Raw genomic sequence first — 54,727 nt, 5'->3', positions numbered from 1 at the left:
CGATGCGCAGCCCTACCTCCCGCGTCCGTTGCGTGACCGAGAGCAGCAGCAGGTTCATCACCCCGATCCCGCCGACGAGCAGGGATACCGCCGCGACGCCCGCCAGCATCGCCAGCATGATGACGTTGGTACGCTTCAGCGAGGCGGACATCTGCTCGATCGTCAGGCGATCAATATCCTGGAGATTGCCCGAAATCACGCGGGCGAGTTGCGGGGGAATGCCCTTGCCGATCGCCTGCTGGGCCATCGTGGTGACCGTGAAGTCGTCCGGCGTCTCCTCGCTGATCTTGTGGCGCTTGCGCAGCAGAAGCTTCACATCGTTGGAAAGCTTGCTGACATCGCCCACCGACTTGGCCGTCAGCGCGATCGTGTTGAGCTTCGAAAGGTTGAGGAGACCGTCGATCGTCTGCACGGGCACATAGACGGCGTCGAACTGATCGTCGCCCGGCGCCGGCTGGTTGGCCCAGCTGCGGCTGGAAACCACACCGATCACCTTGAAAGGCTGGTTCCACATCGTCGTCGTCTTGCCGACGGGGTTCACGCCTTCGCCGAACAATTTGTCCGAGACGACCTTGCCCAGCACCATCACCTGGGCCTTCTCCTCGCCATCCTTCTCGGACAGGAAGCGGCCGTGGATCATCGACCAGCCGCTCCGGATTTCGGGAAGCGCCCACTCGGTGCCGTGATAGCGGGTGAACCACTGCCTGGTCTTGTCGCCCTCCACGAAGATGCGGGCATTTTCATGGACGCCCGCCACGACATGCTGGACGCCCGGCATCGCGGCGATCGCCTTGGCATCGTCCACGGTGAGCGTCGCCGCCGCGCCGAGGCCGGCGCTCATGTCGCCCAGGCGATCCTTGGCCGTGGGGTGATCGTGAATGGCGAGAGGATCGTCCTCATAGTGGCTCGGCACCAGCAGGGTTTCGGCCGGGCTGCGCGCGGGTTCCGCCAGCGCGCCTTCGTCGGTGACGTAGCCATAGGGCATCGGATACAGGATCCGCGCACCCTGCGGCGCCATCCGATCCGTGAAGATGCGGAAAGGCTGTGCATTCAGCGCGACCTGCTCCAGCCGGGCACCGAGCGGCGGCATGGGGGCCAGATCGCGGGGATCGAGCGCACCGGTATGGCCGATATTGCCGTCCGGGTCGGTCCGGTCCTCCTTCGCCTTCGCATAATTGCCGGCGGTGACGACGATCAGGTTGGCGCCCGCCGCGCGCAGCTGATCCTCGACCGAATCCTGCGCGCCGCGGCCGAGCGCAAGGCTGGTCACGAGTGCCGCGACGCCCACCATCACGCCGATCATGGCGAGCGCCGTCTGCATCCGGTTGCGGATCAGCGCGCTGAAGGCGAGGTGGATGAAATGACGACCAGGAAACATGGGATCCGTATTCCGATCAGTTCGCGGTCACCATGATCTGCTCGGGCGCCATTTCCAGCGTGGAGCGCGGCGTGTTCGGCTCATCCGACAGGATCTTGCCATCGCGGACCGCGATGATGCGCGTGCCATAGGCCGCGATGTCCGGCTCGTGCGTGATGAGCACGATCGTGATGCCCTTTTCCTCGCGCAGTTCCTGAAGGATGCGCATCACTTCGATGGAGGTCTTGGTGTCGAGGTTGCCGGTCGGCTCGTCGGCCAGGATCAGCGTCGGCTCGTTGACCAACGCGCGCGCGATGGCGACACGCTGCTGCTGGCCGCCCGAAAGCTGGTTCGGGTGGTGATCGTAGCGATTTTCCAGGCCCATCGCGGCGAGCGCCTTCATCGCGCGCTCGCGCCGCTCCGAGGCGGGCATTACGGGGCGCGTGTAGAGGAGGGGAACCTCGACATTTTCCACCGCCGTGGTGCGCGGCAGCAGATTGAAGCCCTGGAAGACGAAGCCGATCTGCTTGTTGCGGATGTCTGCCAGCTCGTCTCGCGGCAGGGACGAGACATCCTTGCCGTTGAGCAGATATTTGCCCTCGGTCGGCCGATCGAGGCAGCCGAGGATGTGCATCATCGTCGACTTGCCCGAACCCGACGGACCGGTGATCGCGACGAACTCGCCTTCACCGATATCGAGGCTGACGCCGGCAAGCGCCTGGACGATATTGTCGCCAAGCTTGTAGGTCTTCTTGAGCCCTTGCAGTGAGATGATCGACATGAGCTTACCTGCTTGGTTTGGGGAGGAGGGGAGAGAGCTTTCCGGTCTTACTTGGCCGGGGACGAGGATGTGGGAATGGGGCCGTTGAGGCCGGCATAATTATAGAGGATGGCGACGACCGACTTCTCGGCTCCGGCCATGCCGTAAACCTTGCCGGCGCCTTCGATCACATAATATTCGTTCGCGGCGTGGGCATTGCCGCCCGCGCCCAGCATGCCGCCGACGATGGGTATGTCGAACGGCTGGCCGTTGCCGGCGAACAGATAGGCCGGCCAGTAGCCGCCCATGATGCTGTTGATCGACGTGGTCGGGGCATGGGAAATGCCGAACTGATCGAACGCCGCATAGACGGCGTGGCCGATCTCATTGTCCGTATTGCGCTTGGCCCACGGCACATCGCCGACGACGTTGATCTCGACATCCTTGTAGCCAAGCTGATCCAGATATTTGCGCAGCTTGTTGACGATGTCCGGCCCCGTCATGTTCGGGATGTAGCGGAAGTTGTGCTTCGAGATGATCTGGTTGGGCAGGATCGCGCCCGATCCGCCGGCGAACATGTTGCCGCCCCAGATACCATCCAGGTTCATCGACGTGCCGTAACGGGCCATCTTCAGCATCGTATAGGGATCATCCGAGATGAAGCGGGCGACGCCGAGCCCCTCGGCGGCCTTCTTCATGTCCACGCCCTTGGCCTGGCGATGGAGTTCCTCGTCCTTCTCTGGCTGGATCGGCTCCATATTGTCGTAGAAACCGGGGATCAGCACCTTGTTGCCATCCTCGGAGACGAGCTTCGACAGCATCTGGATGTGGCGCCAGGCCGGCGAATCCACCGAACGCTTGTTGCCGCCGTGAATGTCCGAATAGACCGGGCCGCGACCCCAACTCTTGCCGCTCGTCTTCAGCTCGACGAACACGCAGCCTTCCGAGCCGGAGAGGATATAGGCGGAGCCGCCCTGCTGGAAGCCGAACGTGTACATCGCATCCGCGCCCTTGATGAGCTCCGGATGATCGGTGACGAACTTGTTATAGCCCATCGACATGCGCTCTTCGTCGCCCTCGGCGATGAAGATGAGGTTCACCGGCAGCTTGCCCGTCACCGCCTTGATCGACATCAGCGCATTCCACATGGCCATTTCGGGGCCTTTGGAATTGGTGGCGCCACGGCCGATCAGAACCTTCTTGTAGGGCGCCTGCTCGACGAGCCGGCCTTCGAAAGGCGGGGCCTTCCACAGATCCGGCTGGGTGACCGGCATCGTATCGTACATCCAGTAGACGACGAGCGTCTTCTTCGCGCCCTCGTCGCACTTGGCATAGACGACCGGATTGCCCTGCTGGCCCCACTTCGTCTTGCCGACATCATAGACCTGGGTCTTCTGGCAACCGAGCTGATCGAAGAAGCCTTTCACCATTTCGGCGGATTCCTGAATACCTTCGCCGGTATTCGAGATGGACGGCTGCTGAATCCACTTCTGCAGATTCACGACATGCTCGTCGATATGGCCATCGATATAATCGTAGATCTTCGTCAGATCCGCATTGTGGATCTTGGATTTGTCGATCGATACGGTTTCGTCGCCCGTCGGCCGGATGCCCAGCTTGGGAGTGGTGGAATCCTTGGCGGCGGTGGCGTTGCCGCCACCACCGCTCTGGCCGCAGGCGGCAAGCGCCAGCGACAGGGTCATCATCGAAACGAGGGAGACGAATTTCTTCACGATCCGGAGGCTCCATTGGCGGAGTTTGCGGGCTTGGGCGGGGCCGGCGGCGCGATCGGGCCGTTCAGGCCGGCATAATTGTAGAGCGCGGTGGCCACGACCTTCTCGCCGCTGGCCATGCCGAGCTGCTTGCCGGCACCTTCGATGGCATACCATTCATTGGCCGCATGGGCATTGCCGCCGGCGCCGCCATAGGCCGCGCTGATCGGCAGATCGATGTTCGTCTCCTTGCCGGAGAAGACATAGGCCGGCCAGTAACCGCCGCCGCCGCCGGCAAACGGCATTCCGCCGCCGCCGCCGAAGATCGAGCGCGTATAGGCGTTCGACTTGGCGAGATCGTTATTCTGATCGCGGATCGCCCACGGCACATCGCCGACGACGTTGATCTCGACATCCTTGTAGCCGAGCTGATCCAGATATTTGCGCAGCTTCGCCACGATATCCGGCCCCGTCATGTTCGGCTGGTAGCGGAAATTGTGCTTCGACGTGATCTTGTTGGGTAGGATCGCGCCCGAACCGCCGGCGAACATGTTGCCGCCCCAGATGCCGTCGAGGTTCATCGACGTGCCGGTGCGCAGCATCTTGAGCACGGTATAGGGATCATCCGAAATGAAGCGGGTGATACCGAGATTCTGCGCGGCGCGCTTCAGATCATAATTCTCGGCCGCCTTGCGGAGGGCCGCTTCCTGCTCCTTCGTGGGCGGCAGGAGATCGTCGTAGAAGCCGGGGATGGCGATCTTGTTGCCGCCATCGGTCGTGAGCTTGGACAGCATTTCGATATGCCGCCACGCCGGGCTGTCCACGGCCAGCTTGAAGGCGCCGTGAATGTCCGAATAATCCGGGCCGCGACCCCATTTGTGGCCGCTGGTCGTGAGCTCGACGAACACGCAGCCCTCCGAGCCGCCCGGACCCCAGACGCCATCGGCGCCCTTGAACAGGTCCATATGCTCGGTCATGAACTTGTTGAGGCCGATGTCCATGCGCTCCTCGTCGCCCTCGGCCACGAAGATCAGATTGACGGGCAGCTTGCCGCTGACGGCCTTGATGGACATGACCGCGTTGAGGAAGGTCATCTCCGGGCCCTTGGAGTTGGTCGCGCCGCGACCGATCAGGACCTTCTTGAAGGGAGCCTGCTCCACAAGCCGTCCCTCGAAGGGCGGGGCTTTCCACAGATCCGGCTGGGTGACCGGCATCGTATCATACTGCCAGTAGACGATGAGCGTCTTCTTCGCGCCCTCGTCGCACTTGGCATAGACGACCGGATTGGCCTGGCTGCCCCACTTCGTCTTGCCGGGCTCGAACACCTGGGTCTTCTGGCAGCCGAGCTGATCGAAGAAGCCCTTCACCATTTCGGCGGATTCCTGAATACCTTCGCCGGTATTCGAGATGGACGGCTGCTGAATCCACTTCTGCAGATTCACGACATGTTCGTCGATATGCTTGTCGATATAATCGAACACCTTCGGAAGATCGCCGTTCTTGATCTTCGACATGTCCGGCTTGACGGTCTCATCGCCATAGGGGCGGATGCCGAGCTTCGGGCCGGCGCTTTCGGCGCTGGCACTGGTGTTGGCGCCACCGTCTCCCTTGCCGCAGGCGGCAAGGGAGAGAGCGAGGGTAGCGACCGAAACGAGGGAAACGAATTTCTTCACGATCAGGAACCTCCGTCCGCGCCCGCCGCTTTTTCTTCCTTCACCGGGATCGGGCCGTTGAGCCCGGCGTAGTTATAAAGGGCGGTGGCGACGACCTTCTCGGCGGTGGCCATGCCGAACTGCTTTCCGGCGCCCTCGATGACATACCATTCGTTGGCGGCGTGGGCATTTCCGCCGGTGCCGCCGCGTGCCGAACTGATCGGAAGATCGATGTTCGTTTCCTTGCCCGAGAAGAGATAGGCCGGCCAATAAGCCCCGGCGCCTCCGGGTGTCAGCGGCTTGGTGAAGATCTCCTGCGTATAGGCATTGGAGCGGGCGAGATCATTATTCTGGTTGCGGATCGCCCACGGCACGTCACCGACCAGATTGATCTCGACATCCTTGTAGCCAAGCTGATCCAGATATTTGCGCAGCTTCGCCACGATATCCGGCCCCGTCATGTTGGGGACATAACGGAAATTGTGCTTCGAGATGATCTGGTTGGGCAGGATCGCGCCGGAGCCGCCGGCAAACATGTTGCCGCCCCAGATACCATCCAGGTTCATCGACGTGCCGGTGCGCTGCATCTTCAGCTGTGTGTAGGGATCATCCGAGATGAAGCGCGCGATGCCGAGACGCTCGGCCGCCTTCTGCCGGGGATCAGCACCTTGTTGCCATCCTCGGAGACGAGCTTCGACAGCATCTGGATGTGGCGCCAGGCGGGGGCATCCACCGAACGCTTGTTGCCGCCGTGAATGTCCGAATAGACAGGACCTCGACCCCAGCTCTTGCCGCTCGTCTTCAGCTCGACGAACACGCAGCCTTCCGAGCCGCCCGGACCCCAGACGCCATCGGCGCCCTTGAACAGATCCATATGCTCGGTCATGAACTTGTTGAGGCCGATGTCCATGCGCTCCTCGTCGCCTTCGGCCACGAAGATGATGTTCACGGGCAGCTTGCCGGTGACGGCCTTGATCGACATGACTGCGTTGAGGAAGGTCATCTCCGGGCCCTTGGAGTTGGTCGCGCCGCGACCGATCAGGACCTTCTTGAACGGGGCCTGCTCCACGAGGCGGCCTTCGAAGGGCGGGGCTTTCCACAGATCCGGCTGGGTCACCGGCATCGTATCATACTGCCAGTAGACGATCAGGGTCTTCTTCGCGCCCTCGTCACACTTGGCATAGACGACGGGGTTGCCCTGCGTACCATATTTCGTCTTGCCGACGTCATAGACCTGGGTCTTCTGGCAGCCGAGCTGATCGAAGAAGCCCTTCACCATTTCGGCGGATTCCTGAATACCTTCGCCGGTATTCGAAATCGACGGTTGTTGAATCCACTTTTGCAGATTCACGACATGCTCGTCGATATGCTTGTCGATATAATCGAACACCTTGGGAAGATCGGGATTCTTGATCTTCGACATGTCGGGTCCGACCGTCTCGTCACCCGAAGGGCGGATGCCGAGCTTTGGGCCGGTATTTTCGGCCGTGGTGGTCGCATTGCCGCTGCCGCCGCTCTTGCCGCAGGCGACGAGCGCCAGCGACAGCGTCATGATCGAAACGAGTGAAAGTGCTTTCTTCACGAGCCGGATGCCCCTCCGTCAGTGGCGCCGGGTTTTGCTGGCGCCGGGATGATCGGGCCATTCAGGCCCGCATATTGGTAAAGCGCTGTCGCCACGAGTTTTTCGGCGGTGGCCATGCCAAACTGCTTGCCGGCGCCCTCGATGACATACCATTCGTTGGCGGCGTGCGCGTTGCCGCCGGTGCCGCCGCGCACGGCCGCGATCGGAAGATCGATGTTCGTCTCGATGCCCGAGAAGAGATAGGCGGGCCAATAGGCGCCGGTGCCGCCGGGCGTCAGCGGCTTGGTGAAGATTTCCTGCGCATAGGTCATGGCGCGGGCCTGATCGTTGTTGCGATCGCGGATCGCCCACGGCACGTCACCGACCAGATTGATCTCGACATCCTTGTAGCCCAGCTGATCGAGATATTTGCGCAGCTTCTTGACGATATCCGGGCCCTTCATGTTGGGCATGTAACGGAAATTGTGCTTGGAAATGATCTGATTGGGCAGGATCGCGCCGGAGCCGCCGGCAAACATGTTGCCGCCCCAGATGCCGTCGAGGTTCATCGACGTGCCGGTGCGGGCCATCTTCAGCTGGGTATAGGGATCATCCGAGATGAAGCGGGCGACGCCCAGATTCTGTGCGGCGCGCTTCAGATCGTAATTCTCGGCCTGCTTGTGGAGCGCGGCTTCGGTTTCGGGGCTGTTGCCGGGGATCAGCACCTTGTTGCCATCCTCGGAGACGAGCTTCGACAGCATCTGGATGTGGCGCCAGGCGGGGGCATCCACCGAACGCTTGTTGCCGCCATGGATGTCCGAATAGACAGGGCCGCGACCCCAACTCTTGCCGCTCGTCTTCAACTCGACGAACACGCAGCCTTCCGAGCCGCCGCCGCCCCAGACACCATCGGCACCCGCGAACAGATCCATATGCTCGGTCATGAACTTGTTGAGGCCGATGTCCATGCGCTCCTCGTCGCCCTCGGCCACGAAGATGATGTTCACGGGCAGCTTGCCGGTGACGGCCTTGATGGACATGACCGCATTGAGGAAGGTCATCTCGCCGCCCTTGGAGTTCACGGCGCCGCGCCCGATCAGCACCTTCTTGAACGGGGCCTGCTCGACGATGCGGCCCTCGAAGGGAGGGGCCTTCCAGAGGTCCGGCTGGGTGACCGGCATCGTATCATATTGCCAGTAGACGATGAGCGTCTTCTTCGCGCCCTCGTCACACTTGGCATAGACCACCGGGTTGCCCTGCGTACCATATTTCGTCTTGCCGACGTCATAGACCTGGGTCTTCTGGCAGCCGAGCTGATCGAAGAAACCCTTCACCATTTCGGCCGATTCCTGAATACCTTCGCCAGTATTCGAAATCGAAGGTTGCTGAATCCACTTTTGCAGATTCACGACATGCTCGTCGATATGCTTGTCTATATAATCGAACACCTTGGGAAGATCGGGATTCTTGATCTTCGACATGTCAGGACCGACCGTCTCGTCACCCGAAGGGCGGATGCCGAGCTTCGGGCCGGTATTTTCGGCGGTCGTCGTCGTGTTGCCGCTGCCGCCGCCGCTCTTGCCGCAGGCGACGAGGGCGAGTGCGAGAGCCGCAGTGCTGGCGACCTTTGCGATCATTTTCATGCGTGAGGTCTTTTCCATGAGAGGGGTCATTCTCCGCCGCCGGCGCCGGCCGGTTTTGCTGTTCTGGTCGGGATCGGCCCGTTGAGGCCGGCCCAGTTGTAGAGAGCCGTGACGATGATCTTTTCGGCACCGGCCATGCCCATCGTCTTGCCGGCGCCCTCGATCACGAACCATTCGTTGGCGGCATGGCTGTTGCCGCCGCCGCCGCCGCGCACCGCGCTGATCGGAATGTCGATGTTCGTTTCCTGGCCCGAGAAGAGATAAGCGGGCCAGTAACCGCCGCCACCGCCGGCCAGCATGATGCTGTCATTGGCGCTGGTGGGCTTGGCCGACATGCCGAAGATTTCACCCGTATAGGCGTTCGACTTGGCGAAATCATTGTCAGTATTGCGCTTGGCCCACGGCACGTCGCCGACGACGTTGATCTCGACATCCTTGTAGCCAAGCTGATCCAGATATTTGCGCAGCTTGTTGACGATGTCCGGTCCCGTCATGTTGGGCACGTAGCGGAAATTGTGCTTCGAGATGATCTGGTTGGGCAGGATCGCGCCCGATCCGCCGGCGAACATGTTGCCGCCCCAGATACCATCCAGGTTCATCGACGTGCCGAGGCGCGCCATCTTCAGCTGGGTATAGGGATCATCCGAGATGAAGCGGGCGACGCCCAGATTCTGTGCGGCGCGCTTCAGATCATAGGTTTCGGCGGTCTTGCGGAGCGTGGCTTCCTCTTCCGCCGTTGGCGGCACGATATTATCGTAGAAGCCGGGGATCAGCACCTTGTTGCCATCCTCGGAGACGAGCTTCGAGAGCATCTGGATATGGCGCCAGGCCGGCGCGTCCACCGAACGCTTGTTGCCGCCGTGAATGTCTGAATAGACCGGGCCGCGACCCCAGCTCTTGCCGCTCGTCTTCAGCTCGACGAACACGCAGCCTTCCGAGCCGCCACCGCCCCACATCGCGTCGGCACCCTTGAACAGATCCTGATGCGTGGTGACGAACTTGTTATAGCCCATCGACATGCGCTCCTCGTCGCCCTCGGCGACGACGATCAGGTTGACCGGCAGCTTGCCCGTCACCGCCTTGATCGACATCAGCGCATTCCACATGGTCATCTGCGGACCCTTGGAATTGGTGGCGCCACGGCCGATCAGCACCTTCTTGTAGGGAGCCTGTTCGACAAGGCGGCCCTCGAAGGGCGGGGCCTTCCACAGATCCGGCTGGGTGACCGGCATCGTATCGTACATCCAGTAGACGACGAGCGTCTTGTCCGCGCCCTCGTCGCACTTGGCATAGACGACAGGATTGCCCTGCTGGCCCCACTTGGTCTTGCCGACATCATAGACCTGGGTCTTCTGGCAGCCGAGCTGATCCCAGAAACCCTTCACCATTTCGGCCGATTCCTGAATACCTTCGCCAGTATTCGAAATCGAAGGCTGTTGGATCCACTTCTGAAGGTTGACGACATGATCGTCGATATGGCCGTCGATATAATCGAAGACCTTCTTGATGTCGGGATTCTTGATCTTCGACATGTCGATCTTGGTCGTTTCGTCGCCATAGGGGCGGATACCGAGCTTCGGCCCGGTGCTTTCTGCGCTGGCGGTGGTGGCGTTGCCACCTCCGCCGCCCTTTCCGCAGCCGGCAAGGCTCGCCGCGAGGCCGATGGCCAGCGGCATCCACATAAGTGACTTTGCCTTCCTCATCATGCGAACCCCCCACAAGGTTGTTGATCAAGAACCGGCATTTCCGCGCCTTCGCAGGCGCTTCCGGCCGATCCGGCAGACGAAATCATCAAAAGACCGGCGACACGTCCTTCCTGGCCGGCCGCCGCAAAAGGCCGGACCCACATCCATTCGCACGGCCGCTTCCGACAGCCACGCGACAGGGAATTTCGAAATTACGGGAAAAGGGATCGGCCGCCGCCAGACGATGCGAGAGGATCGAAAAAGCGGGGCGGCTCATCGCAATCAGGCCAGCGTCGATCGCGACATGCCATGGGCAGGCCCGCGCCGGACGGGAGGCGCGGCGTGGCTGCATGGTTTCTGCAATGCGCGCGACATCATATCCTCCGTCAGGACAGTCCGTGCCTTTTCGATATCCCCTCCGCCCCGAAGGGCAGTCCCACGGCGGAAACCGTCGCTGACGCGGCCCCCTTCCGTAACCTGATGGTAACGGGAATCAGCTTGCGGTTCCCGGCTAATTTTCCCGATGAAGCGAGCGGTGGAGCGGGCTTTCCAACATTTTTCGTGCCGATCCATCGATTTCCGTTACAAACGACTAGGATCGTTTCGTAAGGTGAATCGTTGCGGCCGTTTGGCGAAGCATAACGGCGCGGCGGGCGGAAAAAAGGCCGGAATGGCCCTGGCGGGCGGCATTCGCGCGCCGGGGAAGGCTAACCCAATTGCGCCGCCTGCGCCAGAGAAACGGGTGTGACTTCGTCAGGAAAGGCCGTCCAGCCGAGTCTCGATGGCGGCGAGACGGTCCTCGATGGCGAGAAGGGCATCGACGAAGCGGTTCAGATCCTCCGCCGTCAGCATCTGCCCGGTGCCGAAATGGTGCAGGCGCAGCGGATTTTCCCGTGACCTGGCAGGCGCTTGCTCGACGCCCGGGAGGGGCGGTGCTGGGGCTTCGGCCAGCCGCTGGCGAAATGCCCACCGCTTCGTCGCCCGCAGCACCATCTTCCGTCTCCCGCCGGATGTTCGTCAGGCGAGTATCTTGGCGAGGCCCCGCGAAAGCTGCAACGCGCCGTTGAGGCGCCCTTCCGCGTTCGGCCATTCGCGCTGGATCACCAGCTTGCTGTCCGGCCGAAGCTTCGCCGTGCCCTTGAGCCGCTGCACATAAGCGATCAGCCCTTCGAGATCGGGGAAATGATCCTCGAAGAAGGTGACGAGCGCGCCGCGGGGGCCGACATCCAGCTTGGCGATGCAGGCCTTCCGGCAGTTCAGCTTGGTTTCGATCACGATCAGCAGATTCCTGGTCGCATCGGGCAGGGGGCCGAAGCGATCGATCATCTCCGCCGCGAACGCTTCGATCCCGGCCTTGTCATCCAGTTCGTTGAGGCGGCGATAGAGGCCCATGCGCAGATCGAGATCGGGCACATATTCGTCCGGGATCATGATCGGCGCATCGACGCTGATCTGCGGCGAGAATTCGCGGTTGCGCGCGGCTTCTGCAAGGCCGCCGGCCTTGGCCTCGACGATGGCCTCCTCCAGCATCGACTGGTAAAGTTCGAAGCCCACTTCCTTGATGTGGCCCGATTGCTCGTCGCCCAGCAGATTGCCGGCGCCGCGAATGTCGAGATCGTGGCTGGCGAGCTGGAAGCCGGCGCCCAGCGTATCGAGGTTCGAGAGGATGTGGAGGCGCTTCTCCGCCGTCTCCGTGATCTGCCGGTTGGGCGGTGTCGTGAGATAGGCGTAGGCGCGCGTCTTGGACCGGCCGACGCGGCCCCGGATCTGATAGAGCTGGGCGAGGCCGAAGCGATCCGCGCGATGCACGATCATCGTGTTCGCGGAGGGAATATCCAGTCCGCTCTCGATGATCGTGGTGGAGACGAGCACCTCGAATTTCTTGTCGTAGAAGGCGGACATCCGCTCTTCCACTTCCCCGGCCGCCATCTGGCCGTGGGCGACGACATAGCGGACCTCGGGCACCTCCTTGCGCAGGAATTCCTCGATATCGGGCAGGTCCGCCACGCGCGGGGCGATGAAGAAGCTCTGGCCGCCGCGATAATGTTCACGCAGCAGAGCCTCCCGGATGACGACCGGATCCCATGGCGCCACATAGGTGCGAACGGCGAGGCGATCGACCGGCGGCGTCTGGATCACGGAAAGCTCGCGCAGGCCGGACATCGCCATCTGCAAGGTGCGCGGGATGGGGGTGGCGGTGAGCGTAAGCTGATGCACGTCCGTCTTGAGCGCCTTCAGTCGTTCCTTGTGCGTGACGCCGAAGCGCTGCTCCTCGTCCACGATGACGAGGCCGAGCCGCTTGAATTCGATCCCCTTGGCGAGGATGGCGTGCGTGCCGATGACGATATCGACCGTGCCGTCCGCAAGGCCGTCCTTCGTCCGCTTCGCCTCGGGCGCGCCGACGAGGCGGGAGAGGCGGCCGATCTGGATCGGGAAGCCGCGGAAGCGCTCCTCGAAATTGGTGAAATGCTGGCGCGCGAGCAATGTGGTCGGGCAGACGACCGCGACCTGCATGCCCGCCATCGCCGCCACGAAGGCCGCGCGCAAAGCCACCTCTGTCTTGCCGAAGCCAACGTCACCGCAGACGAGCCGGTCCATCGGCTTGCCGGCGCCAAGATCGTCGAGCGCATCGCCGATGGCGCGATCCTGATCGTCCGTCTCCTGATAGGGGAAACGATCGACGAAGGCATTGTAGGAGGCATCCGCCACCGCGACGTCGGCCGCGCGCAGCGCGCGCATTGCGGCGGTGGCGATGAGTTCACCCGCAATCTCGCGGATGCGTTCCTTCATCTTCGCCTTGCGGCGCTGCCAGGCCTCGCCGCCCAGCTTGTCGAGCGCGGCGCCGTCCTCCGCGCCATAACGCGAGAGGACTTCGAGATTTTCGACGGGAACGTAGAGCTTGTCGCCGCCCGCATAGGAAAGCGCCACGCAATCATGCGGCACCTTCGAAACGGGGATCTGCGTCAGCCCCTCATATCGGCCGATGCCGTGATCGGCATGGACGACGAGATCGCCGGGCGAGAGCGTCGCCAGTTCGGCCAGGAAGGCATCGGCGGACTTGCGGCGCTTCTGGCGACGGACCAGCCGGTCGCCCAGCATGTCCTGCTCGGTCAGCAGGGCGACATCGGGCGTGGTGAAGCCGTGATCCAGCGGCAGCACGGCAAGCGCGGTGGTGCCGGGCCGGAAGGCGCGGCCCAGCGCATCCTGCCAATCCTCCGCGAACATCGCCGCTTCCAGACCATGATCCTCGAGCAGGCCCTTGAGCCGCTCGCGCGCGCCCACGGAATAGCTCGCCAGCACGACCTTGCGCTTCGTCATGGCGAGCTTGCCGAGATGCTCGACCACCGCCTCATAGACGTTCGCGTTCTGCGCGCGCTCCGGCGCGAAATCGCGCGCGGGATCGACGCCGAAATCGATCACCCGATCGCTGTCCGGCTCATGGAAGGGCGTGACGAGGTGGATCGGGCGATCCGCGACGATATCGCCCCATTCGCGCTGCATCAGATAGAGATCGGACGGCGCCAGCGGGCGATAGCTGCCTGGATCGGCCTTCAGCGCCCGGACGCGATTTTCGTGATAGTCGGTGATCGCGTCGAAGCGAGCCTCGGCCGCGCCGTCCGCGCCATGATCCCGTACGATCAGATCATCGGGCGAGAGATGATCGAACAGCGGAACGAGCCGCTCCTCGAACAGGGGCAGCCAATGCTCCATGCCGGCGAGGCGTCGCCCTTCCGATACGGCCTGATAGAGCGGATCGCCGGTGGCGTTCGCGCCGAACTTCTCGCGATAGCGGGTGCGGAAGCGCTTGATGCTCTCCGCATCCAGCAGCGCCTCGGAGGCGGGCAGCAGGGTGAAGCCCTCGATCTTCGCGGTGGTGCGCTGATCGTCCGGCGAGAACTGGCGCAGGCTTTCGATCTCGTCTCCGAAGAAATCGAGGCGCAACGCGAGGCTTTCGCCTGAAGGAAAGAGATCGACCAACCCGCCGCGCACCGCATATTCGCCCGCTTCGTGGACGGTATCGGTGCGGACATAGCCGTTGGCCTGGAGCAGCTCGGCCAGCGCATCACGATCGATCCGCTCTCCGGGGGCGAGCGTGGCGGCGAACTGGCGGATACGAAACGGCGTCAGCGTGCGCTGGGTGATGGCATTGGCGGTGGTGACGAGGAGCTGGGGGCCTGTGGCCTTGCGCTGGAGCGCGTGCAGCGCTGCCAGCCGCTCCGATGTGGCCCGGAGCGACGGCGAGGCGCGATCATAGGGAAGGCAATCCCAGGCCGGGAAGCTGATCGTCTCCACTTCAGGCGCGAAGAAGCGCGCGGCATCCGCCACGGCGCGCATGCCGGTTTCGTCGGCCGCGACGAAGATGGCACGGCCGCCCTTGCCGTTCTTCGCCGTGGCGCGCGCGATATCGGCCATCAGCCAGGGCAGGAAACCTGTGGGGACGCCGGCCAGCGTCAGCACCTCGCCGGCCTTCAGGATGCGGGCGAGATCGGTCATCGAAGGAAGATGCCCGCCGTGCGCGGCCCGGCCTGTCCCGGTCGAACTGGAAGGGCGTACCGCAAACGAGCCGCAACAGGCCCGTTCTTCGACAGGCTCGGGCGGATGGGCGCCGGGAATGCGCGCATCATTCCTCGATCTTCACGAAATCGAGCCGGCAGAGACGCTCCATCATCGGCCCCTGCCAGCGCGCGGGAATCTCCTGCACCTTCATCGCCCAGGCCATGATGTCCACGTCCTGCTCCTCGAGGAACGCCTCGAACCATTCGATCTCGGCGTCGCTCCATGCGTGCGCGCAATGATCGTAGAAGCCGCCGATCATCAGATCGGCTTCCTTGGTGCCGCGATGCCAGGCGCGGAAACGAAGGCGCTTGAGGCGGGTGTCGCGATCCATCTTCATCCAATGCGGCATGGCCGGCAGCCTCGCGGAGGCGCCGGTCGAAAGGGGAGGGAGCGGCATCTAGGAGGATCGTCGGCCGGAAACAATGGCGCCGCGCCTCTCTGGCGGTTGCGCTCGAAGAGGGGGCGGCGTAGAAATCCCGCCGGCCACATATCGTCCGGGCATGCCCATGATACCGTTTCTCGCCTTGTCCCTGTCGCTCGCTTCGCTCCCGTCGGTGACGGGCGATTTCGATCATGACGGCAAGCGTGACACCGCCCAGGTGGTGAAGGCGACGGAAGGCTATCGGCTCATGATCCGGCGCGGCGCCGCACTGGGCAAGCCGCTGGTGCTGATGTCGCTCACCGATCCCGCCAATTTCTATCTCGGCACTGCGCAGGGCGGCGATTTCGCCACGGCATGCGGCAAGGGCTATGGCGCGAACGGCACGCGATGCGATCGGCCGCGCGTCTCGCTGAAGGGCAATGAACTGGCCTTCGGCTTTCGCGAGGCATCGGACGGGGTCGCGATCTGGAAGGGCAATCGCTTCGATCTCGTCTGGCTGACGGACTGACCGGATAGGCGCGGGCTCGCTTGCGGCCGGACATACTTCACCCGCTCTTCACCGAAATCGAGGCCGTGAAAGGCGTCGGACCGGCGCTCGCCAGGCCGCTGTCGCGGCTCGGGCTTACGCGGGTGCGCGATCTGCTGTTCCATATGCCCACCGGCTGGATCGACCGGAAGACGGTCACCAAGCTGGACGAGGGCGATGTGGGCCAGATCGTGACCACCGTGGTGACGCCGACCGACTATCGCCTCGGGGGATCGGCGCGCGCGCCGGCGCGCGTGATCGCGGCGGATGCGGGTGGCAACATGGTGGCGCTCGTCTTCTTCGGCGGCGGCTCGGGCTATGCGAGGAAGCTGCTGCCGCTGGGCGAGCCGCGCGCGATCAGCGGAAAGCTGGATCGCTACGATCAGTGGCTCCAGATCGTCCATCCGGACGTGATGGCGCCGGAGGAAGCCAAGGCGCTGCCGGCGCGCGAGGCCGTCTATCCCCTGTCGGAGGGGCTGACGGCGCGCAAGCTCGCCGGGCTGATCCAGGCCGCGATCGAGCGCGCGCCCGATCTGCCGGAATGGATCGAGCCCAGCCTGCTCGCGCGGCAGGCATGGCCGAGCTGGCGCGAGGCGGTGCTCCGCATCCATGCCGATCCTTCCGATCGCAAGGCGCGGGATCGGCTGGCCTATGACGAACTGTTCGCCAATCAGCTGGCCCTGATGCTCGTCCGCGCCAGTTCGCGACGGCGGAGGGGCGTGCCGTTGGCGGGTGACGGGCGGCTGCGCGATGCGCTGAAGCTTCCTTACGCGCCCACCGGGGCGCAGGCGCGTTCGATCGCGGAGATAGAGGGCGATCTCGCGCAGGCGGCGCCGATGCTGCGGCTGCTTCAGGGCGATGTCGGCGCGGGCAAGACGCTGGTCGCGCTGATGGCGATGCTGGTCGCGGTGGAGGCGGGCGCGCAGGCGGCGATGCTCGCGCCGACCGAAATCCTCGCCCGCCAGCATTTCGAGACATTGTCGCGGCTGCTGGGCGGGCTTGCCGTGAATGTCGCGGTGCTCACCGGGCGCGACAAGGGCAAGGCGCGCGAGGCGACGATGATGGGCCTTGCGGACGGATCGATCGACATTCTCGTCGGCACCCATGCCATCTTCCAGGAGGCCGTCACCTACCGGCAGCTTGGCCTCGTCGTGATCGACGAGCAGCATCGCTTCGGCGTCGCCCAGCGCATGCTGCTGACGCAGAAGGCGGGGAGGCCGCCGCATCTGCTGGCGATGACGGCGACACCCATCCCGCGCACCCTGACGCTGAGCCAATATGGCGAGATGGACGTGAGCCGGCTGGACGAGCGGCCGCCGGGCCGCCAGCCGATCGAAACGCGGGTGATTTCCGAGGAGCGGCTGGGCGAGGTGGTCGACGGGCTCGGCCGCCATCTCGCCGCCGGGGGGCAGGCCTATTGGGTGTGCCCGCTGGTGGAAGAAAGCGAGGCGGGCGATCTCGCCGCCGCCGAGAGCCGGGCGATCGCGCTGAAGGCGCGGTTCGGCGATGCCGTGGGCCTGATCCATGGCCGGATGAAAGGCCCGGAAAAGGATCAGGTGATGGAGGCGTTCGCGAGCGGCCGCCTCGGCGTGCTCGTCGCCACCACGGTGATCGAGGTGGGCGTGGACGTGCCCAATTCCACCTTGATGATTATCGAGCATGCCGATCGCTTTGGCCTCGCCCAGCTTCACCAGCTGCGGGGGCGGGTGGGCCGGGGCGAGGGGCGCTCGGTCTGCATCCTGATGCGGGGCGTACAACTGGGGGAGACGGCGCGCGCGCGCCTCGCCCTGCTGCGCGAGAGCAATGATGGCTTCCGGATCGCGGAGGAGGACCTGATCCTGCGCGGGGCCGGGGAAATCCTCGGCACGCGCCAGTCGGGCGAGGCGGCGTTCCGGTTGGCTTCGCCCGATCATGTCCAGTCGCTCATCGAAACGGCGACGGATGATGCCTGCCTGCTTGTCGACCGGGACGGGGGTCTGGAGGGGCCGCGCGGACAGGCGGCGCGGATCGCGCTCTACCTGTTCGAGAGGGACGCGGCCGTGGGATTGCTCCACTCCGGCTGAGGCTTCGGCCATGTTTTGTCACGTTGCAGTGCGGTTGCGTTGCTGCCTCGTGGCTCCGGCCTCTTCTATATTTCCGCAGATTTCCGACGATGCATGAATGATTGCCTCGGCATGTGTCGGGCTTGGCGCCCGCGCTGCGATGCACAATCTTCCGGCGCGAGGCTGTCGGAAGAGCGGTCCATCGGGAGAGATAGCCTGCCGTTCCTTCCGGGCGGCTTTGCCCGCCGCAGGTGCCCGGAATGGCCCTGCGGCCAAGATCCAGGCCGGAGTTACGTATGCTTATGTCTGCCGCCCGACGCCTGCACTGGCGATCCATGCTCGCGGCCAGTGCGCTCTTCGTGGGCATCGCGCTGATGTTCGCGGCGCATGCAAGCGAGACGCCACAGACGATGATCGCGGCAGCCCGCGCGGCGATGATGATCGCGCTGCTGGGCCTCTGTTCCGTCGCGCACGGCATGATCGCCGAAGCAGACGGAGACGCGCCGGCCGATGAGCCGGCCGCACCCGAAATTCCCCTGGACGAGGCTAGTGATGAGCGTTGACCTTCCAATCGAGCGTAGCACCGCGCGCCCGCTGGGCCGCGTCGCCATCCCCTTCCTTTCCAACGTTGGCCAGAATTCCATGATCCGCCGCCGCATGCCGCGCATTCGCCAGATCGTCGGTGATGTCTGGAAGGTTCTTGGCGTCCTGTTCTTCTGGGATGTGGCGGTCACCGCTTTCTATTTCATGATGCCCTTCAAGGCGCCGGCCCTGCCGCTCACCCTGTTTGGAACCGCGCTGGCGCTGTTCCTCGGCTTTCGCGACACATCCGCTTATGCCCGCTGGTGGGAAGGGCGCATTCTGTGGGGGGCGATGGTCAATGCCTCGCGCAGCCTTGCGCGCGCCTCCACCGCTTTTCTTGCCGGCGATGCGGCCGAATTGCGCGATCTGCGGCGCACGATCGTGCTGCGGCAGATCGCTTATGTCCACGCGCTGCGCTGCCAGCTGCGCCGGCAGGATCCGGCGCCGGACGTGCTGCGCCTGCTGAACCCGGAAGAGGGCCAGGAGGGGCTGGGGCGCACGAACGTCGCCAACGGCCTGCTCGATGGCACGGGCCGGCGGATCGCCGATGCCCAGCGCAAGGGCTATATCGATTCGATCCAGCAATCGCGCATCGAAAGCCTGCTGATCGATATCGCCAATGCCCAGGGCGGCATGGAGCGGATCAAGAATACGCCGCTGCCGAACGGCTTCCGTTTCTTCCCCGAATTCTTCACCCGTCTCTTCTGCCTGCTGCTCCCGATCGGGCTGGTCGAGACGCTGGGGATCGCGACGCCGATCGGATCGACGGTGGCGGGCCTTATGTTTCTGGTCGCTTTGCGTATTGCCGACGATCTGGTCGATCCCTTCGCCAATACGGTGCACGACGTGCCGCTGAGCGCGATCTGCCGTACGATCGAGATCGATCTGCTGCAGGCGATCGGGGACAAGGCGCCCGAGCCGCTTCAGCCGGTCAACGGGGTGCTTTGGTAAGCTCGTCCTCGTCGCGCTGATGGAAGAGGTGCGTCGTCATCGTCGCGCCGAGGAGCGGCGCGACGAGATTGACGATCGGCAGCAGGAATACGGCGGTGATGATGATGCCGATCGCCCCGCGCTCGATCCGGGTGGAGCGCAGCCACGCGCGGCGCCACGCCGGCACACCATGGCGGGCGGCGACCATCTCCCCGAAATCACGTCCCAGGGCCAGGCCGTTCGCGATCACGAACAGGATGATCGGGCCGATCCCGGTGATGAGCAGCAGCAGATAGAAGGGCAGCGCCAGCAGGTTGTACAGCAGCAGCCGCGCCGTCGATCGCAGGCCGAGCATGATTGCGCGGCCCGCTCCGCCCGGCTGCGCGGCCGCCGCCGCGGACGGATAATGGATCGCTTCGACCGCTTTGACCACGCGATCCGAATAGGCCGCGATCACGCCGAGCGCGACGGCCGGGAAGAGCAGCCATATGCCCAGTGCCGTAAGGATCAGGGCGCCGAGGCCGCTTGCCGACAGGCCCATGCGGCAACTTTGCAGGCCGAGCATCCCACAGGGATCGCTGCCGTCCAGCGCCCAGACGGTGGCAATGCCGAGCATGGCGAAGATCAGCACGGTGACGATCAGCGAGCGGATGAGGATCGCGACGATCGGAGGCTGGGCAAGATCGGCCAGCGCGAGGGGCAGGGCACGCAGCATCAGCGCGTCAATGGACCGTCGGTGGAGGAGTTCCACCGGCGGGAAACTCCCGCCGCATGGGGCCTCACCACAATATGCCCTGCTCCGGCTGAAGTGGGGGAGGCGCCGGTTCGCCCAGCGATTGCAGCAGATTGGCCTCGATCGTGCGTGACATGGCCGAGAGTGGGAGATCGTGGACGCTGTTGGCGAAGGGATCGGTCAGGTCCTGCCCGATCGCGAACACGGCGAGGAACATCAGGCTGGCCACCGTCGATCCGATGGGCGTCACATAACCCAGCGTCTCGACCAGCCCGATCGGGAGCAGCAGGCAGAAAAGGCGCGTGAAGAGCGCCGGCATGAAGCGATACTGGTTGGGGAGCGGCGTATTCTTGATCCGCTCCATGCCGCCCTGCGCATTGGCGATATCGATCAGGATCGCGTCGAGATGCGTCTGCTGGATCGTATCGATGCTGCCTTCCTTGAAGGCGGCGGCCACGCGGCACCCGATATCCTCCAGCAGGCTGTTTGCCGGATTCTGCGTTTCCAGCAGCGCGGTGGTCTCGGCATCGGGAAGGAAAGCGCGAACCTTTTCGTCCAGCGGCTGCCTGCGCAGCTGGCAGCGCAGGGCATGCACATAGGCGATCTGCTGGAGGATGATGGCGCGCGCGCGCGGATCATTGCGGCCGAGAAACGCCACAGCATTGCGCGCAAGATTGCGCGAGGCATTGATGAGCGAGCCCCACAGGCCCCGGCCTTCCCACCAGCGCTGATAGGCGGAATTGCTGCGAAAACCGAGGAACAGCGCCAGCGCCGAGCCGAACAGGGTGAGCGGCAGGGACGGCGCCTTGAAAGGCGAAACGATATAGAAGCCGGTGACGGCCACATCCCACACGACCAGACCGACGAGCGGCTTCCAGACCTCGCGGACGATCGTCTTGAAGTTGGGAATGCCGTCGATGATCATCGTGGGCTCCCGATCAGCGCGTCAGCAAAGCGTGGCGCTTCTTGCCGAGGCTGATCTTCACGTTCACATCGGCCTCCAACTGGATCTCGAACTTCTCGTCCCTGATCGGCAGATCGTTCAGGCGCACGGCGCCCTCGGCGATCTTGCGGCGCGCCTCGCCGTTCGATCCGGCGAGACCGAGCACGGTGAGCGCCTGGACGATGCCGATCGAACCGGACGGCACGGAGAGCCTGGGCAGCGCATCTCCGGCGCCGCCTTCCTCGAACGTGGCGCGCGCGGTGGCGGCGGCGACGGAGGCCGCGCCCCTGCCACGGCACATGGCCGTCGCCTCGTCCGCCAGCACCTTCTTCGCCTCGTTGATCTCGGCCCCTTGCAGCGATTCCAGCCGGGCGATCTCGTCCAGCGGCAGATCGGTGAACAGGCGCAGGAAGCGGCCCACGTCGCGATCGTCGGTGTTGCGCCAGAACTGCCAGTAATCGAAGTGCGGCAGCTGATCCTCGTGCAGCCAGACGGCGCCGGCCATCGTCTTGCCCATCTTGCCGCCATCGGCCGTGGTGATGAGCGGAGTGGTGACCCCAAACACCTCTCGCTGATCCATCCGGCGGGCCAGCTCGATGCCGTTGACGATATTGCCCCACTGATCCGATCCGCCCATCTGCAGGCGGCAGCCGGCGCGGCGCGACAATTCCAGGAAATCATAGGCCTGGAGAATCATGTAGTTGAACTCGAGGAAGCTCAGCGATTGCTCGCGATCGAGGCGCAGCTTCACGCTGTCGAAGCTCAGCATCCGGTTGACCGAGAAATGCTGCCCCACGTCGCGCAGGAAGGGGATATATTCCAGCCTGTCCAGCCAATCGGCATTGTTGACCATCACCGCATCCGTCGGCCCGTCGCCGAACGTGAGGAAGCGTTCGAAGATGCGCTTGATCGAGGCGACGTTGGTGGCGATGCCGTCTTCCGCCAGAAGCTTGCGCGCCTCGTCCTTGAAGCTGGGGTCGCCGATCTTGCCGGTGCCGCCGCCCATCAGCACGATCGGCTTGTGGCCGGTCTGCTGCATCCGGCGGAGCAGCATGATCTGAACGAGCGAGCCCACATGCAGCGAAGGCGCGGTGGGATCGAAGCCGATATAGCCGGGCACGATCGACTGGGACGCCAGCGCATCCAGCGCGGCGGGATCGGTGACCTGGTGGATATAGCCGCGCTCGTCGAGCAGGCGGAGGAGATCGGACGTGAATTGGGACATGGCGGCGCGCCTCTAGCAGGAGAGGGCGGGCGAGGCCACAGACGGGTTGTGGCGGCAGCCGTGCGCCCTTGCACCGGAAAGAAGATGGTTAACAGTGTGCAGAGCACTGAAAATCCTGTTTCGTACAGATTAACGTAATGTTAGGCGCTCTCCCGTGTTCGTCAGTAGGGGGGATTGAAATGATGTTGCGTGGTGTGAACAGGAAGGCGCTGTTCGGTGCCGTCGCGATGGCGGTGTCTTTGGTGATGGCAGCCTCCACACAGGCCGCAATTGTCAATTTCGATGACGTCAATGCCAGTGCCGGCGTGGTGGCGGTGCCGACCAATTATGGTGGGATAAGCTGGGATTCCGATCAGTTCGGAATCTGGAATTCCACCGGGAACGGCTTCTATCCGGCAGGGTCCTCGCCGAACGTGATGCTGGCGAACCGCCTCTCCAGCGGCTCCACCACGGAAGCCATGAGCTTTTCGTTCGCCGATTCGGTCACGTTCGAGGGCATGTATTTCGCGACCACGTCGACGGTCGGCAATCTCACCTATGATCTGCTTCTCGACGGGATCGTGAAGGCGACGGTGAATGTGGGCGCTGCCGCCGGCTATTATGCGTCGGGCTATGCCGGGGCTGTGGATCAGGTGACGATCAACGGCGTTCGCGGTTATTACGTCTTCGACAATGTTACCTACAGCGCCGGGCCTTCGGCCGTGCCGGAGCCGGCGACGTGGGCGATGTTCATCGGCGGGTTCGGGCTGGTGGGTGGCACGATGCGCCGCCGCCTGCGGGCGAGCGTCCGCTTCGCCTGACGGGATGATGCCGGGGCGGGGCGGGCGATGCCTCGCCCCGCCCCGGCATACGGCGTCCATCCAGCACGGCGGCACGCATCGAGCGGGGCTCGCCGGGGGTGGACGGGGTTGGCGCGCATGTGCCGGCCCGGCTAGGATCGCCGCATGGAAAAGATGCTGGCGATCGGATTGATGTCTGGCACCTCGCTCGACGGGGTGGATGCGGCGCTGATCGAGACGGACGGGCACGGACATGTCCGCCCGATCGCCTTCGTGGGCGACGATTATTCGACGGAGGAGCGCGCCGCTATTCGGCGCGCGGTGCAGCGCGCTTTGGAGATGGAGCATCCAGCCGAGGATCGGCTGATCCGCACCGCCGAAGTGATGCTGACGGCGCGCCATGCCGATGCGGTGGAGCGCCTGCTGGAACGGGCCGGCCTTTCGGCGGACGCGATCGGCGTGGTGGGCTTTCACGGCCAGACGATCGCGCACCGGCCGGATCGGGGTTGGACGTGGCAGATCGGGGACGGCGCCGCGCTGGCGGAGCGTGTGGGCATATCGGTGGTCGATCAGCTTCGCATCGCGGACGTGGCGGCCGGCGGCCAGGGCGCGCCGCTGCTGCCCGTCTATCATCGCGCCTTGTGCGCCGCCCTGCCGAAGCCCGTGGCGGTGCTGAATCTCGGCGGGGTCGGCAATCTCACCTTTATCGGCGGGGGCGACGAACTGATCGCCTTCGATACGGGGCCGGCCAATGGCCTCGTCAATCAGTGGGTGGAGAATGACACGGGCGCCCCCTTCGATGCGGGGGGCGCGCTGGCGGCGGCGGGGCGCGTGGACGGGGGCGTGCTGGCGACGATGCTCGACAATCCCTGGTTCGCGCTGCCCGCGCCCAAGAGCCTCGATCGCCACGACTTCACCGATCGGGCCGCCATCGGCCTCGGGCTGGAGGATGGCGCGGCGACGCTGACGCGCTTCACGGCCGAGACGGTGGCGCTGGCGCTGCGGCTGCTGCCGGAAGCGCCCCGGCGGATGATCGTGGCGGGTGGCGGACGACATAATCCCACGCTGATGGCGATGATCGGGGAGGCGTGCGGTCTGGCGCCAGAGCCGATCGAGACGCTCGGCTGGAATGGCGATGCGACTGAGGCGGAGGGTTTCGCCTATATGGCGGTGCGCAGCCTGCGCGGCCTGCCGATCAGCTTTCCGGGAACGACCGGAGCGCCTCGCGCGCTGACGGGCGGGACGATCCGGTCCCCCGACAGGAAAGCGAGGGTTGCTTGAAAAGGCTGACGATCATGATGCTGGCGGCGGCGATGCCAGCCACGGCCTCCACGGCCTCAACGCCCGCCGCATGGAGCGGCATGCATCTGGCGGCCCGGCGCGCCTGCATCGCGGCCGCCGGACTGCGGACGCCCGAGGTTTCCGCTCCGCTGGATTTTTCGGACAGGAGCGCCAGGACGGCGCTGCTGGTGCGCGGCACCTATCCCCAGCGCTTCATGAAGGGCGCAACCGGCACCTTCCTGTGCCTCTATGATCGCAGGACCAAGACGGCGGAGGCGATGGAAGCCCCGGGCTTCGCGATCGATCCGGCACGGCCGGGCAAGTGACGGGCGGGAAGGGCGCGTGACCCGCTCAATCAGCGGCGTCGGGCTGCCATAATTCCAGTGGATTGCCCTCCGGATCGTGGAGGCGGACGAAGCGGCCGACGCCCGGCATATCCCATTCGGGATCGGTGATGATCTCGATCCCGGCCGCGCGGAGGCTGGCGCACAGCGCATCGAGATCGTCCACGCGCAGATTGAGCATCCAGCCCCGATCGGCGGTGAAATAGTCGCTGTCGGCGGGGAAGGGCGAGAAGACGCTGGGGCCGGCGTGCGTTTCCCACGCGCCATAGGGCGCCGAGCCCACGCCGAGATGTTGGGCATACCATGCGCGAAGCCCGTCGGGATCCTTCGCGCGGAAGAAGAAGCCGCCGATACCCGTCACGCCTATGATCGCCTCCGCCGGCCGAGGATCGAAGCCGCTCCCCTGATATCAGGCTGCGTGCGGCCTTGCACGCCTGGGCAGATGGGGGGCTTCAGCCCAGCCGCGCGCTCGATCGCGTCGCCAGCAGATCGAGCAGGCACTGATGGTGAAGCATGATCTGGCGCGCGCCGAAGACCAGCGTGCGTTCCAGTCGCGGCTTGTCCGGCATGGAAGCCAGCATGTGCGCGGTATCGTCCTCGCTTGGCAGGCGCAGGGGCGCGAACGGCACGTTAAGCCGTTCCGCCGCCGCTTCCATCGTCGCGCGGATCGGCAGCCAATCGTGCAGCAGGCCCACGGCCGCGCCGATCGCGCAGCCGAATCGATCGGACCGGGCAATCGTCGCCATCGCCTGACGCTGGGCGAGCAACGCCGATACCGTCGCCGCCTCTCCGGGCGTGCTCGGTACAGGGCCGGCCGCGACGATCAGCTGGCCGAGATTGCCGCGTTCGTTGGCAAAGCCGCGTGCGGCATCCGCCAGCCAGGCATCGCCGCCGGGCCAGATATTATGTTCGGCGACCAGCTCGATCAGGCCGGGCTGGGGGCCGTGCAGCATCGTCAGCAGATGCAGCATGTCCGAAAGATTGCGAGTCGCATCGGAGCCGGCGTTCAGTTCGGCGGAATGAAGCCAGGAATGCGTGGCGCTGCCCTCTCCCGCGACCAGCGAGGTCAGCAGTCCGGCCCGATCCGGGGCGGAGGTTTCCAGGGCGACGCGCATACACGGCTCCAATCAAGTGCGTTTCGACCCCTCATGACCGGACTCTTATACCGGACCGCGTAAGGATTTGGTTACCGGCGTCTTCGCCCTGATTTTTGTCAGGCGGCGCCGACATCGCCGTGCGCGCCGGGCTGGGCCGCATTCGTTTCATGCCCTGTCGGGTTGCGGACGGAGGGGCGCAACCGCGCGATGCTGCACAGGCCGGCCACGATGGCGAGGCCCGCCGCCAGCATCGCCGGCACGTGCGAAGTGGCAAAGCCGAGCGCCAGCACGGTGGCGACGCCGGTGGCCCCCATCGTCTGCCCGACGAGACGGGTGGTGGAAACGAGGCCACCCGCCGAGGCGGCCCGCTCGCGCGGGGCGGAGCCCACGATCAGCCGGGCATTGGGCGAAAGGAACATGCCGAAGCCCGCGCCGCACAGCGACATGCGCCATGCCACGTCGAAATAGGCCGGGTGCGCAGGCAGGAAGGCGAGCAGGCACAGCGCCGTGGTGGCGATGACCATGCCGATCCCGCCGAGCAGCCCGGCCGGATAGCGATCGGACAGGCTGCCCGCGATCGGCGCGACGATCATCGTGGTGAGCGGCCAGAGCGCGAGCATCGCGCCGACCTCGCTGGGCTGGAGGCCGTAGCCATGCTGGAGCCGGAACGGCAGCGAAAGGATGAGCATCTGCGATGCGCTGAACGCGAGGAAAGCGCCCGTGACCGACAAGGCGAGCACGGGGCGTGACAGCAGATCGACCGGCAGGATCGGCGCCGCCTGATGTCGCTCATGCAGGACGAGTGCGACGCCGAACAACAGGCCGATGCCGACGATGGCGAGGCTCACGACGGGCGAATTGCCGTGCACCAGCGCCTCCAGCCCGGAAATGACGAGACCGAACGTCGCCATGTTCAGCATCGCGCCGGCGAGGTTGTAGGGGCCGGTCTGGCGCGGCGGCACGTCCGGAAGCGCCCAGCGGCCGAGCGCGAGCGACAGGATGGCGAAGGGAGCTGCCATGGCGAACACCCATGGCCAGGGCGCCACCGCGAGGATGAGGCCGCCGGCGGAGGGCGCCAGTGCCCCGGAGACCGAGCCCATGATGTTGTTGAGCCCCAGCCCGCGGCCGAGATGCTTCGGCGGATAGATGACGCGGATCATCGCCGCCATTACGGAGAGCGCCGCCGCGGCCCCAGCCGCCTGAAGCGCGCGCACAACGAGCAGGAAGCCTAGGCTGTGCGCGAAGAAGCAGAGGATGGTGGCGATCGTGAAGACGACCTGCCCGCCCTGATAGAGGCGCTTCAGCCCGATCCGGTCGCCCAGAGCGGAGAAGGGCAGCAGCGCCATGACCAGCACGAGCTGGTAAACCGTGACGACCAGCACGGCGGACGAGGAATCGACGTGCAGATCGCGCGAGATGGTGGGCAGCGTCACGGTGGCGATCGCGCCATCGATGATGGTGAGCATTGTGCCCAGGCTGATGGCGGCCACCGCCAGGCCGAAGCGCCATCCCTCCAGCCCCACCGATGGTATGGCCGCATCCTGTTGCGTCAATTCACGATTCCCCGCCGCCATGTCGCTGGAGATGCTCGCCGTTATGCCGGGCGGGCGATCCTGTCAGGCCCTATTCGTACAGGATAGGGAGCGTTTCGCTTTTTGCACGCAGCGAAGGCGTGGGATCAGGCGAGAGGCAGCGCTTTCCCATTCGGCGATCAGGCTCTAAGGCGCCCGCGTCAAAGGAGCTTCCATCATGGGTTATCGTGTCGTCGTCGCGGGCGCGACCGGCAATGTCGGTCGCGAAATGCTCAACATCCTCGCCGAGCGCGAATTTCCAATCGATGAGCTGGCCGTGCTCGCCTCCGCGCGCAGCCAGGGCGACGAGATCGAGTTTGGCGAGACCGGCCGCCGCTACAAGATCCGCAACATCGAGCATTTCGACTGGGCAGGCTGGGACATGGCCCTGTTCGCCATCGGATCGGAGGCGACGAAGAAATATGCCCCGATCGCGGCGGCCGCCGGCTGCACCGTGATCGACAACAGCTCGCTCTACCGCATGGATCCGGACGTGCCGCTGATCGTGCCGGAGGTGAATCCGGAGGCGATCGACGGCTATCGGAAGAAGAACATCATCGCGAACCCCAACTGCTCGACCGCGCAGATGGTGGTGGCGCTGAAGCCGCTGCACGACGAGGCGAAGATCACGCGCGTGGTCGTCTCGACCTATCAGTCCGTCTCGGGCGCGGGCAAGGCGGGGATGGACGAACTGTTCGAGCAGAGCCGCAACATCTTCGTCGGCGATCCGGCCGAACCGAAGAAGTTCACCAAGCAGATAGCCTTCAACGTGATCCCCCACATCGATAGCTTCCTTGATGACGGCTACACCAAGGAAGAGTGGAAGATGGTCGTCGAGACCAAGAAAATCCTCGATCCGAAGATCAAGGTGACCGCGACGTGCGTGCGCGTGCCCGTGTTCGTCGGCCATTCGGAAGCGATCAACATCGAGTTCCAGGAAGAGATTTCGGCCAGGAAGGCGCAATCCATCCTGCGCGAGGCGCCGGGCATCATGCTCGTCGACAAGCGCGAGGACGGCGGATACGTGACGCCGATCGAGTGCGTGGGCGAATATGCGACCTATGTGAGCCGCGTGCGCGAGGATCCGACCGTGGAAAATGGCCTCGCGCTCTGGTGCGTGAGCGACAATCTGCGCAAGGGCGCGGCGCTCAACGCGGTGCAGATCGCCGAACTGCTGGGGCGGCGTCACCTGAAGAAGGCGGCCTGACCGGCGACCGCCCCGACCGTCGCGCAAGGGCTTGTCCCGGCGCGACGGGGGCGGGCTCACCCCGAAAACGGGTGATTGACCGACAAAAAAAGGGCGCCCCGCAGCCGGGGCGCCCTTCTTCCAAGCGTTGCGGATCCGGATCAGTGGGCGCCGGCCGGAGCCGTGCCACCGCTCTTGGAGGCCGGCGGCACGGTGATGAGCACATCCTCGCCCGAGCGGCCGGGAAAGCCGGTGAACATCGCCTCGATCAGCTTGGGAATGACGACCGGCAGGCTATCTGACACGGAGCGGGCACGGGCGCGGCCTTCGAACAGCACCTTGCCATCCTCGGCATTGTTGATGCGCATCACGAGGTGGCTGACATAATAGGTATAGCTGTTGACCTCGGGATAGCCGAACGGCTGATACCAGAAGGGATCGTTCCAGCCATAGGCCCAGCCACGGCCGTAAAAGCCCCGGCCACCATAACCCCCCCAGGGGCCGCCGAAGCCGCCATAACCCCATGGCCCGCCCCAGCCACCATATCCGCCATAGCCGAAGCCGGGCGTCGTCACGACCTTCTCATGACCATTGTCGACGCCATAATCGAGATTGACGATCAGCGTCGGCTTGCCGCCCGCCACCTGATGATAGCCCTGCTGGATCAGGCGCGCGGCGATGAGCTGCGAGTAATGGGTGAATTCCAGCCCGCCCTGCATCTGCGGATCGGATGCCTGGATCAGGAAGGTCTGCCCTTCCGGTGCGGGCATCATCTGGAAACGCGAGACATCGGCGCGGAACGGCGCGGCGCAACCACCGAGCGACAGAAGGGCGACGGGGGCGGCAAGGGCGAGGAGCGAACGGCGGACAGACATGGACTTATCCCGAACTTGACAGGCCATCCCTAAAATAAGGCGGCTGAACCGACATTGAACGTTGTGCGAACATCGGAGTTGCTCGACTCATCGCTCGATACCGAGACCGTAACGATATCGCCGGCTTAGCGGGGTGGAAATGGCCACGTGGCGGGAATGCGACGGGGCGAGGTAAAGCGCGGCGCTGCGACTGGCCCGGCAAGAACGGGGCAGCGCAAGGCGCGCCATCCGTGCAGAGTTGCCCTCAAGCCGGCTCCTCTCCCGGAGATTGCTTCGCTTCCCTCGCGACCGGAGCCGTGGAAGGCCGGGCACGCGCGGTCGCGTCGCCTTACAGGCCCATCGCCTCATAGGTGGCGGCAAGCGTGGGGGCCGCCAGAGCCCGCGCCTTTTCCGCGCCCTTCGCGAGCAGGCGATCCAACTCGGCCGGATCACCCTGAAGCTCCACAAGCCTCGCGGCAATCGGCGCGAGCTTCGACACGGCGAGATCGGCGAGTGCGGGCTTGAAGCGCCCGAAGCCCTGGCCGCCATATTCCGCCAGCACGGCCGCGACATCGATCCCGGCGAGCGCGGCATAGATATCGACGAGGTTCTTAGCTTCCGGGCGACCTTCGAGCCCTGCCGCCTCGGAAGGAAGCGGCTCGGGATCGGTCTTCGCCTTGCGCAGCTTGGCGGCGATCGTGTCGGCATCGTCCGTCAGATTGATGCGCGCCTGATCCGAGGGATCGGATTTGGACATCTTCGCGCTGCCGTCACGCAGGCTCATGATCCGTGCCGCATCGGGCGGGATCATCGGTTCGGGCAGGGTGAACAGTTCCACGCCATAATCGGTGTTGAACTTGGTCGCGATGTCGCGCGCCAGCTCCAGATGCTGCTTCTGATCCTGGCCGACCGGAACGTGGGTGGCCTGATACAGCAGCACGTCCGCCGCCTGCAGCACCGGATAGGTATAGAGCGCGACGCTGGCGCCCTCGCGATTCTTGCCGGACTTGTCCTTGAACTGGGTCATCCGGTTCAGCCAGCCGACCCGCGCCGTGGCGTTCAGCAGCCATTGCAGCTGGGCATGTCCGGTCACGGCGCGCTGGCGGAACAGGATCGAGCGATCGGGATCGATGCCGCAGGCGATCAGCGCGGCCGCCATCTCGCGAATGCCCTGCGCGAACGCCTTCGGCTCCTGATATTCGCTGATCGCGTGGAGATCGGCCAGGAAGAACAGGCATTCCCCGCCTTCCGCCCCGAGACGATCCTGCATCACCACCCAATTGCGGATGGCGCCCAGATAATTGCCGAGGTGAAGATTGCCCGTGGGCTGGATGCCGGAGACTGTGCGCATGATGCCGCGCCTGTCGGCCAGACGCCCGGCGCGGTCAAGCTTCACGGAGACATTCGGCCGTTTAACCTTCCGGAAGGGATGTTCGCTTACGTAATGAATCCGAGCCCACATCTTTTCCGGCGCAGGCAGATGATGAACAGTCCCAACGGCGCAATGTTGAAAGCCCTGGATCCCGATGACGGGATGGAGTCACACGAGCGCCGCCGCGCCGCGCGACACACCACCGTGCTCCAGGTCGCCAGGCTGTGCACCGAGCGCTCGGAGGAACTGTGCATCCTGCGCGACATTTCCGATACCGGCCTACGCGCCGAAGTCTATTGCCGGCTCCAGATTGACGAGCCGGTGACGTTCGAGATGCGGACGGGGCATCGCGTGAGCGGCACTGTGGTGTGGGTGAGGGACAATTCCATCGGCGTGCGCTTCGGCGCTACCATCTCCGTGCCGGAAGTGCTCGCCCATTGCTCGTTCGATGACCGGCTCGGCCGGATCCGTCCGCCGCGCATCGATGTCGCGATGCCGGGGCTGCTCCTTTCGGGGCGCGAACTGATCGACGTGACGATCCGCAACATCTCGCAGGCGGGCATGAAGATACGGACCGCGACCTCGCTGCTCGCCGGATCCGAAGTGACGGTGCGGCTCGCCGGGATCGGTCAGCGCGGCGCCAAGGTCCGCTGGTATCGCGATGGCGAGGCCGGCCTGCAACTGCTCCAGGGCCTCACCTATCCCGAGTTCGCCAACTGGCGCGTCGAGTGCCTGGCCGAGGCCGCGGCCGCCTGACCCCCCGAATATGGCCTGCTGTTCGATCGGCTCGGGCCGACCGATGAGGCGCCGTTCCTATTTGCGGCGGCGCAGGAGCTGGGCCTTCAGCTCCGCCGGGCGGAACGCGCCGAGCAGGATCGCCGCCCCGAAATAGACGATGCCCGCCGCCGCCATCAGCGCGCCGAGCCACAGGGCGCGCTCGAGCAGGCCGCGGCTCATATGCGGAGTCGTCCATGGCGCCACCGCCAGGAGCAGCGCCGCCATCGCCAGGGTGGCCAGCGTCAGCCGGATCAGCGACCGCCTGAGCCGGTCATCGATCCGGAAATGGCCGCGCCGATGCAGGGTCGCGTAGAGCAGCCCGGCATTCACCCAGGCCGAAATCGCGGTGGAAAGCGCGAGGCCGACATGCTGGAGCGGCCAGATCAGGATGAGATTGCCGATGAGATTGGCGAGCATCGCGACGAGTGCGATGCGCACCGGCGTCCGCGTATCGGTCCGCGCGTGGAAGCCCGGCACCAGCACCTTGATGAGGATATAGGCCGGCAGGCCGAGCGAGAAGGCCGCGAGGGCATGCGCGCTGGCGAGCGTGTCGGCCGCCCCGAACGCGCCATGCTGCAGCAGTGCCTGGATGATCGGGAAGGCGGCGACCATCAGGGCGGCCGTAGCGGGGAGCGTCAGCACCAGCGAAAGCTCGATCGCGCGATTCTGGGTGGTGTTCGCGCCGCTTGTGTCCCCGCCCGCAATCTGGCGCGACAGGCCCGGCAACATCGCCGTGCCGACGCCGATGCCGATCAGGCCGAGCGGCAGCTGATTCAGCCTGTCCGCATAATAGAGATAGGAAACCGCGCCCTGCGGCAGGAAGCGCGCGGCAAGGCTGGTGGAGATGAGCAGATTGAATTGCACGGCGCCCGCGCCCAGCGCCGCCGGCCAGATGATGTGGAGCAGCTGGCGCACCTTGGGATTGAGGCGCGGGCGGCGGATCTTGAGCGACGTCCCGGCCCTCGCACAGGCCCACATCAGCCACAATAATTGCGCCACGCCGGAGACGGTGACCGAGACGGCCTGGGTATAGGCGGTCTCGATCGGGGTGGATCCCCGGAAGAAGAGCAGGCCGATAATCATGCAGATGTTCAGCAGGATCGGCGCCGCGGCATTCACCCAGAAGCGATCGACCGAATTCAGGATGCCGCCCAGCAGAGAGACGAGGCTGATGAGCGCGAGATAGGGAAAGGTGATGCGGGTGAGCGACACCGCCAGCGCGAACTTTTCCGGGCCGCCATCGGGAAAGCCGCCGGTCATCGCCCAGACGATCGGCGCGGTGGCCGCCATCATCAGGATCGTGAAGACGAGCAGGATGGGAAAGAGGATCGCCAGGACCTGCTCGGCAAAGTCGAGCGCGGCCGGCAGGCCGCCATCCTCGCGCCCCACCTCGCGATTGAACATCGGCACGAACGCGGAGGCGAAGGCGCCCTCGGCGAACAGGGCGCGAAACAGATTGGGCAGGCGCCAGGCGATCAGAAACGCATCATTGGCGAAGCCCGCGCCCACGAACTGCGCCATCAGCATATCGCGGACGAAGCCGGCGATGCGACTGACAAGCGTGAGCCCGCCGATCGTGGCCGTATTGCGGACGAGGCTCATGCGGGGGTGCCGGGGATCGGCCCCGTTTGCGCCGTGCCGGCCGAGCGGCCCTCCCTCCCGCCCGGCAGGAAGGAAGGGGCCGGCACGTCGACGGGCTCAGCGCGAACGGGGAGGGACAGGCGCGAGGCGATCAGGCCTGGCCGGCCGGCTCCGCGCCGGCGAGCGCGGCGGCCTGCGCGGTCTGCTGCTGGTAGAGCGAGCCGAAATCGATGGGATCGAGCAGCAGCGGCGGGAAATTGCCGTCGCGGATCGTTTCGGCGACGATGCGGCGCGCGAACGGAAAGAGCAGGCGGGGTGCCTCGGCGTAGAGGAACGGGTGCAGCATCTCTTCCGGGACATTCTGTGCGGCGAAAAGGCCGGCATAGACCAGCTCCAGCGCGAAGGCGGTGTTGCCCGAAGCGACCGCGCGAACCTCGATCTTCATCGCCACTTCATGCACGCCCTCGGCCGGCGAAACCGTGCCGATGTTGAACTGCACGTCGATCTGCGGCTGTTCCTGCCACTGATAGACGGCGGGCGCGTTCGGATTTTCGAAGGAGAGATCCTTCACATATTGTGTCAGCATGCCGAGCTGCGGACCCGCGTCCAGCCCATTGGCCTGCGCATCCACGGTGCTGCCGGTTTCCGCAAAATCTTCGGCCATGGCCACTTGCTTTCCTGTACTGACTTGTCGGATGGCATCGTGCTTGGACGATGCGGGCCGCGAGCTAGCAGCCCCTGTGGGGCAGGGCAATGCGGAACCCGCCGGCCATCGCCATCGTATAGATGGCGGGAAATTTGAATCTCGCGCGCCGTGCGCCTATGTTGGGTTGTACGCGTCGCAGTGTCGGTGCTGGCAGGAGGCTGGGTGACCACGGTAATCGTCCTCGCAATGGTGTTTGTTTTCGTCGCGTTGCGCTTGTGGAGCGTGCTCGGGCGGCGGACGGGCCATGAGCAGACCCTCACCAAGCCGCTGGAGCGTGTGCCTTCCGCGCGCAGCACCGTGCCGGTCGCCGTGCCGGGCAAGGACATAGCCGTGCCGATCGGCCCCGATCTTTCGAACACGCCCGCCGCCGTTGCCGGGCTGCGGACGATCTCCGCCGCCGATCCGAAATTCGACGTCGCCCATTTCGTGGAGGGCGCGAAGGGCGCCTATCGGATGATTCTGGAAGCCTTCTGGCGTGGTGACGAGGAGGAGCTGCACCAGCTCGTCGATGGCGAGGTGGCCGATGCCTTCACCGCCGCGATCGCCGATCGCAAGGCGGCTGGTCATGTGCTCGACAATCGTCTGGTCACGATTGAAAACGCCCAGATCGAGGATGCCGTCGTCGAAGGGCAGATGGCCCATATCCGCATGCGCTTCGATGCGGACATCGCCGCCGTGACGCGCGATGCCGAGGGCAACGTGATCGCCGGCTCGCTGACCGATGCCGTGCCGACCCACGATGTCTGGACGTTCAGCCGGGCGCTGCGCTCGCCCGATCCGAACTGGACGCTGACCGAGACTGACGAAGCCATCTGAGCCGGGGCCAACCCGGCATGAGGGGTATGAACTTTCGCAGGATCGCGGCTCTCGCGATGCTTCTGGCGCTGGCGGCCTGCGCCGGATCGCCGAGGCCACACAGGCCGGCGCCGCCGGCGCACAAGCCCGCCACATCGGCACCGAAGCCAAAGCCCGAGCCGGCCGGGCCGCAGACGGCGGCCGAACTGGGCACGCGCCCGGGGCCGCCGATCGACTCGCTGGGCCTCACGCCCGAAAATGCACGCAAGGCGATGGCGGCATTCCGGCTTTCCTGTCCGGTGCTGGTGCGTCGCACCGATGCCAGCGGACTGACGCTGCCGCAGGACTGGGCCGCCGCGTGCGACGATGCGGCGGGGCGACTCGACATAGACGGGCCCGCTTTCTTCGCGCAGTGGTTCGATGCGGTGATCGTGGGCGACGGAAAGGCCTTCGCGACCGGCTATTACGAGCCGGAGATTGCGGGATCGCGCACGCATGTTCCGGGCTATGACACTCCGGTCTATCGCCGGCCCGACGATCTGGTGGAAGTGGATCCCGGCACCCTGAGCGGAACGCCGACCGGCCGGAAGCAGCGCGGGCGGATCGTCGACGGGCGCTTCCAGCTTTATCATGATCGCGCAGCGATCGATGGCGGTGTGCTGGACGGCAAGGGGCTGGAGATCGCCTGGGCGCGCGATCCGATCGAATTCTTCTTTCTCCAGATCCAGGGATCGGGCCGGCTGGTGCAGCCCGACGGCACGGTGATGCGCATCGGCTATGACGGGCAGAATGGCCGCGAATATGTGGGCATCGGCAAGGTGATGCGCGAACGCGGGCTGATCGGCCCGGGCACCGATTATGCGACATCGATGCAGGGCATGATGGCGTGGCTGCGGGGACATCCCGATCAGACCAAGGCTGTGCTGGACGAGAATAAGAGCTTCGTCTTCTTCCGCGAGCTGACCGGTGCCGGGCCGATCGGGGCGCTTGGTGTGGCCGTGAGCGGGCGGGGCAGCGTCGCGGCCGATCCCAAGTTCATCCCGCTGGGTGCGCCTATCCTGCTGTCGCTGGATCGTCCTGAGGCGAGCGGCCTGTGGGTGGCGCAAGATACGGGAGGCGCGATCAAGGGTGCGAATCGCGTCGACACCTTCTGGGGTGCGGGCGTTTCCGCGCGCACGATCGCCGGCGGCATGTCCGGTCGTGGTCAGGCGCTGCTGCTGCTGCCCAAGGGCGCTCTGACGAGAATCGCGCTGAGAAATCCGGGCGTGCGGGGGGCAGGTGCGCGAACGACGGCTGACCGCTGAGGAGCGCGGCCTGTGGGCGCGCGTAGCGGCGACGGTGCGGCCACTGGGTCGGATTGAGCGGCGCGAGGCCGGAATGCCGCCTGTGCCGGAGGACGTCGTTCCCATGCCCGCCGCTCCGGCCGCGCGGGTATCGGCACCGCGCCCCGCGCCTGCGGCCGCCGCGAAAGCCATGCCCGGCGAAACGCTGGATGGCGGGTGGGACAAGCGGCTCGCGCGTGGCCTTGTGGCGCCGGATCGATCGATCGATCTGCACGGTCATCATCTGGCGGGCGCGCACGCGGCGCTGGAACAGGCGCTGGCGCGCGCCATAGCGGATGGCACGCGGCTGCTGCTGGTGGTGACCGGCCGGCCCCCGCGCCGTGGCGATATCGAACCGCGCCGCGGCCTGATTCGCGCGAGCATCGGGGACTGGCTGGCTTTGTCGCCCTATGCGGGGAGGATCGCGGCGGTGCGCAATGCCCATCCCCGGCATGGTGGGGCGGGTGCGCTCTATGTGGTGCTGCGGCGGAAGCGCTGAGCGCGGGCGGGTTGCGACGCCGCAGGACGCGATAGGAAAAGCCTCCCCATCCGATTAAGCTGCCCACATGTCATGATGCGTTGGGGGGCATGTCATGAGGCTTTGGGGGCTGTTTCTGGCGGGTTTGACTGTCGCGCATGCGGGGGCGCAGGCGCCGCCGCCGAAGGAGGAGGGGGCTCCGGTTGCCGGTGCGATCGCGAAAGAGGAAGGCGCGCCTGACCCTCAGGTCGCGGGGCTCAACAACGCTATCCGTACCCGGCTGGAGGCGATCGACGCGCACAATGCGCAGGTAAGGGTGGCCGAAGCGCAATATGCGAAGGATCGCGCGGCATTCGAAGCCGCCGTGCGCCTGCACGACGAGCAGACCGCCGCCGCCGATGCGCGCAGGAAAGCCTGGGAAGCGGAAACGGCCAACTGGAGCAAGGCCGTGGCGGCGGCGAAGGCGCCCCCGTCCAGCCGGAAGGGGGGCACCACGCGAAATGCCACTCTCGCCTCGGGGCCGGCCGGTACGGCATCTGACATCGTCGTGGATGGCAGGAAGCCGGCGCGGATCTGTCACTATGAACTGGAAACCGGTTCGCTGGTGAAGCGGCATCGCGTGTGCATGACGGCAAGCGAGAGCGAAGGCCGGACCCAGGTCGCCCGAGACGAGCTCCGGCGATTGACGTCCGGTGTTTCCTCGTGCGGGAAACCGATCTGCGAATAGCCTTGGCGCGTCGCGGAAGCGGGCTCAGCCCGCGAGCGCGCGCGAGATGATCGAGGCGTAGATATCCGCCAGCGTGCGCAGATCGGGGATCGCCACGGCTTCGTCCAGCTTGTGCATCGTGGCGTTGACGAGGCCGAACTCCACCGTCGGCGCGATCTTCGAGAGGAAGCGCGCGTCGGAGGTGCCCCCGCTGGTCGAAAGATCCGGGGCGAGGCCGGTCGCATCGCTGATCGCTTCCGAAACCAGTGTGGAAAGCGGGCCGGGTGCGGTGAGGAACGCCTCACCCGAGATGCGCGACGTGAGCGTCGCCTCCGGCGCCTCCGCCGAGACGATCTCCCGCACGCGATCGACGAGGTCCGCGCCGCTGTGCAGATCGTTGAAGCGGATGTTGAGCCGGGCGCGGGCATGGCCGGGGATGACGTTGGCAGCCGGATTGCCCGTCTCGATATCGGTGATCTCGAGATTGGAGGGCTGGAACCAGTCCGTGCCCGAATCGAGATGCATCGCGGTAAGGCTGTGCAGCACCGTGGCCAGTGCCGGGATCGGATTGCTGGCCAGATGCGGATAGGCGACATGGCCCTGCACGCCGGGCACGTCGATCCACATGTTGACCGAGCCGCGCCGGCCAATCTTCACCGTATCGCCCAGCCGCGACGAGGAGGTGGGCTCGCCCACCAGGATCATGTCCGGCCGGATGCCCTTTTCGGTCATCCACGCCATCAGTGCTTTCGTGCCCCAGGTGGCCGGGCCTTCCTCGTCGCCGGTGATGATGAGGCTGACGATGCCTTCATCCGGCTGTCCGCGCGAGGCGGCGGCGACGAAGGCGGCGATCGCGCCCTTCATGTCGACCGCGCCGCGCCCGTAGAGCAGTTCGCCCCGGATGGAAGGCAGGAAGGCATCGCTCTCCCAGCCCTCGCCGGGTGGGACGACATCGGTGTGGCCGGCGAAGGCGAAGTGGCGGCCGCCGCTGCCGCGCGTGGCGAAGAGATTTTCGATCGGGCCGTCCGGCGCCTCGCCATGGCTGAAGCGATGGACTTCGAAGCCGATCGAGGCGAGCGCATCGGCCAGCACGGCCTGCGCGCCGCCATCGGCCGGCGTCACGCTGTTGCAGGCCATCAGCGCCTGCGCGAATTCGAGCGGATCGATGAGTGGCATCATGCGACCGGCTGCTCGAATTTCTCGATCACCCATGGCTCATCCTGCGCATCCGCGAGCCAATCCCCCATGAAGGGATGGGTGAGGACGGCCGTGCCATAGACAGCGGCGAAGCGCGGAATGGGCAGCGAATAGGTGATGAAGCGCGTGACGACGGGCGCGAACATGATGTCGGCGGCCGAGAAGGTGCCGAACAGGAAGGGGCCGCCGCTGCCCCAGCGCGAGCGTGCCTCCGCCCAGAGCGAGACGATCCGCTCGATATCCGCCGCCGCTTCGGGGCTGACCGGAGCGGGCGGAAAGGAGCGGCGCACATTCATGCTATATTCGCGGCGCAGCGCGACGAAGCTGGAGTGCATCTCCGCCGCCATCGATCGCGCGCAGGCGCGGGCGGCCTCCTCTTTCGGCCAGAAGACATCACGGCCTACCTTGTCCGAAAGATATTCGATGATGGCGAGGCTATCCCAAACCACGGCATCGCCATCCCACAGGATCGGCACCTTGCCCGAGGAGGGCGCGAATTCGGCGCCCTCGCGCCGCCTGTCCCATTCATCGTCGTAGAGGGGGACGACGATCTCCTCGAACGGCAGGCCCGACTGGCGGACGGCGAGCCATCCCCGGAGCGACCAACTGGAATAGGCCTTGTTGCCGATGAAGAGCTTGAGCATGGCCCCGCCTTTAGCGGGCCTTTGGCTGGTTCGTCGAGGCTGTGGTGTCGGCGATGGGCGCCTTGATCCTCAGCGGCGGCGGCGGCCATCGCCCCCGAACAGCGCGGCGGCGGGGAGCAGCAGGAGAATCGTGACGAGGCCGGCCGTCACCGGCTCCCCGATCGAGACGAAGGCGAGCGCGAAGAACAGGGCGGCGACGACCGCGCCGATGCCGAGCGCGATCCAGAGGGCGGCGCGCGGGCTATCGATCCGCTGGGCGGGAAGCGCGCGCGGCGCTCGCGGCGCGGGCGTCGCGACGGGCTTCACCGGAGGCGCCTCGGGCGCCTTGAGACTGAAATCGATATAGGCCACGTCGCCCTCCCACCGGCGATGCCGCGCCGAACGATCGGCGCGCGCAAAGCAGTTTACGGGCGAAACGATTGCAGGGTTGCGACGAAGGCGTTGCACCGCGCGACCGGCCCGGGCACGCGCGACGAAATTGCGGGAGGCGGTGCCCTCAGGCCGTCATTGCATCGAGGATCGCGGCGCGCAGTTCCGGAATGCCGCCGCCTTTCTCGCTCGACGTGGCGAGGATTTCAGGGTGGGCGGCGGCATGCTTGCGCGCTTCGGCAGCGGTGGCGGCGCTGACCGCGGCCAGTTCGCTGGCCTTGATCTTGTCCGATTTGGTGAGGACGAGGCGATAGGAGACGGCGGCCTTGTCCAGCATCTCCATCATCTCGAGATCGACCTTCTTGAGGCCGTGGCGGCTATCGACCAGCACCAGCGCGCGCTTGAGCGTGGGCCGGCCGCGCAGGAAATCGTTCACGAGGAAGCGCCATTTGCGCACCACATCCTTGGGCGCCTCGGCAAAGCCATAGCCCGGCATGTCGACAAGGCGCATGACGGGCGGCTCGCCCACCTCGAAGAAGTTCAGTTCCTGCGTGCGGCCGGGCGTGTTCGATGTGCGGGCAAGGCCGTTGCGATTGGTGAGCGCGTTCAGCAGCGAGGATTTGCCCACGTTCGAGCGGCCGGCAAAGGCCACCTCGGGCAGGTTCGCCTCTGGCAGATATTGCAGGCCCGGCGCGGATTTCAGGAAGGAGATCGGGCCGGCGAACAGCTTGCGCGCCGTCTCGATCCGCTCCTCGGCGCCTGCCGCGCCCGGATCCCCGATCTCGCTCACTTGCCCGCCGCTTGCGCCGACATGCTCTCTTTCAGGCCCGGCGTGCGCGCATAGAGATATTGCTGCTGGGCGAGGCTGAGCAGGTTGTTCGCGACGTAATAAAGCTGCAGGCCCGCCGCGAGCGGCGCGAAGAACAGCATCATCATCCACGGCATGATCGCCATCACCTGCTGCTGCGCGGGATCGCCGGCTGGCGGATTCAGGCGGAACTGGAGCCACATGGTGACGCCGAGCAGGATCGCCAGAACACCCAGATGGAGGAAGCCCGGCGGATCGAAGGGCAGCATGCCGAAGAGATTGACCGGCGTGAGCGGATCCGGCGACGACAGATCCCTGATCCACAGCGCGAAGGGCTGGTGGCGCATCTCGATCGACAGCATCAGCACCTTATAGAGCGCGATGAAGATCGGCATCTGGATGAAGATGGGCAGGCAGCCGGCGAGCGGATTCACCTTTTCCGTCTGATAGAGCTTCAGCATCTCCTGCTGGAGGCGCGGCTTGTCATCCTTGTGGCGGTCCTGCAGCGCCTTCATCTTCGGCTGCACCTTGCGCATCGAGGCCATCGACGCGAACTGGCGCTGCGCGACCGGGAAGAGCAGGGCGCGCACGATGCAGGTGAGCAGGATGATCGCGACGCCGAAATTGCCGACATGGCGGAACAGCCAGTCGAGCAGATAGAAGATCGGCTTCTCGAACCAGACGAACCAGCCCCAGTCGACCGCGCGATCCAGCTTCGTGATGCCCTGTGCCTCATAGGCATCCAGTACCGCGACTTCCTTGGCCCCCGCGAAGAAGCGCTGGACGTTGGTGGCGGTGCCATGGGCCGGCACATTCTGCGTGGGCTGCGCGATATCGGCCTGATAGCGCTGCCCTTCGCCCGCGCGGAAGCCGGCGTCGACGGCCAGATTCTGCTGGGGGACCAGCGCGGTCTGCCAATATTTGTCGCCGAAGCCGATCCAGCCGCCGGTCGTCTGGAAGCGCTCGCCGGCGGCGCCCGCCTTGTCGAGATCCTTGAAGCTCACGGAATAATCGGTGGCGCCATCGAACGTGCCGATCGGGCCGGTGTGCATCGTCCAGCTCGACGGATCCTTGGATACGCCGACGCGGCTAACGAGGCCGAAGGGGCGTACGCCAAGCGGCCTGGGGCCGACATTCTCCACCGTCTGCGTGATCGTGAAGAGATAGTTGGCGTCGATCGCGAAGCGCATCGCGAAACGCTGGCCCTGGCCATTGTCCCAACGCAGCGTGACCGGCTTCTCCGGCGTCAGCAGCGTGCCGTCCGCCGTCCACTGCGTATCGCTGGTGGGGACGGCCAGATTGTCGGCCGTCCAGCCGAAGCCCGCGAAATAGGCATCCGGGGTGCCGCCCGGCGAAAGCAGCCGGACAGGAGGTGAATTCTTCGCGATCGTCTCACGATGATCGAGCAGAACGAGATCGTCGATCCGGGCGCCCTTGAGATTGATCGAGCCTTCCAGGCGCGGCGTCTTGATCGCGACGCGCGGGGTTTCGCGCAGCACGAGCGCGCGATCGCGGATCGTGGCGCTGCTGTCGGGCATCGCCTCCGGCTTGGGCAGCGGCACAACCTTGCCGTCGACGATCTTCGTCGCGGGTGGATTCGATGGCGGCAGGAATTTCTCGGCCAGGAAGGTCCAGCCGATGAGCACGATCGCGGACAGCACGATGGCCAGGATCAGGTTGCGCTGATTTTGCACGTTTCTTCAAGAACCTCGGATCAGGGGACCGGATCGTGGCCGCATCCGCCCCAGGGGTGGCAGCGGCACAGGCGTTTGACCGCCAGCCAAGAGCCGGCGAGCGCCCCATAGCGCGTCAATGCCTCGATCGCATAGGCCGAGCATGATGGAGAATAGCGACAGGTTGGTGGCAGCAGGCGCGAAGGACCGAGCTGCCAGAAGCGGGCGAGCCAGATGATCGGAAGCGCGGCGAGACGCGCGGGCGGCCGCGCCGTCATCTGCCGAGATCGCGCCGGATGCGGCCGAGCGCCTTGCGCAGATCGTGGACGAGATCGGCATGTTCGCGGGTGAGCGCCGCCGAACGGCCGATCAGGATATGATCGGCCCCCGCCACCCCATCCTGCGGATAGAGAGTGCGGGCAAGCGCACGAAAACGCCGCTTGATCCGATTCCGGATCACGGCGTTTCCGATCTTCTTGGTGACCGTGAAGCCCATGCCGAGCGCTTCATCGCCATCGCCACGCGGGCGGACGAGAAGGACGAAAGCGGGCATCGCGACTCGCTTGCCGCCGTTCGCCGCGAGAAATTCGGACCTCTGCCGAAGACCCCGCAGCGATGCCGACGGCTGCTGTTGAGTCTCGCTCAGGCGGAAAGCTTGGCGCGGCCGCGCGCACGGCGGGCGGCGAGCACCTTGCGGCCACCCGGCGTGGCGCTGCGCGCGCGGAAACCGTGGCGACGCTTGCGCACCAGGTTGCTCGGCTGGAAGGTCCGCTTCATCTCAATCAATCCTTCTGGCGTCGTGGCGCCGGAACGACCGGCAACCCGCAATGCAAAAGGCCGCCGAAAAGAACGGCGGCCGTCAGGGCGCTGCCACTATGGGCAAGCCGGCCGAAAGTCAATCCGCATGGCGGCTCAGCGAGGTGCCACCCGCCCCTTGGCGATCTGCCTGCGCCGCAGCGCGCTCTGCCGGCGCATCGCATGATCGCAGGCATTGCCGGCCTTGGGCCAGCGCCGCTTGAGCCGGGCATAGCGCCTGCGGACCCAGGCCGAGTTGCGAAGCAGCAGAACCATGCCCGGCACGAACAGCAGCAGTCCGCCGGGGCCAGGCAGCGCACCGACGATGGGCGACAGCAGGACGAGGATCCACCCTGCGCCGAGCAGGCAAAGCCGGACATGTTCGGACTTCGCTTTCATGACACGGAATATGGGGCTCTGGTCATGACGTTAGCAAGTCGCGGCGGTGCCGGAAGGTTCCCCGCTGCGACGGATTGCTGAGGCGGGGCAGCGCCGCGCCGATATGGCGGGCGGGCCGCGGGCGTGAAGGCGCGGCATCGTTCCCCCGTTGTTCCCCCCGCGAAAGCCGCTATCACCGGCATGGGGCAGAGGGGGAGAGCGGGCTTGGTCGCGCACGTTTCGACGGTGGCGTTCCTGGGGCTGGAGGCGCGGGCCGTGCAGGTTCAGGTGCAGGTGGCGCCGGGCGTGCCCGCCTTCGTGGTGGTCGGCCTGGCCGACAAGGCCGTGGCCGAGAGCCGCGAGCGCGTGCGCGCCGCCTTGCAGGCGATCGGCCTCGCGCTGCCGCCCAAACGCATCACGGTGAACCTCTCGCCGGCGGATCTGCGCAAGGAGGGATCGCATTACGACTTGCCGATCGCGCTGGGCCTGCTCGGCGCGATGGGCGTGATCGATGCAGAGACGCTCGCCGCCTATCTCGTGGTGGGCGAACTGGGGCTGGACGGGCGGATCGCCGCCGCGCCGGGCGTGCTGCTGGCGGCGATCCATGCTTCCGAGCGGTCACTGGGCCTGATCTGTCCCGCGGCGCAGGGCGCGGAGGCGGCATGGGCGGGATCGGTGGAGGTCGTCGCGGCGCCCGATCTGATGGCTTTGCTCGATCATCTGCGTGGCGTGGGCGCGCTGGTCGCGCCGGAGCCGGGCGTGGCGGAGGAGGCGGCGGAAGGCCCCGATCTGCGCCAGGTGAAGGGGCAGGAGACGGCCAAGCGTGCGCTGGAGATTGCGGCGGCGGGCGGACATAATCTCGTCATGGTGGGGCCGCCCGGCGCGGGCAAATCGCTGATGGCGGCGTGCCTGCCCGGCATTCTCCCTCCGCTGACGCCGGCGGAGGCGCTGGAAGTATCGATGGTGGCGAGCGTTTCGGGTACGATCGAGGCCGGGCGATTGTCCCGCGCGCGGCCCTTTCGCAGCCCGCACCATTCCGCCTCGATGGCGGCATTGGTGGGCGGGGGGCTGCGCGTGAAGCCGGGCGAGGTGAGCCTCGCCCATCTGGGCGTACTGTTTCTGGACGAATTGCCCGAATTCCAGCGCGCCGTGCTGGATTCGTTGCGCCAGCCGCTGGAAACGGGGCGCGTGTCCGTGGCGCGGGCCAACAGCCATGTGACCTTTCCGGCGCGTGTGCAGCTGGTGGCGGCGATGAACCCGTGCCGCTGCGGGCATCTCGGCGATCCTGGCCAGGCCTGTTCGCGCGCGCCGCGCTGCGCCGCCGATTATCAGGCGAAGGTCTCCGGCCCGCTGCTCGACCGGATCGATCTGCATGTGGAGGTGGCGGGTGTCAGCGCCGCCGATCTGGTGCTTCCGCCGCCGGCGGAGGGATCCGCGGAAGTGCGCCGCCGGGTCGCGGCCGCGCGTGCCGTGCAGACGGCACGTTACGAGGAGGAAAATGTGCGGACCAATGCCGAGGCGGACGGCGCCCTGCTCGATCGCGTGGCGACGCCGGATGAAGGCGGGCGCGCGCTGCTGGCGCAGGCGGCCGAGGCGCTGCGCCTCTCCGCGCGCGGCTATCATCGCGTGCTGCGGGTATCGCGCACGATCGCCGATCTCGCCGGCTCGGATGGCGTGATGCGGGGGCATGTCGCCGAGGCGCTCAGCTATCGGCGGCGGGCTCCGACAAACTGATACGGAGCGGCCCCGGGGAGATGTGGGGGGATGCGTGGAGATGGTCTGAGTGCTCATGAACGCGGTCGGGGCTAAGCTCGCCCGATGAACCGTTGGCGATCGAGATACCGAAGGGTGGCGGCGTTGGCCGATACGCCCACGCCGCTGCGGCGTGGCATCGCTGCTCTTGTCGCCGGTTCGCTTGCCTTCGCCTTGGCCCAGATCCTGTTGGGGATCATTTGGGGAGCCGGCTGGCGCATCGCATGGGCATCGGGTTTCGCATGTGCCGTCGCGGCAGGCTATGCGGCGGGCACGCTCAGGCGGGGGCTTGCGATCGTCTATGGCCTGCTCGCTGCCGTCTGGCTGCTCGTCGAAGGCTTCGTTCTGCTGTTGGGCAGCCTTTCGCTCGGCTAGGCAAAGTCCGCCACTGCTTCTTATTCCTGCGTCGAACGAAATCCCTGGCTGCGCCAGCGGGACGATCGCGGATCTCCGTGGTTGCGATTGCGTTAGTCGCATCCCTGTCGCGGACGCGCTAGACTGGCCATGGCGATCGCCGCGCGCATGAGGACCGAGCCATGACCGAGATGCTGACCCCGATCCGTCGCTACGCCGATTTTCGCGGACGATCCGATCGGGGAGAATTCTGGCTGTTTATGCTCTTCCTGATCGCCGGCTGGCTGCTGTTCGCGCTGATCGATCAGTTGCTGGGCTTCGGTCGATTCGACCGGAACTGGCAGACCTACAATTGGGGCCTCGTCGGCATGGCCGACTGGAATGGCGGCTTCCTCTCGATGATGTTCTGGCTGGGGATGCTGATCCCGACGATCGCGGTGGCGGTGCGGCGGCTGCACGATGCCAATCATGGCGCGGGCTGGCTGCTGCTCTTCTTCGTGCCGGTCATCGGATGGCTGGTGCTGCTGATCTTCTACACCCAGGCATCCTGGCCGGTGGTCAATGAATGGGGTGCGCCGCGTCATTTCGACTGAGGCGGGCCGCCCGCATCGATGGAGTTGCGGCGGCGCCTCCGCTCCGCTAACCGCGCTGCTGCGTGCCCCTGTGGTGGAATTGGTAGACGCGTCCGACTCAAAAAGCCGTGTTGCGACGGTGTGTTCGTTCTATGCGGTGAAAGGAGTTTTGTTTAGATTTCAAGTCCCTACCGGTGATTTTGGGCTGGCATGAAAATTGATCGATTTTGCGCTAGGAGCCACATAGGAGCCGGGAAAAATCAAGCTGTGGCGAATGCGATCGTAGCTCGGAATGCCCCGTCCGTTTGACGGACGAGGAAATCATGCTTTCGGTGAGCCGAGGGGAGGGGTAGAGGGCTGCTGGAGCGAGGGCTTCGCCGAAGTGAATGCTTGGCGATGCTGTAGATTTGATGAAAGAAGAACGATAGATATATTAAAGTAATGAAGTCCACGTTGCGGGCGTGGCGAAATGGTAGACGCAGTGGATTCAAAATCCACCGGAGAAGTCCATGTCGGTTCGAGTCCGACCGCCCGCACCATTACTTTGGCAGGCTGAAATTACTTGGCGGCTTTATAGACACCCGTGTTGTCGAAGGTTCTTTTATTGGCCCACTCTTGAAGGTCGGCCTCATCATATAGAACCCTGCTTCCAAACTTCTTAAATGGCGGGCCACCGCCCACCACACGTTGCTTTTCCAACGTACGCGGAGAGAGCCGCAAGAAGGATGCAGCTTCTCGATTGGTGAGATATTTGGGCCCGTTTGATGCCTGGATGTGAGTCACGACGGTCTCTTTGCAGCTAGTTTTGCTACGGCCCGCCTGACGTAGTTACTCAACAATACTCGAACGCTATGGCGCTGAAAACCAGCAGGGCATTGAAGTGCCGCTTGTGCCCAAAAGTGCGCTTTAGCGCGCTGACGGCATATTTCTTCAAAGCATAGCACCTCCATCAATCGCTCGCGGCAAGGAGTGTCGCTGGTTCAATGGCCTTGATCTGTGAACGCGTCCAGTTTGGTCGCGCTGGGGAACGCCTCGCGAGTCCGAGCGGTTCTCGCTCCATGCCGACAGCCTGTCGGCTCCCAAAAGCATCGTCCCCCCAAAGGCGTAGAACCGAAAGGCTGAGCATGTCCCTCGAAGGCAAATCGATCGCGATCCTCATCGCACCGCGCGGCACCGAAGAGCCGGAATTCGTCCAACCCAAGGAAGCTGTCGAACAGGCAGGCGCCAGCGTAACCGTAATCAGTCTCGAGAGCGGGCAGGCAAAGACCAACAATCACGACCTCGATCCCGGCGGCGAGTATGCGGTCGACAAGACCTTCGACGACGTGTCCGCCGATGACTTCGACGGAGTGATCATTCCCGGCGGCTGCGTCGGTGCCGACAAGCTGCGCGCCGCCGACGACGCGGTCGCGTTCGTCAAAGCCTTCTTCGACCAGAAGAAGCCGGTCGGCGTCATTTGCCATGGCCCCTGGCTCTTGGTCGAAGCCGATGTCGTCGAAGGCCGCACGCTGACGTCCTTTCCAAGCGTGCGCACCGACATCGAGAATGCCGGCGGCAATTGGGTCGATCAGGAAGTTGTGGTCGATGAGGGCCTAGTGACGAGCCGGAAGCCGGACGACCTGCCGGCGTTCTGCGCCAAGCTCGTCGAGGAATTCGCCGAAGGGCGTCACGTCGACGCCTGACACCGGCTGCCATCGAGGGGAAGCGTCAGCCCGAGGCTGGCGCGTCCTTCAGTATCGACAGCGTAGCGTCGTCCCGCTTTCCGGCGAACCAGCGATCAAGTGCCGCCGCAAACAGGGGACTCGGCCGCGCCACCTCGAAGAGGGTCAGCGATGATCGCAGCTTCATCGCGTCGATCTCGCCGAACACGGCGACCGGATCGCTGGTCGACAGGTTCTGCAGCGCGGTGACGCTTTCAATATAGCGGGCACCGAGCACCGGATGATCGAGATACTCGCGAGCTTCGTCGAGCGAGCGGATCGCGAAATGCCACGCCGTCGTGCTGCGGCCGAGACCGGCGATCTGCGGGAAGACGTACCAGATCCAGTGTGAACGCTTGGCGCCGCGCCGGATCTCGGCGAGCGCGGTAGGATAGCTGAGCGTCTGGGCCTCGACGAAGCGGTCGAGCGAGTTGGCGTCGGGCATCAGAGCAGTGCCGCCTGCGCGGTCTGTGGCGGATAGATGCGAGTGACCGGCAAGCTGCCTTTGGGAAGCGCACGGAGCACATCGTGCGCGGGGACGTCGGGGTCGAGCCAGTCGGCCCATTGATCGCGGGCCAGGGGAATGATCTGACGATGGTGATAGGGTGCGACATCCTCTCCGGGCGCCATCGTAAGCATGGTGAAAGCCTCGCCGACCTCGGGATGCGCGCGCCAGATGCCGGCGATGCAGAACCAGTCGTGATCCTTCAAGGTGAACAGCCACTTGGTCTTGCGCTTCTCGCCGGGCATCGGCTCGGTGAACTCGTAAAAGCCGTCGGCGAGGATGAGGCACCGGCCCGACGTGAATTCGCGATCCTCGGAGACAAAATTGTAGACGGGCTTGCCGCCCGGGCTCGGCCAGCTCCAGCGGCGGTTCACCAGCTCGCCAGCGCCGCGCTCGCCTTCCACGGTGCGCACGATCGGAGCGGTATCGCTGATCTTGATGTCCTCGCGGGCGGCGACGTTCGGCGTGCCTTCGGGCATCTTGATCTTGATCTTCAGGTCCGAGAAGTCCTCGGCGATCGAGGCGATGTCCACCTCAAGTCTGTAATCGTTGCACACGAGACTTCAGCCTTCCTTGCGACTCTTCATCGTTCGCATTATGTTCTCGCCATGGACTCGGCCACCCCCTTCGATTCGGACGCGCCGCTCGGCAGCCGCCGCGCCATCATCCGGCGAAACCCGGACGATGCCAGCGAAATCGAGATGGTTGAGGCGGCCTGGGGTTCCAACCCGCGGTTCAGTGACGGCGAGACGATCCGCTTCGTGCGTTCGGAAGGACAGACTTTTCCGAGCCATCGCTGCCTGATCCCGGCCAGCGAATTCCACATGACGGTGGGCAAGAAGCGCTACCGGGTGACGCTCGATGGCGGCAATCATTTCTATCTCGCCGCGGGCCGGGAGCCGGCGATGGGCGACTGGCCGCTTTGCTACCGCGTCGTCACCGTCGCCGCCAACCCCGAGGTCGCCCGCTATCAGGCACGCCACGGCGCGATCATTCATCGCCGCCAGGTCAGGCAATGGCTCGACCATAGCGTGCCGGAGATCGATCTCCTGGAAACGCCGCCGGCGCGCACGTTCGTCGTCGAAGACATCACCGGCGGTGCAAGCCGGGCGGTGCAGCAGGCGCTGGCGCTCTGACAGCGTCGACCCGCTTCGCATGTCTCGATTTTTCGCGTCCTATCTAGCGATCGCTCTGTCGGGCTGCCTGTGGGCGGCGCCGGCGCTCGCCGACCCCTGCGAGGGGCCGCTTCCGACGAAGGGCACGGCCTTCAGCGGCATCGTTCGCTATGTCGGCGACGGCGATGGCCTCTGCGTCGGCCCAGCCGGTCGCCCCGACCGCTGGATCGAGATCCGGCTGGCGGACTTCTACGCGCCGGAGCTGCACGAGCGTGGCGGCATGGCGGCCAAGCAGCGGCTCGCCCGGCTGGTGCTCGGTCAGCCGATCCAGTGCCGCGCCGGTCGGCGAAGCTATGATCGCGTGGTCGCCGCTTGTACGCTGCGGGGGCGACCGCTGGGCGCGTTGCTGCGCGCGCGGGGCGGCGTCGAGGGCGGCCGCGGCTGGAAGCGATGAACGCGATGCCCGATCTTTTCGGCGCTCCGACAAGGCCTGGGCTCGCCTTGAGTGAGGCGTTCGTCACGCCTGCCGAAGAAACGGCGCTGATCGCGCGGATCGACGATGTCGGCCTCAGCCCATTCAAGTTCCAGCAGTGGACGGGCAAGCGGCTGACCCGCTCGTTCGGCTGGAGCTACGATTTCGAAACCGGCCGCTTCGCGCCGGCCGAGCCGATCCCGTGCTGGCTGGAGCAAATCAAGGCCCGCGCCGCGCAGTTCGCCGGTCTCGACGCCGCCGACCTGATCCAGGCGCTCGTTATCCGCTACGATCCCGGCGCCGGCATCGGGTGGCACAAAGATCGGCCGGTGTTCGAGCATGTCGTGGGCATCTCGCTCGGCCACGCCGCCACGATGCGCTTCCGCCGCCGGGTGGGCAAAGGCTTTGAGCGGTCGAGCGCGCCGCTGGCGCCGCGCTCGATCTATCACCTCACGGGCCAGATTCGGCACGAGTGGGAACATAGCATCGCGCCCATGTCCGATCCGCGCTGGTCGGTGACCTTCCGCAGCCTGTCCGACAAAGAACGTGCGCTTTCCAGAACGGGATGACCGCTCAAGCGTTATCTGGCGGGAAGGAGATCGATCATGCCCGCAACGTCCAAGGCCCAGCAGAAAGCCGCCGGTGCGGCGCTCGCCGCCAAGCGCGGCGAGGAGCCGAAGTCCAAGCTGAAAGGCGCCTCCAAGCAGATGGAGAAGTCCATGACCGAGGACCAGCTCGAGGAGTTCGCGAGCACGAAGCGCAAGGGCCTGCCCGATAAGAAAGGCTGATCCCTCGTCCGCGCAGACGGGCAAATATCCGGTCACGCCCGACGGTCGCTATTTCGTGGTTCGCGGGCGCCTTTGGCGAACATCGAACCCAGCGCTCGATCCGGAAAAGCGCGCCAAGCTCGTCAGCGAGCTGATGAAGGCCCGCCGCTCTGTCGGGGTCGCGAAACGCGCCGGCAACGCACCCGCCGAACACGAAGCGCATGCCGCGGTTGACCGCGCCAAGCGTGCGCTTGGCGAACGCGGCCCGGTCTGGTGGGACGATGGCGGTCCCGATCTCAATCGACATATGGCGCGCACCACAATCTATGCCGACTGGTTCGAAGCTCTCGGCACCGACGCAGGAGTTAAGTGAAGAACTGTGGGCGTCGGGCAATACACCTCTTGACCACGCGCGAAGGCTTTCCAAATTTTCTTACGGGCCGACCGGGTCGGTCCGAAACATTGCAGCGACCTGAAACCAAAGGAGGCACAGTCATGTCGCAGCCTGTTTCCCGCTATCTCCATCCGTTCGACGTTGCCGAACATCCGACACTCGAGCCCGAGGTCAAGCGCGCGATCCTCGCATCATGGGCGTCCGATCGCGTCGCGGTCGAAGGCGCGCCCGCACTTCGCAAGCCGCCCGGCGCGCGGCAGCCAGTGCCGATCGACGATATCCTGGCCGCACTGCGCTCGCTGGACGGCGCGCAGCCGCCAACGCTGCAGTGACACGGGGTCCGCTCCGGCGCTGGCGCGAGCGTGGCGGCCGCATTATCAACGTGCCGCTTCCCTTCGCCGATGTCATGGAGGTAGCGCTGGCTCTGCTGGCGCTATCTCCCGATGAACTCGCCGCGCTAGGCTGGAGCTTCGCCGCGCGCAAACGGCTGCTCGAGCACTTTCTCGCCGCCGACAAGCAAGCTGACGTGATCGAGCGTACCGCCCTCGACCGGGCGGTGCTGACCTTACGGCTGCCGCTACGCGATGTTCGCCGGCTGCAGCACTTCACCCGCCGCGAGCTTCCGAAGATGGCGAGCCGGGCCGACGTGATCGATCGACTGGACGCAGTGCTCGAGCGGTCGCTGGCGCAGGCGCGCTGATGCGGGCGTTGGACGACGTGTTCCCGAGGCTTGCGGGTTCGCCCTTCCGCGCGCGCTTCCGGCTGAACGCGAAGGATGCCGCCTATCTAACGGATCGCGGCATGGAGGTGGTGCTGGAGCATGCCGCAGCCTTCGTGGTGAAGCGTCTGGCGCCCGCTCGGCCGGCGAATGACGGCAAGCAGACGCCGATGCGCGGGCATCCGGCGTTCGTCGCCCAGCACGCGACCGCGACCTGTTGCCGGGGCTGCCTCGCGAAATGGCATGGCATCCCGGCGGGGCGGGTATTGAGCGAAATTGAGCAGCGCCACCTTGTCGCCGCAATCGAGCGGTGGCTGCGGAGTGGGCTTGGGCTAGTCGAACCCGGTAAATAGCCGGCCGGCACCGCCGTCAGCGGTGTCGGCCGGCAGGGCGATCAGGCCGCCTGACGATCCTCGTCCGTCGGCGCTTCGAGCCGATCGTTCGCGGCGGGTGCGCCGCCGATCTCGATCTTGCGCGGCTTCATCGCCTCGGGAACGACGCGCTTCAGCGCGATCGAGAGCAAGCCGTTGTCGAAGCGCGCGTCGCCCGCCTCGATGAAGTCGGCGAGCTGGAAGCGCCGCTCGAAGGGACGCGCGGCGATCCCGCGCTGCAGATAGTCGCCCTTACCGTCATCATCGGCGCGCTTGCCGGTGACAGTAAGCTGGTTCTGCTGCGCCACGATCTCGATGTCCTGCGGCCGGAAGCCCGCGATGGCGAGCGTGATCCGGTAGCTGTCCTCGCCTTCCTTGACGATGTCGAAGGGCGGATAGCCGTCATCCTCGCGCAGCCCGGACTCGAGCATGTTAAACAACCGGTCGAAGCCGACCGTCGAACGGCGGTAGGGGGTAAAGTCGAAAGCAGTTCTCATTTCCAAATCCTCCATGTGAAGCGATCTGGACATGAGTTGCGCCGGTGCAGAAGAGCCGACGCCCTCTATGTCCGACCGGACCCGAACACGGCGCCCGGCACTGAAAAACATAATTTCACCGAAGCGGCCTTCAAGAGGTTTGCCGCACAAAAAATACGGGAGCCTCTCGGGCTCCGCAGATCTTTGCATCCCGTCAGGTGTTCTTATCTCAACGGATCGAACGAAGGCGCGCGGAGAGCGAGAAAGTGGCAAATGGCTGGGCGCGCGACGGCGCCGTGCAGGATCAGATCGACGACACGGTCATGGACGCGGTGCTGCGCGCACGGGTGATGATGCCGGCGGGCGAAGGCAGCGACGAATGTGACGATTGCGGCGAGGATATTCCGGCCGCGCGCCGTGCCGCGCTTCCCGGAACGCGGACTTGCGTAGCCTGCCAATCGAAGCGCGATGCGAGCATTCGCAGCGTGGGCATCAACCGGCGAGGCAGCAAGGACAGCCAGCTGCGCTAGGTGCAGTCGGCACCTCTGCTCAGGGCGCCGGGTATCAGGTCCACAACTCGACCAAGGGACCGGCTTTGCCCGCGACAGGATCAGCCTCGGGGATAGGCAGGGCGGCCATACGCTGGCGTGCTTCCTCGTCCGGGGCGTCGCGCCGGATGTCCCAATTCTGCCCCCGGGGGTAGGCGCCGACGACGACAAAGTCGTCGCTGGCCTCGATGCTCCGATGACCAGTGCCCGTCGGCAACACCAGTGCGTCGCCCGCCGCGACATGAATATCGAGACCACCGGGGCCGCCGATCGTGAGGGTCGCGGTGCCGGCCGCGACGCCCAACGCCTCATGCGCGGTCGAATGATAATGGTGATAGTCGTAGACGCCGTCGCGCCACTGCGGGGGCCAACCGTTCTTCTCGAACACCGTTTCAAAGGCTTTCGCGGCTTCCTCGCAGTCTCCGGCAGCGACCGCGCCTCGATAGACCAGCACGGGTAACCGCGGGTTGTTCGGCACCCAGTCGTGTTCGGGCAGGACGAAGCTCTCGATTTTCATAAAGGTGCTCCAGCTTCGGCGGCGGCCGTCGCCGGCTTGCGGCGACGCTTCGGCTTGTCGGCAAGCTCAACCCAGACCGGCGCATGATCACTCGTCTTCTCCCAGCCGCGAACATGCCGGTCGACCTGCGCGTCAACGAGGCGATCGGCCAACACCGGGCTCAGCAGCAGATGGTCGATGCGCAGGCCAGCGTTTCGCGCATAAGCGTTCCGGAAATAGTCGAAGAAGGTGTAGATCACCTCGCCCGGGTGGATCGTGCGCAGCGCGTCGGTCCAGCCCTGGTCGAGCAGACGGAAATAAGCGGCCCGGACTTCGGGCGCGAACAACGCGTCGTCGAGCCAGCGCTCGGGCTTATAGACGTCGAGCTCGGTCGGCATGACGTTGAAGTCGCCGGCGAGCATCACCGGCAAGCCGGTTTCCAGCAGTCCGGCCGCATGCTCGATCAGCCGTTCGAACCAGCGCAGCTTATAGTCGAACCTGGGTCCGGGGCGGGGATTGCCATTTGGCAGATAGAGGCCGCCGATCAGGATGCCGTTGACTGCCGCTTCGATGTAGCGGCTGTGCGTGTCATCGGGATCGCCCGGCAAGCCGCGGCGCGTTTCGTGGATCTCGCCGACGCGACTGAGGATCGCGACGCCGTTCCAGCTCTTCTGGCCGTGCCATATCGCATCATAGCCAAGGTCGCGGATCGCGCTCAGCGGAAATTTCTCCTGAGGCGCCTTCAGCTCCTGCAGGACGACAATGTCCGGCTGGCGCTCGGCCAGCCAGCGCACCAACACCGGCAGGCGGCCGTTGACGCCGTTCACATTGTAGGTCGCGACGATCACAGGTCGGGGAGGACCTGATCGGCGCGCCCCCAATGCGCAAGGTTCTTCGACGCCGCGCGCTTCACCATCTCCGCCCCGTCACCGATATGCCAGTGCGAGGGTTTGTCGAGGTCGCGCAGTTCCTCCCACGTCAGCGGCACCGCGATCGGCGCATATTCGCGGGTCCGCGCGCTGTACGGCATCACCGCCGTCGCGCCGCGCTGGTTGCGCAGATAGTCGATGAAGATCCGGCCCGTCCGTTTCGCCTTGGCTAGGGCCGCGGTAAAGCGTTCCGGCTCGGCCTGCGCGAGCGCCAGGGCGAAGCGATGAGCGAAGTCCTTCACCACGGGCCATTCGGCGGAGGGAGTAAGCGGCGCGATGACATGGACGCCTTTGCCGCCAGTCACCATCGGGAAGGTGGTGAGGCCCATCTGGGCGAGCACGTCCTGGACATGCAAGGCGGCCGAGACGACATTCTGGAAGTCCAGCCCCTCATCGGGATCGAGATCGAAGACGAGCCGATCGGCTTTCTCGACATCCTCGATCCGCGCGCCCCAACCATGGAACTCGATCGTCCCCATCTGCACGCAGGTGAGCAGCCCTGCCGGCGTGTCGACGAACAGATAGGGTTCGTCATGGCCGTCCTTCTCGCGGATG

At 65.4% G+C, this 54,727-nt stretch carries 62 protein-coding genes, 1 tRNA gene and 1 pseudogene (1 of these 64 cut by a window edge); 27 read left to right on the top strand and 37 right to left on the bottom strand.

The genetic code is table 11. The features are described from left to right. From DI605_RS15675 to DI605_RS15625, 11 genes are all read right to left on the bottom strand, one after another. Positions 1–1,378, bottom strand: partial view of an ABC transporter permease gene (locus DI605_RS15675; protein ID WP_293975767.1) — the 5' portion only. Its footprint begins 266 nt before the window's first position; 1,378 of the gene's 1,644 nt are visible here — the first part of the coding sequence; its start codon is at positions 1,376–1,378; the stop codon falls past the left edge of the window. Positions 1,379–1,394: 16 nt separating this feature from the next. After that, positions 1,395–2,138 carry an ABC transporter ATP-binding protein gene (locus DI605_RS15670; RefSeq protein WP_293975765.1) on the bottom strand — a complete coding sequence of 248 codons (744 nt, stop codon included), beginning with the start codon at positions 2,136–2,138 and terminating at the stop codon, positions 1,395–1,397. 47 nt (positions 2,139–2,185) lie between these two features. Beyond that, positions 2,186–3,850, bottom strand: a complete 1,665-nt coding sequence (locus tag DI605_RS15665) for a M20/M25/M40 family metallo-hydrolase (RefSeq protein ID WP_293975762.1) — start codon at positions 3,848–3,850, stop codon at positions 2,186–2,188. Then, positions 3,847–5,502, bottom strand: a complete 1,656-nt coding sequence (locus DI605_RS15660) for a M20/M25/M40 family metallo-hydrolase (RefSeq protein ID WP_293975760.1) — start codon at positions 5,500–5,502, stop codon at positions 3,847–3,849. Before DI605_RS15660 ends, DI605_RS15665 begins: the two co-directional genes overlap by 4 nt. Positions 5,503–5,504: 2 nt before the next feature. Next, positions 5,505–6,068, bottom strand: a complete 564-nt coding sequence (locus DI605_RS15655; protein WP_293975758.1) for a peptidase dimerization domain-containing protein — start codon at positions 6,066–6,068, stop codon at positions 5,505–5,507. Between the two features lie 2 nt (positions 6,069–6,070). Next, the gene (locus tag DI605_RS15650; protein ID WP_293975756.1) at positions 6,071–7,063 is read right to left on the bottom strand and encodes a M20/M25/M40 family metallo-hydrolase; all 993 of its coding nucleotides are present in this window, start codon (positions 7,061–7,063) and stop codon (positions 6,071–6,073) included. Continuing rightward, positions 7,060–8,685: a M20/M25/M40 family metallo-hydrolase gene (locus DI605_RS15645; protein WP_293975754.1), complete on the bottom strand. Its 1,626-nt coding sequence runs from the start codon at positions 8,683–8,685 to the stop codon at positions 7,060–7,062. Before DI605_RS15645 ends, DI605_RS15650 begins: the two co-directional genes overlap by 4 nt. A gap of 26 nt (positions 8,686–8,711) precedes the next feature. Beyond that, positions 8,712–10,391: a M20/M25/M40 family metallo-hydrolase gene (locus DI605_RS15640; protein WP_293975752.1), complete on the bottom strand. Its 1,680-nt coding sequence runs from the start codon at positions 10,389–10,391 to the stop codon at positions 8,712–8,714. 732 nt (positions 10,392–11,123) lie between these two features. Further along, positions 11,124–11,363, bottom strand: coding sequence for a hypothetical protein (locus DI605_RS15635; RefSeq protein ID WP_293975750.1), 240 nt, complete (start codon positions 11,361–11,363; stop codon positions 11,124–11,126). A 24-nt stretch (positions 11,364–11,387) separates the two neighbouring features. After that, positions 11,388–14,864, bottom strand: a complete 3,477-nt coding sequence (gene mfd / locus DI605_RS15630) for a transcription-repair coupling factor (protein WP_293975748.1) — start codon at positions 14,862–14,864, stop codon at positions 11,388–11,390. A gap of 127 nt (positions 14,865–14,991) precedes the next feature. After that, complete coding sequence (locus tag DI605_RS15625; RefSeq protein ID WP_293976029.1) at positions 14,992–15,258, bottom strand: succinate dehydrogenase assembly factor 2; 267 nt, start codon at positions 15,256–15,258, stop codon at positions 14,992–14,994. A 169-nt stretch (positions 15,259–15,427) separates the two neighbouring features. On the opposite strand from DI605_RS15625, the gene DI605_RS15620 reads away from it, so the two are divergent. The 4 genes from DI605_RS15620 (at position 15,428) to DI605_RS15605 (ending at position 19,410) form a co-directional block, all read left to right on the top strand. Beyond that, positions 15,428–15,817 (top strand): hypothetical protein, encoded by a 390-nt coding sequence (locus DI605_RS15620; protein WP_293975746.1) that lies wholly within the window; start codon positions 15,428–15,430, stop codon positions 15,815–15,817. Positions 15,818–15,837: 20 nt separating this feature from the next. After that, positions 15,838–17,898 carry an ATP-dependent DNA helicase RecG gene (recG, locus tag DI605_RS15615; RefSeq protein ID WP_293975744.1) on the top strand — a complete coding sequence of 687 codons (2,061 nt, stop codon included), beginning with the start codon at positions 15,838–15,840 and terminating at the stop codon, positions 17,896–17,898. A gap of 275 nt (positions 17,899–18,173) precedes the next feature. Beyond that, on the top strand, positions 18,174–18,440 hold the full coding sequence (locus DI605_RS15610) for a hypothetical protein (protein ID WP_293975742.1): 267 nt from the start codon (positions 18,174–18,176) through the stop codon (positions 18,438–18,440). Between the two features lie 79 nt (positions 18,441–18,519). After that, positions 18,520–19,410 carry a bestrophin family protein gene (locus tag DI605_RS15605; protein WP_293976028.1) on the top strand — a complete coding sequence of 297 codons (891 nt, stop codon included), beginning with the start codon at positions 18,520–18,522 and terminating at the stop codon, positions 19,408–19,410. Here the strand turns inward: DI605_RS15605 and DI605_RS15600 are convergent. The 3 genes from DI605_RS15600 to tyrS are packed head-to-tail and all read right to left on the bottom strand — an operon-like array spanning position 19,391 to position 22,290. Then, positions 19,391–20,140, bottom strand: coding sequence for an EI24 domain-containing protein (locus DI605_RS15600; RefSeq protein WP_293975740.1), 750 nt, complete (start codon positions 20,138–20,140; stop codon positions 19,391–19,393). The two genes, DI605_RS15605 and DI605_RS15600, sit on opposite strands and share 20 nt — an antisense overlap. A gap of 28 nt (positions 20,141–20,168) precedes the next feature. Next, positions 20,169–21,047, bottom strand: coding sequence for a bestrophin family protein (locus DI605_RS15595; protein ID WP_293975738.1), 879 nt, complete (start codon positions 21,045–21,047; stop codon positions 20,169–20,171). Between the two features lie 13 nt (positions 21,048–21,060). Further along, positions 21,061–22,290, bottom strand: a complete 1,230-nt coding sequence (tyrS, locus tag DI605_RS15590) for a tyrosine--tRNA ligase (protein WP_293975723.1) — start codon at positions 22,288–22,290, stop codon at positions 21,061–21,063. 179 nt (positions 22,291–22,469) lie between these two features. Between tyrS and DI605_RS15585 the strand changes: the two genes are divergently transcribed. The 3 genes from DI605_RS15585 (at position 22,470) to DI605_RS15575 (ending at position 24,676) form a co-directional block, all read left to right on the top strand. Further along, positions 22,470–23,090 carry a PEPxxWA-CTERM sorting domain-containing protein gene (locus tag DI605_RS15585; protein ID WP_293975721.1) on the top strand — a complete coding sequence of 207 codons (621 nt, stop codon included), beginning with the start codon at positions 22,470–22,472 and terminating at the stop codon, positions 23,088–23,090. A gap of 153 nt (positions 23,091–23,243) precedes the next feature. Then, a complete protein-coding gene (locus DI605_RS15580; protein WP_293976027.1) occupies positions 23,244–24,350 on the top strand; it encodes an anhydro-N-acetylmuramic acid kinase in 1,107 nt (368 codons plus the stop codon). After that, positions 24,347–24,676 (top strand): hypothetical protein, encoded by a 330-nt coding sequence (locus tag DI605_RS15575; RefSeq protein ID WP_293975719.1) that lies wholly within the window; start codon positions 24,347–24,349, stop codon positions 24,674–24,676. Before DI605_RS15580 ends, DI605_RS15575 begins: the two co-directional genes overlap by 4 nt. Before the next feature lie 25 nt (positions 24,677–24,701). Here DI605_RS15575 and DI605_RS15570 read toward each other — a convergent pair whose 3' ends face one another. The 3 genes from DI605_RS15570 to DI605_RS15560 all read right to left on the bottom strand — a co-directional run bounded on the left by DI605_RS15570 (position 24,702) and on the right by DI605_RS15560 (position 27,344). Further along, the gene (locus tag DI605_RS15570; RefSeq protein WP_293976025.1) at positions 24,702–25,061 is read right to left on the bottom strand and encodes a VOC family protein; all 360 of its coding nucleotides are present in this window, start codon (positions 25,059–25,061) and stop codon (positions 24,702–24,704) included. Positions 25,062–25,146: 85 nt separating this feature from the next. After that, entirely contained in the window at positions 25,147–25,809 is a 663-nt protein-coding gene (locus DI605_RS15565) for a hypothetical protein (RefSeq protein ID WP_293975716.1), read from the bottom strand. A 98-nt stretch (positions 25,810–25,907) separates the two neighbouring features. Further along, complete coding sequence (locus tag DI605_RS15560) at positions 25,908–27,344, bottom strand: MFS transporter (protein WP_293975714.1); 1,437 nt, start codon at positions 27,342–27,344, stop codon at positions 25,908–25,910. A 196-nt stretch (positions 27,345–27,540) separates the two neighbouring features. Here DI605_RS15560 and DI605_RS15555 point away from each other — a divergent pair, with 196 nt between their 5' ends. Further along, positions 27,541–28,569 (top strand): aspartate-semialdehyde dehydrogenase, encoded by a 1,029-nt coding sequence (locus DI605_RS15555; protein WP_293975712.1) that lies wholly within the window; start codon positions 27,541–27,543, stop codon positions 28,567–28,569. Between the two features lie 140 nt (positions 28,570–28,709). On the opposite strand, the gene DI605_RS15550 is transcribed toward DI605_RS15555, so the two are convergent. Together DI605_RS15550 and trpS are read right to left on the bottom strand one after the other, a co-directional pair. Then, on the bottom strand, positions 28,710–29,423 hold the full coding sequence (locus tag DI605_RS15550) for a DUF4136 domain-containing protein (protein WP_293975710.1): 714 nt from the start codon (positions 29,421–29,423) through the stop codon (positions 28,710–28,712). A 328-nt stretch (positions 29,424–29,751) separates the two neighbouring features. Further along, on the bottom strand, positions 29,752–30,753 hold the full coding sequence (gene trpS / locus DI605_RS15545; protein WP_293975708.1) for a tryptophan--tRNA ligase: 1,002 nt from the start codon (positions 30,751–30,753) through the stop codon (positions 29,752–29,754). A 129-nt stretch (positions 30,754–30,882) separates the two neighbouring features. On the opposite strand from trpS, the gene DI605_RS15540 reads away from it, so the two are divergent. Continuing rightward, positions 30,883–31,530, top strand: coding sequence for a PilZ domain-containing protein (locus DI605_RS15540; protein WP_293975706.1), 648 nt, complete (start codon positions 30,883–30,885; stop codon positions 31,528–31,530). A gap of 57 nt (positions 31,531–31,587) precedes the next feature. Here DI605_RS15540 and murJ read toward each other — a convergent pair whose 3' ends face one another. Continuing rightward, positions 31,588–33,153 carry a murein biosynthesis integral membrane protein MurJ gene (gene murJ / locus DI605_RS15535; protein WP_293975704.1) on the bottom strand — a complete coding sequence of 522 codons (1,566 nt, stop codon included), beginning with the start codon at positions 33,151–33,153 and terminating at the stop codon, positions 31,588–31,590. Between the two features lie 130 nt (positions 33,154–33,283). Then, a complete protein-coding gene (secB, locus tag DI605_RS15530) occupies positions 33,284–33,796 on the bottom strand; it encodes a protein-export chaperone SecB (RefSeq protein WP_293975702.1) in 513 nt (170 codons plus the stop codon). A 204-nt stretch (positions 33,797–34,000) separates the two neighbouring features. Between secB and DI605_RS15525 the strand changes: the two genes are divergently transcribed. From DI605_RS15525 to DI605_RS15510, 4 genes are all read left to right on the top strand, one after another. After that, entirely contained in the window at positions 34,001–34,654 is a 654-nt protein-coding gene (locus DI605_RS15525; RefSeq protein ID WP_293975700.1) for a Tim44/TimA family putative adaptor protein, read from the top strand. A 26-nt stretch (positions 34,655–34,680) separates the two neighbouring features. Beyond that, on the top strand, positions 34,681–35,937 hold the full coding sequence (locus tag DI605_RS15520; protein ID WP_293975698.1) for a murein transglycosylase A: 1,257 nt from the start codon (positions 34,681–34,683) through the stop codon (positions 35,935–35,937). After that, positions 35,912–36,454 (top strand): Smr/MutS family protein, encoded by a 543-nt coding sequence (locus DI605_RS15515; RefSeq protein ID WP_293975696.1) that lies wholly within the window; start codon positions 35,912–35,914, stop codon positions 36,452–36,454. The genes DI605_RS15520 and DI605_RS15515 overlap by 26 nt, the downstream gene beginning before the upstream one ends. Positions 36,455–36,548: 94 nt before the next feature. Then, positions 36,549–37,160 (top strand): hypothetical protein, encoded by a 612-nt coding sequence (locus DI605_RS15510; protein ID WP_293975694.1) that lies wholly within the window; start codon positions 36,549–36,551, stop codon positions 37,158–37,160. Between the two features lie 24 nt (positions 37,161–37,184). Here the strand turns inward: DI605_RS15510 and dapE are convergent, their stop codons facing one another. From dapE to DI605_RS15465, 9 genes are all read right to left on the bottom strand, one after another. Further along, positions 37,185–38,318 (bottom strand): succinyl-diaminopimelate desuccinylase, encoded by a 1,134-nt coding sequence (gene dapE / locus DI605_RS15505; RefSeq protein ID WP_293975693.1) that lies wholly within the window; start codon positions 38,316–38,318, stop codon positions 37,185–37,187. Next, positions 38,315–38,980, bottom strand: a complete 666-nt coding sequence (locus tag DI605_RS15500) for a glutathione S-transferase family protein (protein WP_293975691.1) — start codon at positions 38,978–38,980, stop codon at positions 38,315–38,317. Before DI605_RS15500 ends, dapE begins: the two co-directional genes overlap by 4 nt. 69 nt (positions 38,981–39,049) lie before the next feature. Beyond that, entirely contained in the window at positions 39,050–39,331 is a 282-nt protein-coding gene (locus DI605_RS15495) for a hypothetical protein (RefSeq protein WP_293975689.1), read from the bottom strand. 145 nt (positions 39,332–39,476) lie between these two features. Then, complete coding sequence (gene yihA / locus DI605_RS15490; protein ID WP_293975687.1) at positions 39,477–40,139, bottom strand: ribosome biogenesis GTP-binding protein YihA/YsxC; 663 nt, start codon at positions 40,137–40,139, stop codon at positions 39,477–39,479. Continuing rightward, on the bottom strand, positions 40,136–41,851 hold the full coding sequence (gene yidC / locus DI605_RS15485) for a membrane protein insertase YidC (protein WP_293975685.1): 1,716 nt from the start codon (positions 41,849–41,851) through the stop codon (positions 40,136–40,138). Before yidC ends, yihA begins: the two co-directional genes overlap by 4 nt. A 20-nt stretch (positions 41,852–41,871) precedes the next feature. Further along, a complete protein-coding gene (gene yidD, locus DI605_RS15480; RefSeq protein ID WP_293975683.1) occupies positions 41,872–42,108 on the bottom strand; it encodes a membrane protein insertion efficiency factor YidD in 237 nt (78 codons plus the stop codon). Then, positions 42,105–42,443, bottom strand: coding sequence for a ribonuclease P protein component (gene rnpA / locus DI605_RS15475; RefSeq protein WP_293976023.1), 339 nt, complete (start codon positions 42,441–42,443; stop codon positions 42,105–42,107). The genes yidD and rnpA overlap by 4 nt, the downstream gene beginning before the upstream one ends. A 29-nt stretch (positions 42,444–42,472) precedes the next feature. After that, complete coding sequence (rpmH, locus tag DI605_RS15470) at positions 42,473–42,607, bottom strand: 50S ribosomal protein L34 (protein ID WP_293975681.1); 135 nt, start codon at positions 42,605–42,607, stop codon at positions 42,473–42,475. A gap of 135 nt (positions 42,608–42,742) precedes the next feature. Continuing rightward, complete coding sequence (locus DI605_RS15465) at positions 42,743–43,024, bottom strand: hypothetical protein (protein WP_293975679.1); 282 nt, start codon at positions 43,022–43,024, stop codon at positions 42,743–42,745. Between the two features lie 204 nt (positions 43,025–43,228). Here DI605_RS15465 and DI605_RS15460 point away from each other — a divergent pair, with 204 nt between their 5' ends. The 4 genes from DI605_RS15460 (at position 43,229) to DI605_RS15445 (ending at position 46,220) form a co-directional block, all read left to right on the top strand. Continuing rightward, positions 43,229–44,737: a YifB family Mg chelatase-like AAA ATPase gene (locus tag DI605_RS15460; RefSeq protein ID WP_293975677.1), complete on the top strand. Its 1,509-nt coding sequence runs from the start codon at positions 43,229–43,231 to the stop codon at positions 44,735–44,737. A 123-nt stretch (positions 44,738–44,860) separates the two neighbouring features. Next, positions 44,861–45,130: a hypothetical protein gene (locus tag DI605_RS15455; protein ID WP_293975675.1), complete on the top strand. Its 270-nt coding sequence runs from the start codon at positions 44,861–44,863 to the stop codon at positions 45,128–45,130. 161 nt (positions 45,131–45,291) lie between these two features. Further along, positions 45,292–45,702, top strand: coding sequence for a DUF805 domain-containing protein (locus DI605_RS15450; protein WP_293975673.1), 411 nt, complete (start codon positions 45,292–45,294; stop codon positions 45,700–45,702). A gap of 434 nt (positions 45,703–46,136) precedes the next feature. After that, a tRNA-Leu gene (locus DI605_RS15445) sits at positions 46,137–46,220 on the top strand. 19 nt (positions 46,221–46,239) lie between these two features. Here the strand turns inward: DI605_RS15445 and DI605_RS15440 are convergent. Then, positions 46,240–46,464, bottom strand: coding sequence for a helix-turn-helix domain-containing protein (locus tag DI605_RS15440; RefSeq protein WP_293975671.1), 225 nt, complete (start codon positions 46,462–46,464; stop codon positions 46,240–46,242). A 341-nt stretch (positions 46,465–46,805) separates the two neighbouring features. Here DI605_RS15440 and DI605_RS15435 point away from each other — a divergent pair, with 341 nt between their 5' ends. Next, positions 46,806–47,363: a type 1 glutamine amidotransferase domain-containing protein gene (locus DI605_RS15435; RefSeq protein ID WP_293975670.1), complete on the top strand. Its 558-nt coding sequence runs from the start codon at positions 46,806–46,808 to the stop codon at positions 47,361–47,363. Positions 47,364–47,388: 25 nt separating this feature from the next. Here DI605_RS15435 and DI605_RS15430 read toward each other — a convergent pair whose 3' ends face one another. Both DI605_RS15430 and DI605_RS15425 read right to left on the bottom strand, forming a co-directional pair. Beyond that, positions 47,389–47,826 carry a DUF1810 domain-containing protein gene (locus DI605_RS15430; RefSeq protein WP_293975668.1) on the bottom strand — a complete coding sequence of 146 codons (438 nt, stop codon included), beginning with the start codon at positions 47,824–47,826 and terminating at the stop codon, positions 47,389–47,391. Beyond that, a complete protein-coding gene (locus tag DI605_RS15425; protein WP_293975666.1) occupies positions 47,826–48,443 on the bottom strand; it encodes an SOS response-associated peptidase in 618 nt (205 codons plus the stop codon). The genes DI605_RS15430 and DI605_RS15425 overlap by 1 nt, the downstream gene beginning before the upstream one ends. Before the next feature lie 51 nt (positions 48,444–48,494). Between DI605_RS15425 and DI605_RS15420 the strand changes: the two genes are divergently transcribed. The 8 genes from DI605_RS15420 to DI605_RS15385 all read left to right on the top strand — a co-directional run bounded on the left by DI605_RS15420 (position 48,495) and on the right by DI605_RS15385 (position 51,705). Beyond that, complete coding sequence (locus tag DI605_RS15420; protein WP_293975664.1) at positions 48,495–49,022, top strand: SOS response-associated peptidase family protein; 528 nt, start codon at positions 48,495–48,497, stop codon at positions 49,020–49,022. Positions 49,023–49,041: 19 nt separating this feature from the next. Next, entirely contained in the window at positions 49,042–49,455 is a 414-nt protein-coding gene (locus DI605_RS15415; protein WP_293975662.1) for a nuclease, read from the top strand. Continuing rightward, a complete protein-coding gene (locus DI605_RS15410; protein WP_293975660.1) occupies positions 49,452–50,042 on the top strand; it encodes an alpha-ketoglutarate-dependent dioxygenase AlkB in 591 nt (196 codons plus the stop codon). The genes DI605_RS15415 and DI605_RS15410 overlap by 4 nt, the downstream gene beginning before the upstream one ends. A gap of 36 nt (positions 50,043–50,078) precedes the next feature. Continuing rightward, entirely contained in the window at positions 50,079–50,261 is a 183-nt protein-coding gene (locus tag DI605_RS15405) for a DUF3008 family protein (RefSeq protein ID WP_293975658.1), read from the top strand. A gap of 133 nt (positions 50,262–50,394) precedes the next feature. Then, positions 50,395–50,613: a hypothetical protein gene (locus DI605_RS15400; RefSeq protein WP_367120062.1), complete on the top strand. Its 219-nt coding sequence runs from the start codon at positions 50,395–50,397 to the stop codon at positions 50,611–50,613. Positions 50,614–50,735: 122 nt separating this feature from the next. Then, positions 50,736–50,966, top strand: a complete 231-nt coding sequence (locus tag DI605_RS15395; RefSeq protein WP_293975654.1) for a hypothetical protein — start codon at positions 50,736–50,738, stop codon at positions 50,964–50,966. 50 nt (positions 50,967–51,016) lie between these two features. Beyond that, positions 51,017–51,334: a hypothetical protein gene (locus tag DI605_RS15390; protein WP_293975652.1), complete on the top strand. Its 318-nt coding sequence runs from the start codon at positions 51,017–51,019 to the stop codon at positions 51,332–51,334. Continuing rightward, positions 51,334–51,705 carry a DUF4186 domain-containing protein gene (locus tag DI605_RS15385; protein WP_293975650.1) on the top strand — a complete coding sequence of 124 codons (372 nt, stop codon included), beginning with the start codon at positions 51,334–51,336 and terminating at the stop codon, positions 51,703–51,705. Before DI605_RS15390 ends, DI605_RS15385 begins: the two co-directional genes overlap by 1 nt. 41 nt (positions 51,706–51,746) lie before the next feature. Here DI605_RS15385 and DI605_RS15380 read toward each other — a convergent pair whose 3' ends face one another. Continuing rightward, the gene (locus DI605_RS15380; protein WP_293976021.1) at positions 51,747–52,220 is read right to left on the bottom strand and encodes an Hsp20 family protein; all 474 of its coding nucleotides are present in this window, start codon (positions 52,218–52,220) and stop codon (positions 51,747–51,749) included. A 245-nt stretch (positions 52,221–52,465) separates the two neighbouring features. Here DI605_RS15380 and DI605_RS15375 point away from each other — a divergent pair, with 245 nt between their 5' ends. Then, on the top strand, positions 52,466–52,729 hold the full coding sequence (locus tag DI605_RS15375) for a DksA/TraR family C4-type zinc finger protein (RefSeq protein ID WP_293975648.1): 264 nt from the start codon (positions 52,466–52,468) through the stop codon (positions 52,727–52,729). Between the two features lie 34 nt (positions 52,730–52,763). On the opposite strand, the gene DI605_RS15370 is transcribed toward DI605_RS15375, so the two are convergent. The 3 genes and pseudogenes from DI605_RS15370 to DI605_RS15360 all read right to left on the bottom strand — a co-directional run. Then, the gene (locus DI605_RS15370) at positions 52,764–53,264 is read right to left on the bottom strand and encodes a cupin domain-containing protein (protein WP_293975646.1); all 501 of its coding nucleotides are present in this window, start codon (positions 53,262–53,264) and stop codon (positions 52,764–52,766) included. Further along, on the bottom strand, positions 53,261–54,091 hold the full coding sequence (xth, locus tag DI605_RS15365; protein ID WP_293975644.1) for an exodeoxyribonuclease III: 831 nt from the start codon (positions 54,089–54,091) through the stop codon (positions 53,261–53,263). Before xth ends, DI605_RS15370 begins: the two co-directional genes overlap by 4 nt. Continuing rightward, positions 54,088–54,727 (bottom strand): annotated as a pseudogene (locus DI605_RS15360) (ATP-dependent DNA ligase); the annotation flags it as partial. The gene xth and the pseudogene DI605_RS15360, both read right to left, overlap by 4 nt.

This window comes from Sphingomonas sp., assembly GCF_003248515.1.
Taxonomy (GTDB): Bacteria; Pseudomonadota; Alphaproteobacteria; order Sphingomonadales; family Sphingomonadaceae; genus Sphingomonas_I.
The sequence above is the reverse complement of the archived record's forward strand: the minus strand, read 5'-3'. Positions and strand labels throughout refer to the sequence as shown.

Bases quoted from the DNA above. Each gene is read 5' to 3' on its own strand.
- DI605_RS15635 (WP_293975750.1), bottom strand. From the start codon at position 11,363: ATGGTGCTGCGGGCGACGAAGCGGTGGGCATTTCGCCAGCGGCTGGCC.
- DI605_RS15420 (WP_293975664.1), top strand. From the start codon at position 48,495: ATGGACTCGGCCACCCCCTTCGATTCGGACGCGCCGCTCGGCAGCCGC.
- DI605_RS15625 (WP_293976029.1), bottom strand. From the start codon at position 15,258: ATGGATCGCGACACCCGCCTCAAGCGCCTTCGTTTCCGCGCCTGGCAT.
- DI605_RS15415 (WP_293975662.1), top strand. From the start codon at position 49,042: ATGTCTCGATTTTTCGCGTCCTATCTAGCGATCGCTCTGTCGGGCTGC.
- DI605_RS15450 (WP_293975673.1), top strand. From the start codon at position 45,292: ATGACCGAGATGCTGACCCCGATCCGTCGCTACGCCGATTTTCGCGGA.
- DI605_RS15385 (WP_293975650.1), top strand. From the start codon at position 51,334: ATGCGGGCGTTGGACGACGTGTTCCCGAGGCTTGCGGGTTCGCCCTTC.
- DI605_RS15640 (WP_293975752.1), bottom strand. From the start codon at position 10,391: ATGATGAGGAAGGCAAAGTCACTTATGTGGATGCCGCTGGCCATCGGC.
- DI605_RS15555 (WP_293975712.1), top strand. From the start codon at position 27,541: ATGGGTTATCGTGTCGTCGTCGCGGGCGCGACCGGCAATGTCGGTCGC.
- DI605_RS15500 (WP_293975691.1), bottom strand. From the start codon at position 38,980: ATGCTCAAGCTCTTCATCGGCAACAAGGCCTATTCCAGTTGGTCGCTC.
- DI605_RS15645 (WP_293975754.1), bottom strand. From the start codon at position 8,685: ATGAAAATGATCGCAAAGGTCGCCAGCACTGCGGCTCTCGCACTCGCC.
- secB (WP_293975702.1), bottom strand. From the start codon at position 33,796: ATGGCCGAAGATTTTGCGGAAACCGGCAGCACCGTGGATGCGCAGGCC.
- tyrS (WP_293975723.1), bottom strand. From the start codon at position 22,290: ATGTCCCAATTCACGTCCGATCTCCTCCGCCTGCTCGACGAGCGCGGC.
- DI605_RS15610 (WP_293975742.1), top strand. From the start codon at position 18,174: ATGCTTATGTCTGCCGCCCGACGCCTGCACTGGCGATCCATGCTCGCG.
- dapE (WP_293975693.1), bottom strand. From the start codon at position 38,318: ATGATGCCACTCATCGATCCGCTCGAATTCGCGCAGGCGCTGATGGCC.
- trpS (WP_293975708.1), bottom strand. From the start codon at position 30,753: ATGCGCACAGTCTCCGGCATCCAGCCCACGGGCAATCTTCACCTCGGC.
- DI605_RS15655 (WP_293975758.1), bottom strand. From the start codon at position 6,068: ATGCAGCGCACCGGCACGTCGATGAACCTGGATGGTATCTGGGGCGGC.
- DI605_RS15585 (WP_293975721.1), top strand. From the start codon at position 22,470: ATGATGTTGCGTGGTGTGAACAGGAAGGCGCTGTTCGGTGCCGTCGCG.
- DI605_RS15595 (WP_293975738.1), bottom strand. From the start codon at position 21,047: ATGATCATCGACGGCATTCCCAACTTCAAGACGATCGTCCGCGAGGTC.
- DI605_RS15410 (WP_293975660.1), top strand. From the start codon at position 49,452: ATGAACGCGATGCCCGATCTTTTCGGCGCTCCGACAAGGCCTGGGCTC.
- mfd (WP_293975748.1), bottom strand. From the start codon at position 14,864: ATGACCGATCTCGCCCGCATCCTGAAGGCCGGCGAGGTGCTGACGCTG.
- DI605_RS15380 (WP_293976021.1), bottom strand. From the start codon at position 52,220: ATGAGAACTGCTTTCGACTTTACCCCCTACCGCCGTTCGACGGTCGGC.
- murJ (WP_293975704.1), bottom strand. From the start codon at position 33,153: ATGAGCCTCGTCCGCAATACGGCCACGATCGGCGGGCTCACGCTTGTC.
- DI605_RS15400 (WP_367120062.1), top strand. From the start codon at position 50,395: ATGAAGGCCCGCCGCTCTGTCGGGGTCGCGAAACGCGCCGGCAACGCA.
- DI605_RS15520 (WP_293975698.1), top strand. From the start codon at position 34,681: ATGAACTTTCGCAGGATCGCGGCTCTCGCGATGCTTCTGGCGCTGGCG.
- DI605_RS15565 (WP_293975716.1), bottom strand. From the start codon at position 25,809: ATGCGCGTCGCCCTGGAAACCTCCGCCCCGGATCGGGCCGGACTGCTG.
- rpmH (WP_293975681.1), bottom strand. From the start codon at position 42,607: ATGAAGCGGACCTTCCAGCCGAGCAACCTGGTGCGCAAGCGTCGCCAC.
- DI605_RS15540 (WP_293975706.1), top strand. From the start codon at position 30,883: ATGATGAACAGTCCCAACGGCGCAATGTTGAAAGCCCTGGATCCCGAT.
- DI605_RS15580 (WP_293976027.1), top strand. From the start codon at position 23,244: ATGCTGGCGATCGGATTGATGTCTGGCACCTCGCTCGACGGGGTGGAT.
- DI605_RS15510 (WP_293975694.1), top strand. From the start codon at position 36,549: ATGAGGCTTTGGGGGCTGTTTCTGGCGGGTTTGACTGTCGCGCATGCG.
- DI605_RS15430 (WP_293975668.1), bottom strand. From the start codon at position 47,826: ATGCCCGACGCCAACTCGCTCGACCGCTTCGTCGAGGCCCAGACGCTC.
- DI605_RS15405 (WP_293975658.1), top strand. From the start codon at position 50,079: ATGCCCGCAACGTCCAAGGCCCAGCAGAAAGCCGCCGGTGCGGCGCTC.
- DI605_RS15550 (WP_293975710.1), bottom strand. From the start codon at position 29,423: ATGTCTGTCCGCCGTTCGCTCCTCGCCCTTGCCGCCCCCGTCGCCCTT.
- DI605_RS15435 (WP_293975670.1), top strand. From the start codon at position 46,806: ATGTCCCTCGAAGGCAAATCGATCGCGATCCTCATCGCACCGCGCGGC.
- DI605_RS15465 (WP_293975679.1), bottom strand. From the start codon at position 43,024: ATGAAAGCGAAGTCCGAACATGTCCGGCTTTGCCTGCTCGGCGCAGGG.
- DI605_RS15620 (WP_293975746.1), top strand. From the start codon at position 15,428: ATGCCCATGATACCGTTTCTCGCCTTGTCCCTGTCGCTCGCTTCGCTC.
- DI605_RS15370 (WP_293975646.1), bottom strand. From the start codon at position 53,264: ATGAAAATCGAGAGCTTCGTCCTGCCCGAACACGACTGGGTGCCGAAC.
- DI605_RS15395 (WP_293975654.1), top strand. From the start codon at position 50,736: ATGTCGCAGCCTGTTTCCCGCTATCTCCATCCGTTCGACGTTGCCGAA.
- DI605_RS15605 (WP_293976028.1), top strand. From the start codon at position 18,520: ATGATCCGCCGCCGCATGCCGCGCATTCGCCAGATCGTCGGTGATGTC.
- DI605_RS15670 (WP_293975765.1), bottom strand. From the start codon at position 2,138: ATGTCGATCATCTCACTGCAAGGGCTCAAGAAGACCTACAAGCTTGGC.
- yidD (WP_293975683.1), bottom strand. From the start codon at position 42,108: ATGACGGCGCGGCCGCCCGCGCGTCTCGCCGCGCTTCCGATCATCTGG.